Source organism: Leptospiraceae bacterium (assembly GCA_016708435.1).
Lineage (GTDB): Bacteria > Spirochaetota > Leptospiria > Leptospirales > Leptospiraceae > UBA2033.
The window spans coordinates 1-57671 of sequence record JADJFV010000014.1; the positions used below are offsets into that span (position 1 = coordinate 1).

The 57671-nt window shown below is 36.4% G+C and carries 57 protein-coding genes and 3 pseudogenes (1 of these 60 running past the window's edge); 28 read left to right on the top strand and 32 right to left on the bottom strand.

Going from position 1 to position 57671, the window contains the following annotated elements; translation table 11 throughout:
- Window positions 1-435: 435 nt before the first annotated feature.
- On the bottom strand, window positions 436-597 hold the full coding sequence (locus tag IPH52_16170; GenBank protein MBK7056547.1) for a hypothetical protein: 162 nt from the start codon (window positions 595-597) through the stop codon (window positions 436-438).
- 1173 nt (window positions 598-1770) lie between these two features.
- On the opposite strand from IPH52_16170, the gene IPH52_16175 reads away from it, so the two are divergent.
- Window positions 1771-1938, top strand: coding sequence for a hypothetical protein (locus IPH52_16175; protein MBK7056548.1), 168 nt, complete (start codon window positions 1771-1773; stop codon window positions 1936-1938).
- A 274-nt stretch (window positions 1939-2212) separates the two neighbouring features.
- Here IPH52_16175 and IPH52_16180 read toward each other — a convergent pair whose 3' ends face one another.
- The 5 genes from IPH52_16180 to IPH52_16200 form a co-directional block, all read right to left on the bottom strand.
- Window positions 2213-2467, bottom strand: a complete 255-nt coding sequence (locus IPH52_16180; GenBank protein ID MBK7056549.1) for a PIN domain-containing protein — start codon at window positions 2465-2467, stop codon at window positions 2213-2215.
- Between the two features lie 72 nt (window positions 2468-2539).
- Window positions 2540-2713 carry a hypothetical protein gene (locus tag IPH52_16185; GenBank protein ID MBK7056550.1) on the bottom strand — a complete coding sequence of 58 codons (174 nt, stop codon included), beginning with the start codon at window positions 2711-2713 and terminating at the stop codon, window positions 2540-2542.
- 111 nt (window positions 2714-2824) lie between these two features.
- On the bottom strand, window positions 2825-3055 hold the full coding sequence (locus tag IPH52_16190) for a hypothetical protein (GenBank protein MBK7056551.1): 231 nt from the start codon (window positions 3053-3055) through the stop codon (window positions 2825-2827).
- 164 nt (window positions 3056-3219) lie between these two features.
- The gene (locus tag IPH52_16195) at window positions 3220-3537 is read right to left on the bottom strand and encodes a hypothetical protein (GenBank protein ID MBK7056552.1); all 318 of its coding nucleotides are present in this window, start codon (window positions 3535-3537) and stop codon (window positions 3220-3222) included.
- Window positions 3513-3815: a hypothetical protein gene (locus IPH52_16200; GenBank protein ID MBK7056553.1), complete on the bottom strand. Its 303-nt coding sequence runs from the start codon at window positions 3813-3815 to the stop codon at window positions 3513-3515. Before IPH52_16200 ends, IPH52_16195 begins: the two co-directional genes overlap by 25 nt.
- 994 nt (window positions 3816-4809) lie before the next feature.
- Between IPH52_16200 and IPH52_16205 the strand changes: the two genes are divergently transcribed.
- The 6 genes and pseudogenes from IPH52_16205 to IPH52_16230 all read left to right on the top strand — a co-directional run bounded on the left by IPH52_16205 (window position 4810) and on the right by IPH52_16230 (window position 8260).
- Complete coding sequence (locus IPH52_16205) at window positions 4810-5049, top strand: hypothetical protein (protein MBK7056554.1); 240 nt, start codon at window positions 4810-4812, stop codon at window positions 5047-5049.
- Window positions 5050-5246: 197 nt separating this feature from the next.
- Entirely contained in the window at window positions 5247-5429 is a 183-nt protein-coding gene (locus IPH52_16210; protein MBK7056555.1) for a hypothetical protein, read from the top strand.
- Between the two features lie 44 nt (window positions 5430-5473).
- Window positions 5474-5770 (top strand): hypothetical protein, encoded by a 297-nt coding sequence (locus IPH52_16215; protein MBK7056556.1) that lies wholly within the window; start codon window positions 5474-5476, stop codon window positions 5768-5770.
- A gap of 43 nt (window positions 5771-5813) precedes the next feature.
- Window positions 5814-7304, top strand: coding sequence for a hypothetical protein (locus IPH52_16220; protein MBK7056557.1), 1491 nt, complete (start codon window positions 5814-5816; stop codon window positions 7302-7304).
- A 28-nt stretch (window positions 7305-7332) separates the two neighbouring features.
- A pseudogene (locus IPH52_16225) lies at window positions 7333-7476 on the top strand (hypothetical protein).
- A gap of 30 nt (window positions 7477-7506) precedes the next feature.
- Window positions 7507-8260: pseudogene (locus IPH52_16230) on the top strand (adenylate/guanylate cyclase domain-containing protein).
- 77 nt (window positions 8261-8337) lie between these two features.
- Here the strand turns inward: IPH52_16230 and IPH52_16235 are convergent.
- Window positions 8338-8574 carry a hypothetical protein gene (locus IPH52_16235; protein ID MBK7056558.1) on the bottom strand — a complete coding sequence of 79 codons (237 nt, stop codon included), beginning with the start codon at window positions 8572-8574 and terminating at the stop codon, window positions 8338-8340.
- Between the two features lie 761 nt (window positions 8575-9335).
- Here IPH52_16235 and IPH52_16240 point away from each other — a divergent pair.
- The 8 genes from IPH52_16240 (at window position 9336) to IPH52_16275 (ending at window position 16490) form a co-directional block, all read left to right on the top strand.
- A complete protein-coding gene (locus IPH52_16240; protein ID MBK7056559.1) occupies window positions 9336-11900 on the top strand; it encodes a DEAD/DEAH box helicase family protein in 2565 nt (854 codons plus the stop codon).
- Window positions 11852-12154: a hypothetical protein gene (locus IPH52_16245; GenBank protein ID MBK7056560.1), complete on the top strand. Its 303-nt coding sequence runs from the start codon at window positions 11852-11854 to the stop codon at window positions 12152-12154. Before IPH52_16240 ends, IPH52_16245 begins: the two co-directional genes overlap by 49 nt.
- Window positions 12155-12253: 99 nt before the next feature.
- Window positions 12254-12790: a hypothetical protein gene (locus IPH52_16250; GenBank protein MBK7056561.1), complete on the top strand. Its 537-nt coding sequence runs from the start codon at window positions 12254-12256 to the stop codon at window positions 12788-12790.
- A 158-nt stretch (window positions 12791-12948) separates the two neighbouring features.
- Window positions 12949-13341: an endonuclease domain-containing protein gene (locus tag IPH52_16255; protein MBK7056562.1), complete on the top strand. Its 393-nt coding sequence runs from the start codon at window positions 12949-12951 to the stop codon at window positions 13339-13341.
- Entirely contained in the window at window positions 13335-14048 is a 714-nt protein-coding gene (locus IPH52_16260; GenBank protein MBK7056563.1) for a hypothetical protein, read from the top strand. Before IPH52_16255 ends, IPH52_16260 begins: the two co-directional genes overlap by 7 nt.
- Window positions 14003-14335: a hypothetical protein gene (locus IPH52_16265; protein MBK7056564.1), complete on the top strand. Its 333-nt coding sequence runs from the start codon at window positions 14003-14005 to the stop codon at window positions 14333-14335. The genes IPH52_16260 and IPH52_16265 overlap by 46 nt, the downstream gene beginning before the upstream one ends.
- A gap of 23 nt (window positions 14336-14358) precedes the next feature.
- Complete coding sequence (locus tag IPH52_16270) at window positions 14359-15732, top strand: Eco57I restriction-modification methylase domain-containing protein (GenBank protein ID MBK7056565.1); 1374 nt, start codon at window positions 14359-14361, stop codon at window positions 15730-15732.
- Between the two features lie 380 nt (window positions 15733-16112).
- Window positions 16113-16490 (top strand): hypothetical protein, encoded by a 378-nt coding sequence (locus IPH52_16275; protein ID MBK7056566.1) that lies wholly within the window; start codon window positions 16113-16115, stop codon window positions 16488-16490.
- A 940-nt stretch (window positions 16491-17430) separates the two neighbouring features.
- Here the strand turns inward: IPH52_16275 and IPH52_16280 are convergent.
- Entirely contained in the window at window positions 17431-17781 is a 351-nt protein-coding gene (locus IPH52_16280) for a hypothetical protein (GenBank protein ID MBK7056567.1), read from the bottom strand.
- Between the two features lie 192 nt (window positions 17782-17973).
- Here IPH52_16280 and IPH52_16285 point away from each other — a divergent pair, with 192 nt between their 5' ends.
- The 9 genes from IPH52_16285 to IPH52_16325 are packed head-to-tail and all read left to right on the top strand — an operon-like array spanning window position 17974 to window position 26124.
- A complete protein-coding gene (locus IPH52_16285) occupies window positions 17974-18252 on the top strand; it encodes a 30S ribosomal protein S6 (GenBank protein MBK7056568.1) in 279 nt (92 codons plus the stop codon).
- A 4-nt stretch (window positions 18253-18256) separates the two neighbouring features.
- Window positions 18257-18700, top strand: coding sequence for a single-stranded DNA-binding protein (ssb, locus tag IPH52_16290; GenBank protein MBK7056569.1), 444 nt, complete (start codon window positions 18257-18259; stop codon window positions 18698-18700).
- A 33-nt stretch (window positions 18701-18733) separates the two neighbouring features.
- Window positions 18734-19093 (top strand): 30S ribosomal protein S18, encoded by a 360-nt coding sequence (locus IPH52_16295; GenBank protein ID MBK7056570.1) that lies wholly within the window; start codon window positions 18734-18736, stop codon window positions 19091-19093.
- An 11-nt stretch (window positions 19094-19104) separates the two neighbouring features.
- A complete protein-coding gene (locus IPH52_16300) occupies window positions 19105-19551 on the top strand; it encodes a 50S ribosomal protein L9 (GenBank protein MBK7056571.1) in 447 nt (148 codons plus the stop codon).
- A 4-nt stretch (window positions 19552-19555) separates the two neighbouring features.
- Window positions 19556-20887: a replicative DNA helicase gene (gene dnaB / locus IPH52_16305; GenBank protein ID MBK7056572.1), complete on the top strand. Its 1332-nt coding sequence runs from the start codon at window positions 19556-19558 to the stop codon at window positions 20885-20887.
- A 43-nt stretch (window positions 20888-20930) separates the two neighbouring features.
- Window positions 20931-21977: a putative peptidyl-prolyl cis-trans isomerase gene (locus IPH52_16310; protein ID MBK7056573.1), complete on the top strand. Its 1047-nt coding sequence runs from the start codon at window positions 20931-20933 to the stop codon at window positions 21975-21977.
- Window positions 21974-23491, top strand: a complete 1518-nt coding sequence (locus IPH52_16315) for a spiro-SPASM protein (protein ID MBK7056574.1) — start codon at window positions 21974-21976, stop codon at window positions 23489-23491. Before IPH52_16310 ends, IPH52_16315 begins: the two co-directional genes overlap by 4 nt.
- Window positions 23484-25064, top strand: coding sequence for a hypothetical protein (locus tag IPH52_16320; protein MBK7056575.1), 1581 nt, complete (start codon window positions 23484-23486; stop codon window positions 25062-25064). The genes IPH52_16315 and IPH52_16320 overlap by 8 nt, the downstream gene beginning before the upstream one ends.
- Before the next feature lie 10 nt (window positions 25065-25074).
- A complete protein-coding gene (locus IPH52_16325; GenBank protein ID MBK7056576.1) occupies window positions 25075-26124 on the top strand; it encodes a hypothetical protein in 1050 nt (349 codons plus the stop codon).
- A gap of 3 nt (window positions 26125-26127) precedes the next feature.
- Here IPH52_16325 and IPH52_16330 read toward each other — a convergent pair whose 3' ends face one another.
- The 8 genes from IPH52_16330 to IPH52_16365 all read right to left on the bottom strand — a co-directional run bounded on the left by IPH52_16330 (window position 26128) and on the right by IPH52_16365 (window position 34143).
- Entirely contained in the window at window positions 26128-26484 is a 357-nt protein-coding gene (locus IPH52_16330) for an ankyrin repeat domain-containing protein (protein MBK7056577.1), read from the bottom strand.
- Window positions 26485-26576: 92 nt separating this feature from the next.
- A complete protein-coding gene (locus IPH52_16335) occupies window positions 26577-27101 on the bottom strand; it encodes a hypothetical protein (protein ID MBK7056578.1) in 525 nt (174 codons plus the stop codon).
- 155 nt (window positions 27102-27256) lie between these two features.
- Complete coding sequence (locus tag IPH52_16340; GenBank protein ID MBK7056579.1) at window positions 27257-29095, bottom strand: GMC family oxidoreductase; 1839 nt, start codon at window positions 29093-29095, stop codon at window positions 27257-27259.
- A 7-nt stretch (window positions 29096-29102) separates the two neighbouring features.
- Window positions 29103-31454 carry a YihY/virulence factor BrkB family protein gene (locus IPH52_16345; protein MBK7056580.1) on the bottom strand — a complete coding sequence of 784 codons (2352 nt, stop codon included), beginning with the start codon at window positions 31452-31454 and terminating at the stop codon, window positions 29103-29105.
- 11 nt (window positions 31455-31465) lie between these two features.
- A complete protein-coding gene (locus tag IPH52_16350) occupies window positions 31466-32344 on the bottom strand; it encodes a class I SAM-dependent methyltransferase (protein MBK7056581.1) in 879 nt (292 codons plus the stop codon).
- The gene (locus IPH52_16355) at window positions 32320-32946 is read right to left on the bottom strand and encodes a class I SAM-dependent methyltransferase (GenBank protein ID MBK7056582.1); all 627 of its coding nucleotides are present in this window, start codon (window positions 32944-32946) and stop codon (window positions 32320-32322) included. The genes IPH52_16350 and IPH52_16355 overlap by 25 nt, the downstream gene beginning before the upstream one ends.
- Window positions 32930-33082 carry a hypothetical protein gene (locus IPH52_16360; GenBank protein ID MBK7056583.1) on the bottom strand — a complete coding sequence of 51 codons (153 nt, stop codon included), beginning with the start codon at window positions 33080-33082 and terminating at the stop codon, window positions 32930-32932. Before IPH52_16360 ends, IPH52_16355 begins: the two co-directional genes overlap by 17 nt.
- Window positions 33082-34143, bottom strand: coding sequence for an ATP-grasp domain-containing protein (locus IPH52_16365; GenBank protein MBK7056584.1), 1062 nt, complete (start codon window positions 34141-34143; stop codon window positions 33082-33084). Before IPH52_16365 ends, IPH52_16360 begins: the two co-directional genes overlap by 1 nt.
- Before the next feature lie 99 nt (window positions 34144-34242).
- On the opposite strand from IPH52_16365, the gene fliG reads away from it, so the two are divergent.
- The gene (fliG, locus tag IPH52_16370; GenBank protein ID MBK7056585.1) at window positions 34243-35259 is read left to right on the top strand and encodes a flagellar motor switch protein FliG; all 1017 of its coding nucleotides are present in this window, start codon (window positions 34243-34245) and stop codon (window positions 35257-35259) included.
- A gap of 203 nt (window positions 35260-35462) precedes the next feature.
- Here the strand turns inward: fliG and IPH52_16375 are convergent, their stop codons facing one another.
- The 8 genes from IPH52_16375 to IPH52_16410 form a co-directional block, all read right to left on the bottom strand.
- The gene (locus IPH52_16375) at window positions 35463-36656 is read right to left on the bottom strand and encodes a thiolase family protein (protein ID MBK7056586.1); all 1194 of its coding nucleotides are present in this window, start codon (window positions 36654-36656) and stop codon (window positions 35463-35465) included.
- Window positions 36653-38584, bottom strand: a complete 1932-nt coding sequence (locus tag IPH52_16380) for a hypothetical protein (protein MBK7056587.1) — start codon at window positions 38582-38584, stop codon at window positions 36653-36655. Before IPH52_16380 ends, IPH52_16375 begins: the two co-directional genes overlap by 4 nt.
- A 324-nt stretch (window positions 38585-38908) precedes the next feature.
- The gene (locus IPH52_16385) at window positions 38909-39988 is read right to left on the bottom strand and encodes a hypothetical protein (protein MBK7056588.1); all 1080 of its coding nucleotides are present in this window, start codon (window positions 39986-39988) and stop codon (window positions 38909-38911) included.
- Between the two features lie 363 nt (window positions 39989-40351).
- Window positions 40352-40939: a hypothetical protein gene (locus tag IPH52_16390; protein MBK7056589.1), complete on the bottom strand. Its 588-nt coding sequence runs from the start codon at window positions 40937-40939 to the stop codon at window positions 40352-40354.
- A 9-nt stretch (window positions 40940-40948) separates the two neighbouring features.
- Window positions 40949-41650, bottom strand: a complete 702-nt coding sequence (locus tag IPH52_16395; protein ID MBK7056590.1) for a glycosyltransferase family 2 protein — start codon at window positions 41648-41650, stop codon at window positions 40949-40951.
- Window positions 41651-41672: 22 nt separating this feature from the next.
- Entirely contained in the window at window positions 41673-42035 is a 363-nt protein-coding gene (locus tag IPH52_16400; protein MBK7056591.1) for a GtrA family protein, read from the bottom strand.
- Between the two features lie 80 nt (window positions 42036-42115).
- Window positions 42116-44230 carry a SpoIIE family protein phosphatase gene (locus IPH52_16405; protein MBK7056592.1) on the bottom strand — a complete coding sequence of 705 codons (2115 nt, stop codon included), beginning with the start codon at window positions 44228-44230 and terminating at the stop codon, window positions 42116-42118.
- Between the two features lie 3 nt (window positions 44231-44233).
- Entirely contained in the window at window positions 44234-45505 is a 1272-nt protein-coding gene (locus IPH52_16410) for an agmatine deiminase family protein (protein ID MBK7056593.1), read from the bottom strand.
- A gap of 183 nt (window positions 45506-45688) precedes the next feature.
- Between IPH52_16410 and IPH52_16415 the strand changes: the two genes are divergently transcribed.
- Complete coding sequence (locus IPH52_16415) at window positions 45689-47263, top strand: hypothetical protein (protein MBK7056594.1); 1575 nt, start codon at window positions 45689-45691, stop codon at window positions 47261-47263.
- Window positions 47264-47318: 55 nt separating this feature from the next.
- Here the strand turns inward: IPH52_16415 and IPH52_16420 are convergent, their stop codons facing one another.
- The 8 genes from IPH52_16420 to flgG form a co-directional block, all read right to left on the bottom strand.
- A complete protein-coding gene (locus IPH52_16420; GenBank protein MBK7056595.1) occupies window positions 47319-49010 on the bottom strand; it encodes an LruC domain-containing protein in 1692 nt (563 codons plus the stop codon).
- 187 nt (window positions 49011-49197) lie between these two features.
- A complete protein-coding gene (locus IPH52_16425) occupies window positions 49198-49428 on the bottom strand; it encodes a hypothetical protein (protein ID MBK7056596.1) in 231 nt (76 codons plus the stop codon).
- Window positions 49425-51140 (bottom strand): 7TM-DISM domain-containing protein, encoded by a 1716-nt coding sequence (locus tag IPH52_16430; GenBank protein MBK7056597.1) that lies wholly within the window; start codon window positions 51138-51140, stop codon window positions 49425-49427. The genes IPH52_16425 and IPH52_16430 overlap by 4 nt, the downstream gene beginning before the upstream one ends.
- A gap of 193 nt (window positions 51141-51333) precedes the next feature.
- On the bottom strand, window positions 51334-51804 hold the full coding sequence (locus IPH52_16435) for a rod-binding protein (protein MBK7056598.1): 471 nt from the start codon (window positions 51802-51804) through the stop codon (window positions 51334-51336).
- Window positions 51801-52949, bottom strand: a complete 1149-nt coding sequence (locus IPH52_16440) for a flagellar basal body P-ring protein FlgI (GenBank protein ID MBK7056599.1) — start codon at window positions 52947-52949, stop codon at window positions 51801-51803. The genes IPH52_16435 and IPH52_16440 overlap by 4 nt, the downstream gene beginning before the upstream one ends.
- A gap of 179 nt (window positions 52950-53128) precedes the next feature.
- On the bottom strand, window positions 53129-53782 hold the full coding sequence (locus IPH52_16445) for a flagellar basal body L-ring protein FlgH (protein ID MBK7056600.1): 654 nt from the start codon (window positions 53780-53782) through the stop codon (window positions 53129-53131).
- Entirely contained in the window at window positions 53779-54570 is a 792-nt protein-coding gene (gene flgA, locus IPH52_16450; protein MBK7056601.1) for a flagellar basal body P-ring formation protein FlgA, read from the bottom strand. The genes IPH52_16445 and flgA overlap by 4 nt, the downstream gene beginning before the upstream one ends.
- Before the next feature lie 289 nt (window positions 54571-54859).
- Window positions 54860-55654: a flagellar basal-body rod protein FlgG gene (gene flgG, locus IPH52_16455; protein ID MBK7056602.1), complete on the bottom strand. Its 795-nt coding sequence runs from the start codon at window positions 55652-55654 to the stop codon at window positions 54860-54862.
- A gap of 323 nt (window positions 55655-55977) precedes the next feature.
- Here flgG and IPH52_16460 point away from each other — a divergent pair, with 323 nt between their 5' ends.
- Together IPH52_16460 and IPH52_16465 are read left to right on the top strand one after the other, a co-directional pair.
- The gene (locus tag IPH52_16460) at window positions 55978-57510 is read left to right on the top strand and encodes a transposase (protein MBK7056603.1); all 1533 of its coding nucleotides are present in this window, start codon (window positions 55978-55980) and stop codon (window positions 57508-57510) included.
- Window positions 57507-57671, top strand: a pseudogene (locus IPH52_16465) (ATP-binding protein) (it continues 596 nt past the right edge of the window). Before IPH52_16460 ends, IPH52_16465 begins: the two are co-directional and overlap by 4 nt.

The following is a 57671-nucleotide window of genomic DNA, read 5'->3' on the forward strand; positions in this document are numbered from 1 at the left end:
CAAATAAAAATTACAAGAAACAAGTCTTAGACTTGCTCTACCTCCGGCTAAGCTGCGTGTATTCTTTGAAAGAACTCAAGTTAGAATACAAGAAAATATAAGATAAATAGGGACTCGCTATTTTTAGTTGAGATTTAGAATAAAGCTGAAAATTAATTTGCAAAAAGTTATTTCGAATTGTTATACCCTACATGGGCTCAAAATGGGAATTACAGTTCTAATCTTACTTATTTTCTCTTTCTGTTTAAAAGCAAAAAAGTCTCCTTTTGACGTAAGCTCCTGGCAACAGGTACAACAACCGCATTAGTCAGTGGAGTAAGAATTTCAACCGTTGAAGTGGAACTAATTCCACTTCAACCACAACGCCCATAACAAACACCCCACAACGGCCACAATTCCTGCTCCCCGATAATCTTGCCCACAGTAACAGCCCCTTCAATCAAAGCTCATTCCCGGAAACACAACAGTCATTAGCCCCACTATCACAGGCACCGTTTCCTCTTGGACTATTTCTCCTTCTACTCTACCACCGGAGTAACCAGTCGATGCAACAACGGGGGTAATTACCTGTTCACTGCCAGTCGGGCGCCCTTCCACTTACGAACTTTACAGTGACTGCCTAATCCTGGCGGCAACACTACGTTTACCGTTCCTCTGCAGGTTTTGGGGGGACGGGGGAAAATGTTTGGACGGTGATTAGTGGGGTGAAGTGGACAAGATGTGGGCGTAAATGCAGGAAGCTTTAGTAGATAATACTTCCATTAGCTCAAGTCTTTTCCTATCCGGAAATGTAATGGGTAATATGGACGGAGTTACAAGTCCTGCCTCCTGCAAATCAGGCTTTGTTTATTAGTAAGTATAGTTTGGATGGAACTCGATCATGGACTCAAATGTTAGGAGTTGCAGGTGCGGACACGATCCTGCAAGGGAACTAGAATTGGATGCTAGTGGCAATGTTTATTTATCAGGCTATACAATAGGGTAATCTAGATGGAAATACTGTAGGCTCTGCAAATTTATTTGTGAGTAAATACAATACAAATAACAAAGCAATGGACTAAGCTAAGAGGAGGGATGCATCTACGTTTGGCAATGCAATAGCTGTTGATGGATCAATAGCGAAACTCTTGTGTAACGAGTTATAAGAATGGACCTAGTCTAGATTCATTTTAGCCATCCGAACGGCGGCAATTTTTATTCATTGTCAAGCATATACAAATGGGATCTGGCCGGGTTTTTTTTTAACAGATGGATTAGCCAAACCCGGAGGTGATGGTATAGAAGGTTATGGAATAGCTATCTCGCCTAACGGTAATATTATCGTAGCAGGAATGACTAAGATTACAACTAGATGTGGAACAACAAATGCTATAGCAAGTTAGCCATTTTTATTTTTAATTCAAGCATGTCTTATTCAACTTGTGGAAGTGTAAACAGTGGAGCTGGGTTTGGAATAGCATTGATTCATCTAACAATATTTATGTACAGGTTATTTTACTTCATTCTGCATTTGACTTGGAATCTCCAAAAATTCCTCTGGTTCAAACAATGATGCCTACTTAATTAAATTCATTCCCCTTCTGGAATCAGGCAATGGACTAAAGTCTATGGAGTAGCTGGTGCAACGAATACAAAGGTGTGCAATCACACTTTCAGGATCCAATATTTATATTACGGGTGAAACAAGTGGCAATTTAAATGGAGAAGAACCCTGAATGGCACACAAGATATGTTTATTATGAAATACGATTTACTTTCTGATACAGTAAAATGGACAAGCTAATTGGTGCTGCTGGTGCTGCAACGGTTGGTCAAGGAGTCACATTTGATTCTAACAATACAATGTATGGAGCCGGAACAACCACCGGAGACTTAGGTGGAACAACCAATCCAACCAAACCAAAACAATCCTTATTCATCACTCGATTTGTTCAATAAAATCTAAAGTCTACGAATAAATAATATCTAACTAAACTTTCAAGAATCCCCTTTGCATTGCAAAAAACATCATTGATCTTTTTTAAAACATCACTGATCATTTCTGAAATATCACTGATCTTTTCCATAATTTCACTTATCTTTTTTTAAACTAAGAGCCTTTACTTTCTTAAACGCCAGAATTTTCCTATCGGGGTAACAAGCGTTGCCCTTTCGGAAATGCAGTGGCTACAATCCATCTATCAGCAGGGTCTTTGTGATCCCATTTTAGGTTTTATGCGATATTCGAAATCTTAGAAGAGATAGGAATTTCCTTAAATCCTGATTCAGCAATTGCGCTATCACACCATTGAATCGGCGGGAGGCTAAGAGTAATATGCCCGTGTTTAGCAAGCATAAATATTTCCCAAGAGGTGATGGTGGATAACAAAACTTCTTTTGCATTTTCGATAGCGACTTTAATACGCGTAGGCATTTTACTACCGTTCATATAATAAATAAAAATATGAGTATCAAGTATTAGTTTCAAAGGTTTTCCATTGATCAGAAAAAGAGATTTCTTCCAATTTATTACTATGAATCTTGACACTGCCCTTAAGGCTTAATTGTTTTGTCTTTTCCAAAGAGAAACTGGAACTAAATAAGCAATTGGTTTATTTCCGCTTATGAACAAGTATTGGTTTAGAAAATCTCTCTTGTCATCAAGTAAACGTAAACAGTTTTGTTTGAATTCAGTAATCGTATAATCTTCCATATGTCTATTATAAGTGGTCATTTCAAAAAGTAAACATTTTTTTACTTTCAATCTGCAACGTTATCATTCTTCGTAGCGCATGGTTTGAAGCATCAACAAAATACAAACGAGTTCCGTCTGATGTTATTCCACCTAGATTTCCAAGAAGTGCAGATGCTCCTGTTCCGTCCTGGTAGCCATTAGCCCTGCAATGGTAACTACATCGAAACTAGAAATTTTTACTCTGCGAATTTTTTGTCCTGTGTATTCTGTTATGAATAGATTCTCCGTCTGTTTTTCGATTCCGTGCGGTTCATTGAATTCTGCCACAAGTCCAATTCCATCTGTTGAGGCTGCTACTCCACTTCCTGCGATTGTTGTCACTGCAAAGGAGCGCTCATACTAATCTTACGCAATGTATTACTTCCCACATTCTACAACATATAAATAATTTCCAACGGATACAGAAATCACAGGGTCTATTGAGACTTGCCGTTATACCGTTAGTGCTATCTACAGCAGCGGTAGTTCCGTCTCCCTACATTAAGTTACAACTCCAGAAGAAATGAGATACCTTTTAATCTTATTATTATTTCTATCACTAATATATAAAGATAATTTCCATCTGTAGTAATTCCATTTGGGAAATTAATTCTAGCAACACTTCCAACTCCAATTGCATCTCCTGAGGCTCCTCCTAGTCCAATTAATGTAGTTACCGCCGTGGAGCTAATATCGACTTTGCGAATCATATTGTTTGCTCTATCGCATACAAATAAACTGGTTCCATCAGTTGAAATTTGAATCGGAAAATTAAATCTTGCCGCACTTCCTGTTCCGTCTAACGTTCCCGAAGAGTCCCGCACAGTCCTGCTACCGTGGTTACATTTCCTGTCGCAATTTCATACTTTCGAATGCAGTGATTGCTAGAGTCGGCGATAAATAAATCTTTTCCATTCGAAGTCACTCCGAGAGGAAAGTTAAATCTAGCAGTTCCCCCTACAGCGTCTACATAGCCGGAATTCGAAGTTGTCGGAAGCGAACCAGCTACAGTCGTTACGCTTGCTGCGTTAGCCGCAATCGTAAAGGTGGAAAGAGTAGAAAGGACTTTTCCACCTACTAGATACCCGCCAACACAATTCACTGTAAAACTTACATCCGCTGTTAATGTTCCCGAAAGGGTTCCTCCGTAAAGAGCACACGGGCTTTACCTGTTGGTTGAGATTTGAAGCTCAGCGCAAAATTCGTATTACTCGGTAATATTGCCTATCTTTGTATTATTGTCGAATGTCTTAAAGGAATTTCCACTCGTATCATATACATCTCCAGGAGTATCAGAAGCAGTTAGACCGGTTACATTGACAACTCCGCACTTCCTAAAATACTATAACCCAAATTTGTCAAAGTCACAGTGTATTCCCTCTAGACCCATCTTCTGCTACCAGTGAATAGGTAACTGGATTTTGTAAAATCATTAGTCAATTTCCATTGCTTTGTAAAACTCATTCGCATAAATAGAATTAGCCGTCAATGTCTAAAGTTGCTACTAAATTAGTGAGAGATATACTGGAAGGTAAAACAGCCGTTATACTCAGATCCAGAAATCGTAGCAGTAACAGGTGGAGAAATTTTAAGAAACTGAAAACTCTTTAGATCTTTCGAACTAGAAAGCACAGGAGTTGGGATTGGTGTTATGAAACGGTAGAGGCGTTGTTAGGCAAAGAGAAAAGCGATTTTAATTTTGGACTTTTATCCAAACAAGCCAACCCGAATGCTAGTAGTAATAAAGAAAGAAAGACTTTCATAGTATATCAGACTTCCAAATTAAAAGATATCTTTTCTTCCTTATAGGTTAAACGCTTTAAAAATCGATGTCAAGCAAAACTATTAATAAATAGCACTTAAAAAAAATTACAAAAAAGATTTTTTGACAGAAAACTAAGCTAGACAAAGATACAAACAATTTTAATCCTTTCGTTGAGTCTAATTATCATAACTCTTCTTTCCAATTCGGCTCCCTCAATGCAGAATCCTTTGTAAATTTAAAACGAAATCTAGGCAGTGACTTTATCATTAAAGGATTTTTTCTAGGTTCTGAGCCAGTTGGATTTAGCTCTTCGTTTATTTTTAATTCTATTTTGGATGCCAACTATGTAGGCATTCACTATGAGTTAAATCAAGAGTATGCGATCTACCAGAGAATGCGTTACGATTATATCGAACCCGCCATCAAAAGAAACTGCGGCGAATTGCGATTTGGCAGAACTGCCAAAGAAAACCATTTAAGGATAAATACAAGTATCCGTTCCATTTCTACACTCTTCCCAAATCGTTTGACGAATACGAAATCCAAGCCATCCCCACTACTTACATTCTAAATTCCAAGAATGAAATTCTTTATAGTAAGATGGGAGACATAGTCTGGAGTAAAATTAAATATTAAAAATTACTCTAAATGATGCAGGGTTCGTAAATAACATTGAATTTATTGGGCTTTTTCTCAGTGATCTTTGTGAACTCTCTTAAAAGTTCGATTTTTGCTATCCTAAAATTTGGATTCTTGTGAATTGGATTCATGCACTATTTATTTTTATTTTTTCTATTCGCTCTTTCCTTATTCGCAGATCCAATGAAAAAAGGATATATTTCTAAAACCTATTCGTCTACAGACGGACTGGCTAATAATATCGTTAGTTCCATAGATCAAGACAAGAATGGATTCTTATGGATTGAACCTACGGCGGAATCAGTCCTATGATGGTCGTGAATTCAGAACCTATACTATGAAAGATGGATTATCCTTTGACGCTGTCGCACTGTTTTTTTGCAGACAAAGACAACGATGATGTCTGGGTGGGAACAGAACTCGGACTTACCATTATAAGAAATGGAAAAATTTCTTCCGATCAAAATGAATTCCCATTCTTAAAAGATCTTGAAAATAAAGACATAAGAGCTATTGCCAAAATTGATAAGAATAATTTTCTAATCGGAACCACAGATGGACTCTTCCGAATCAAAGAAAAAGAAATAAGAGGAATTGAAATAACAAAAAAAGACAACAAGTCAATACCAATCCATATACAAGGCAAGCAATGAATCTATCTGGGTTGGAACTAAGAAAGAAGGTCTATTTATCGTTTTGCTAAAAGAAGAGAAATATAAATTAATTTCTGAAAAAGAAGATATAATTGGAATCAATGAAGAAATTGAATCCGAATCAAACGAAAATAGAATTATTGTTTCGTATAGAAATCGCGGATTATACCATTATTCCCCTATTGGAGAAAAGGAAGAAGGAGAAATTTATCGTCCTTATGATAAACTCAATCCTGCACATCGATATTTAATTTGCGAGAATAGGAATAGTGGCGCAAAAGAATTATCCTTTCTTTCCCAATTAGAAAATCCATTCTTAAAGAAGACAAGCATTATACTCAGGGAATATCAAAATGTAAATTCCTGTTTTATTGATAAAGAAAATACGATTTGGGTTGAAACCTATGGCTCCGGCTTAAAAAAATACTATCATAATAAAATCACAAAGTTTTCCGAGATAAAGCAGGGCTTAAATGATCCGAATATACGCTTTATTATAAAGGACTCTAAAAATAGAATTTGGCTTGGAACACAAACAAATGTTACAAAGTTTGAGAATGGTAAATTTACATCCATACTAGAGGCTACGAACCATAAGTCGCTAATTAAAATCAGAGCAATAGTAGAAGATGACTACGGAAGGATTTGGTTTGGGTCAGAAAGTGGTTTATTTTATTTACAGGGGAATTCAATCTATCAATACGAAATTTTTACGAAAGAACTCGAAAAGCCAATTAAAGCCGTATATTCAATGGATAAATTTAAAGACGCGCTGTATGTTTCGGAAGGGAAAAAAATTAGAAGAATCAATTTACTCAATATAAATGAGCAAACCAGAATTGATTACAATGACGAAAAAACACGAGAAGTATTTTGGAGAATCGTTCAAAGCTTAGATGAAAAAAATCTTTATCTACAAAGCTCAGAGCGAATCTTAAAACTAAATAAGGATAATAATAAATTTATTACTCTGTTTAAGAAAGATAGATACATAAAAGATAATAATAAATTAAACAAGATTCAGGTATTTCTTCCTATTTCCGAAAAACATTTCCTCATTGGAGATGATAAACTTGTAATCGACAAAGACGATGTTATTACATTTGTGCTCACCAAGGAAAATGAGCTACCGGACGGGCAAATTGTGAGTATCCTTCCTTATAGGAATGCAAAAAATAAGAAAGAACCCGAAGGTTATTGGATTGGAACTAGCAAAGGATTAGTTCACTACATAGAAGGAAAGAAAGCTGTTCTATACAACAAGAATGATGGGCTAGCTGGAGATTTTTGCAATTTTAATTCCAGTGCGGCTGATGAAGATTATGCGTATATAGGAACGAGCGAAGGACTTTCGATTGTCCCGCACAATACTGAAATTAAAAATGATAAAATACCAAATGTTTATTTTACTAAAATAAAAATCAATAAAGAAGCTCCTAGTTATGATTTCCCAAAAAATGAATTAGAGCACCACCAGAACACAATTCAATTAGATGCAGCCTCGTTAAGTCTAGTCACTTTCGGAGAACAATGAATATGAGTTTGTTCACGTTCAAAATGGAATAGAACAAAATCCTTCTTCCATACAAAGTAGTGGAACCAAAACCTATTACAACCTTCCCCACGGGACACATATTTTTAAAGTTAGAGGGGCAAACAACGATAAGCTCAAGAACGAAGCCTTTCACGAAATTAATATTAGAATCGCCCCACCCTTTTATTTTGATTGGCGCTTCATGACTCCCCTGACTCTACTTGCGTTTGGTTTAATGTATGGTGTCTATACCCTTCGAGTCTATCAGATAAAACAAGAAAACCTAAAACTAGAAGCACTCGTTCAAATCAGAACCAAAGAACTCTTTGCAGAGAAAGAAACATCCGAGCGGCTACTTTTAAATATCCTCCCTAAGAATATAGCAGAGCGTTTGAAAAATGGAGAATCAAATATCGCTGACTCATTCGCACAGGTCACTGTATTATTTGCTGACATTGTTGGATTTACAAAGCTTTCTCAGACTGTAAATCCTGGGGCTAGTCTCTAAGTTAAACGATTTATTCAGTCGCTTTGATAAAATCTCAGTTGATTTAAAAGTAGAAAAAATCAAAACAATTGGAGACTGCTATATGGTAGTTGCTGGCTTACCAGAAATCACTACGGATCATGCTTCCATCATGATCGAAGTCGCAAAACAAATGTTATCCGCTATCGACGATTTTAATAAAATGTATCAGACAACTCTTGCGATTCCATTGGAATAAATACAGGCGAAGTAGTTGCAGGCGTTATCGGAACCCATAAATTCATTTATGATCTCTGGGGCGACTCTGTAAACACTGCCAGTCGTATGGAATCACACGGCGTTCCCAGGAAGAATCCATGTAACAGAAAGCACTTACAACTTAGTGAAAGACAAATACCAATTTGAATCAAGAGGAGTCATGGAAATCAAAGGCAAAGGAAACATGGAGACTTATTTACTTTGCGACTAACAGCTGAAAATCCCCCTTGATCCCCCTTTGCGAAAGGGGGTTTCGGAGTAGTGCATATTTTTACAAATAAGCACCACTTAGAACAAAACCCCCTTTTTTAAAGGGGGACAAAGGGGGATTTGAATAACTAAAAGACCTCCTTCCCAAACTATCACACTTCCTGCATATTGAGATGTTCTAGAAGTATCACCATTGCCTGTAAATATATAGACAAACACTTGCTGGATTGCCCGTTTTACGAGAACGGCTAATGCTAATATGTCGCCTACTACTCCGGCAACGTTTCCTAAAAATATTTTTATTAATGTTATCATAAATATAAATTCCTTAAATGCTACTTGCATTTGATTTATTTGCCACCCTGAGGCTCTCGAATGGGTGACTTATTCGTTTAGAGTCATGGATTCGAGAGCCTCACCATGACATTCTTTTTGTTGCGGTATATTCCTATATTCCCCCTTTCCCAATGAGCAAGGGGTTTCTTTCCATTATGCGCGTTAAGCAAGAATAGATGCATTTCAGTTAAAATAATCTTCGTATGCGGCTAATCGAAAATCAACTGAAATTATTCTTTATCAAATATTTTTTTCCAATAATTACACAGTTCGACAGTTTCGTGGCTCTAATGCGTAATTAAGGCATATTTGCCTTGTAGCACAATTTTCCTTCGACAAGCTCAGGATGACAATGAGGCTAACACTGCTTATACGCTTTGTATAAGCTGCGTATAAGATGACGTTTTATCAAACATAGGGTAGCGATAGGTTCAAACATAGACTCACTATAGGTTCCCTATGCCCCTCTAACCCATATTTGAAATATTAGGAACCCATTCCTACCCTATGTTATGTGCATCGTCTTCTTATACAAAGGTAAAAGGAAACACTTACTTGATAGATTAAATTGGTATAGACGGGAACAGTCATTTGAAATTTTAACAATGTTTAGAAGTCATTGAGATTCAAAACAAAATCGTATTTGCTAAGGAGGACAATGGTTTTTTGAAGCAAAACTTGATAATCTTGACAAATAAAACCTAGTAAATAATCTTAATTTGTCTGGCTGTGCCATTAAAATGAATGAATGGTTTCAATTTAGATTTGGTTTGGTGTTAAAAATGGATTTTCCGGAAATTATAGATAATAAAAATCAAGAAAGAAAATTCGATTATGTTCTGAATCATTTTGTTTTTCAATCGGCGGATCTGATTAGTATTGCTGTTGGATATTTTTATTTCAGTGGATTCCAGCAAATCGCAGATGCTCTAAGTAAAAATGAAAAATTAAATGCAGAAAATTCTTCTACGAAAATTAGATTTATCATTAGTCCCAAGACAGATCGGCTAACGGCTAATATTCTACAAAAAGGAATTCAATTCGAAGAAATTGAAAAATCTGCTATTGCTGAATTCGAACAAGATTTATCTTTTGCAAATCCTTCTTGGGCTGAATATTTAATCGAACTGTTGCAGAAAAAAGTTTTAGAGGTTAAAATTTATACCAAAGATTTTTTTCATGCCAAGGCTTATCTTGCTTCTATTCCTTTGAGTGCCTCAATTAATAGCTATGTTTCGATTGTAGGCTTTTCTAATTTTAGTGTATCGGGGCTAACAGATAACAGTGAGTTAAATCTTGGAAATCGAAACGACCATGTATACAAAGAACTTTTAAAATGGTATGATGATCTATGGGAGAATCATACAGAAGATTTTAATCATAAACTATTGGAAGTAATAGACGCTTCAGGAATTAAAGAACGAAAAGAAACGGATACTCCTAAAAAATTTCTTAGTCCTTTTCAAATGCTTTTATTTTTACTCAAACATTATCTTGGTAAACTCACAGAGGATACTACTCATAATTTTGATCAGTTGGCAGAATTCCAAAGAATCGGTGCAGAAAATGTTTTAACAAAATTGGAAAGATTTGGCGGGGCAATTGTTGCTGACTCTGTTGGTCTTGGAAAGACATTTACAGCAGGAGAGGTAATTCGCCGTTATAGACTTGAGAATAAGAAGGTAATCATCATTTGCCCACCAACCTTAATTGATCAATGGAAAGAAACTATGCTTATAAATTTTGGTGTAGATACATCTACTCATTTGGTTATCTACTCGCAAGGAAAATTTCAGCAATTAGATCCGGCTAAGGTAAGAAGAGAATTTAAAGAAATCGATTTTGATTTAATCGTAATTGATGAGGCTCATAGACTTAGAAATAGAGAAACAGTTCTTTATCGAAACGTAAAAGAGCTTCATCCTCATACCAGAGAAAAGAGAGCGGATGTATTGCTGTTAACCGCTACACCATTTAATAATAGCGTAATGGATTTAAAAAACTTAATAGAGCTTGCTATTTTACCTGTTACATTGACTAATGCAGGTTTTACTCCCAATGCATTTGGGGAGTTTATGAAAATTACTTCGGAACTTCGAAAAGGAAAAACTTTATCGGAATTAAAAGAAAGAGCAGACTTTCAAAGTAATTTAAGTAAAATTCAAGAAATATTAAATGCAGTGATGCTTCTTCGAATGCGCTCTACGATTAAAGAAAAATACGGAAACATTACAATCGCCGGAAAGCCTTTGCAATTCGAAGATCCATCTGTTGAGAAAGTTCAATATAAGTATGAGGATAAACACCATTATCTCTTCAATGAGCTTCCAGGTTTTTTACAAAAACTACATCTTCCTCATATTTTGATTTCGAATCCTGATAGTGGAAAGATGCTTTCTTATTTGTATCTTCTTTTACTGTTCAAAAGAATTGAATCAAGTATCTATGCTTTTTATGAATCCTTGCTAAATATAATCGCAAAAGAAGAAGCCTTGGATAAGGCGCTAGATACTGGCGGAAACTTAGACGAGATTATCAAAAACTACAATGCAAATCTAAAAGGGGATTTAACAGAAGAGGATACTTTTGATTTGTTCACAGATGAAAAAGTAGACAAAGAAGAACTGGAAGAATTTTCAAAAGATGATTTAAAAAATTGGATTAGGGAAGATTTGACTCTTATTCAGGAATTCATTGACTCTCATATCAAGCCTTTATTTAAAGATCCAAAAGAGCCTCTGAGCTTAGAAGATCCTAAAATATTTGATTACATTACACAACTAAAAGGAAGATTTAAAAAATGCCTTACCTTTACAGAATACAAAGCAACGGTTCGATACATTGACTTTCATATTAAAAAGTCTGTATCCAATCAGGAAATTTCAATTCGACATGAGATGGTGAGTGGTGGAGATAAATTCTTAAATGATAAACTAAACCGTTTTGCTCCTAAAGGTAGAAAGGTTAGTGAGGATACTTATCATTCGCCTGAATTTCAAGAATTAGATTTGCTTATTTCTACCGATGTCCTTTCAGAAGGTGTTAATTTACAAGATGCTGATTTACTGATTAATTATGATTTGCCTTGGAATCCAATGCGGATTGTTCAAAGAATAGGTAGAGTAAATCGAATTGGTTCTGAAAATAAAATTCGTGTATTAAATTTTATTCCGGATGAAATTCTAAACGACTTCATTCAACTAGTAGAGATTCTTACTTCTAAGATCAGCCAAGTGTCTGTGCTCTTAGGAAAGAAATGGCGATTCTATCAAGCAGCGACGAAGAAATTACGCCACAAACAATAGGAGAAGAAATTCAAAAAGTAAGAGGCGCTAAGTCTGCATCCGAGGTAGAATCTCTTTCTAGGAAAACAGAATTATTCCGTAGAATCGAAGGAGAAACAGAGGAAGATTTCTTTCGTTTGAAATTACATTTATCTGCTAGAGAAAACCAAGTCAGAAAAGAAGATTTTAAATCTGGATTTTTCAATGATGGAGCGAATAGTAGTTATTACACCATTCTAAACAAAGAACCTAAAGCACTTTTACCAGTTATATGAAATTCAGGAGAGCATGGAGATAGAAGAGATTTACTTTCTCGGTTTTGGTTATATACAACAAATGATGGAACCATCAAAGAGAAACATCCTGATGAATTTTTGACGATAGACGCTATACAAAGAGATGGATATTCATTGTATGAAGTTAGTAATAAAGAAGAGTGTAAGACTTTGGATAAGAAAATTTCTGTGGAATATGAGAGATTACTTTCTGAAAAACGAGAAATCAATTCCGTAAGAAATGTAAGTCGTCGCATAACGCATATTAAAGGTCGTCAAATGGATGTGCTGATTCTCTTACAAACTCTACTACATAAAGAACAAACTCTTACCGGAAAATCTTTTACCGAAGTAGTGTTAGCCATTCGCCCCGATGGAAAAGAAATTTTAGAAGATACACTGAGCGTATTACAAATTCATCAATTGAATGCAGAGCAGATTAACAAATTAAATAAAGCAATTGATAAGAAGAATTTAAAATTATCTCATTCGATTAATCCATCTCAGTATAAAGATGTTGCAGAAATGCTTTTCGGTTATTATGAAGATGTTATTTTATCCGATTCCATGATTCGTGGGTATTTGTATAAACCGGTAGAGATTAATGGACGGTTGCTTGCGAGTATTTATGTTTAACAATAAAGTTAATTCTAAATCCCCTGCCCCCCTTTGCGAAAGGGGGTTTTGTTCTAAAATATATTTTTCGTATTTCTTATCCTATTCGTCTAAAAATTCCATCTACCTCGACACCCCTTTTGCAAAGGGGGACTAAGGGGGATTTAAGAATATAAAGTATGCTTCCTTACAACAAGAACTCAAAAGATAAAGCACGTAAGTTAAGACGAAACATGACTCTTGCGGAAAAAAAGATTTGGTATGAACTTTTAGCAAAGGATGGATTAAATGGATTAAGGTTTCTACGGCAAAAGCCCATTAGCCAGTATATAGTCGATTTTTACTGTAATGAGTTAAAGTTAGTGATCGAAATTGACGGTGAATCCCATTTAGCCGAAGGCGCAATGGAATATGATGAAGATCGCACAAAAGTGCTAAATAGCTATGGAATTGAAGTAATTCGATATTCTAATGAAGAAATATTAAACCGCTTCGATAATGTGGAAATGGATTTGAAAAAGAAAGTGAATGAAAGAAAACAAATATTAACCAAAGAAGGAAACCTATGCTAACCAAAGAATCATTTTTAGAAACTAAAAACATTGACAGCGTTTACAACCTGTTTGCCGGACTTGGACTAAAATGTCACAAGACAGAGGATGGACTTGATGTTGAGATTACGGATGATGGAAATGATTTTGTAGAAGTGCATATCGTTTCGGATACCGCAGATATTGAAAAGAAGTCCAGAAAGTTTCGTTATGGTTGTTATTGTCGATTGTTTATTTCAAGTGATTACGAATACTGGACGTTTACCCGTAAGACGATGGAAGATGGAATTCGTCTTCATAAATATAGATTTTCTAAGAATCGAATCAGAGAAAATGCAAAGGCGATTCCTTTACAAAAACTTTCTTCTTTAAAATTCAATGATCTAAAAAGTTTTGATGAACTCTTCGAGCGAAAGGACATTACGAAGAAATTCTATGATGATTTTAAAAAGTTAATTGATGGATTCATAAAAGAAATTAAGAATATAAAAGACCCGGAGCATACAAGATGGTATGCGTCTGTATTAATCAACCGGTTACTCTTCATTTACTTCATCCAACACAAAGAACTTCTAGGAGAAAAAGATACTAGCTATCTTTCCAATAAACTAAAAGAATTTGCGAAGAGTAAAAAGAATAAATTCTACACAGACTTTCTTTCTAAACTTTTCTTTGAAGGATTTTGCAAAGAAACAAACTCTGCCCGAAAGAAATTGAAGAAGTTCTAGGAAAGATTCCATACTTGAATGGTGGGCTTTTTCAAAAGCATAAATTAGAAATTCTCTATCCAAATATTGAAATAGCAGACAAAGCATTTGAAAAAATCTTTACTTACTTTGATGCGTGGTCTTGGGATTTAGATGAAAAGAAGGACACGGCAGAAAATGAAATTAACCCCGATGTATTATGTTATATCTTTGAGAAATTTACAAACCAAAAACAGATGGGCGCGTATTATACAAAGGAAGATATTACTGGCTATATTTGTAATACACAATCATCCCTTGGCTCTTAGAGAGAGCAAATGAATCTAAGTCCATGCAATCTTTCTTTACAAAATTACTCCAAGCAGATCCAGACAGATACATCTACAGTGCAGTATCGCATGGGTGTAAGTATGATTTACCGACAGAAATTTCGAAAGGCATAAAAACTGTCTCGGCTAGAACGAATTGGAACACGCAAGCTCCCGAACAATTTGGATTACCCACAGAGACATGGAGAGAAGTAGTTGCGAGAAGACAGAGATATGAGGAGATAAAAGAAAAAATTTCCTCAACCACAATAAATATCAATGACCTAATCACATTAAATCTAAACATCATTCAATTTGTTTTAGATGCGATAGAACAAGGGGAATTGGAGTTTGTGCAAAGTCTATACAATGCAATTCGGTCTATTACAATTCTTGATCCGACTTGTGGTTCCGGCGCATTCTTGTTAGCCGCTCTGAATATTCTAGAAGATATTTATGAAGCATGTCTCAATCGTTTAGCTGAACTAGATGCAAAAAATCCTGCGATTCAAGAAGCATCTTCTCATGCGAATTGGAAATACTTTATCTACAAATCCATTATCCTAAACAATCTCTATGGTGTAGACATCATGGAAGAAGCAGTCGAAATCTGCAAACTCCGTTTATTTCTAAAACTTATTTCGCAAGTAGAGAGCGATGATAATTCTCCGAACTTAGGTATAGAGCCATTACCCGATATCGACTTCAACATCCATGCGGGTAATACCCTGATAGGATATACAAAATTAGAAGACATAGAAAAATCCCTCCTCGGAACATTAAACTTTTACGGGAGCGAATTAAAAGAAATCCATAAGAAAGCAGGTGATATAGATGTAATCTACGATACCTTCCGTAAAAGACAATCCGCAGAATCAGGCGAGAACTCAAACGATGAACCAATCCAAACAATCAAAGAGCGCATCAACTCTGAAATGAAACTCTTAAACGACAAACTAGACCGCTTCCTCGCTATCTCCTACAATATCTCCGAAACAGAATACAAAGACAAAAAGAAATACGAAAAAGATTTCGTAGCTTGGAAGCTAACGCACTTGCCTTTTCATTGGGTAATCGAATATTACCGCATCATGAAGAATGGTGGCTTTGATGTGATAGTGGGTAATCCGCCTTCTGTGGAGTATAAAGATGTTAAAGAGCAGTATGAAGTTAAAGGCTACGACACATTAGACTGTGGGGACTTGTATGCGTATTCAATAGAAAGGAGTTCCTTTTTAACAAAGCATTCAATCGGTATGATTGTTCCGATTTCCATCTTTGGCACTGATGGATTTAAAACACTCAAAGATCTTATGCTTAAAATGTATGCAGGAACATGGATATCATTTTATTCAAACCGACCGTCACAGATTTTTGATGGCGCGCAAAAAGACTAACTATCTTTATTAATTCAAAGAAAGGAAATAAAGAAATTCATACGAGTAAATATTTTCGTTGGTATAATCAAGAAAGAAATGCTTTACTCTATTCAAAGTTATCTTATGGTTCCAATGAAAAGTATTTTTCTCATTTCGAAAATTCTTTAGAAAAAATAGGAAATGAATATGATAGAAACATTTATAATAAACTTATTTTAATTAAATCAAAGATAAAAAATTTTGTAGTCGAGAATGAAAAAAATGTTGTCTATTATACGAGAAAATTTGGATATTTCTTATCCTTCCTTGATTCGATTCCTACAATCACAAATCTTAAAACAAAGAAAACCGTGCTTCCTTCAGAATTGAAATCTATGAGTTTTGCTTCAGAAAGTGATATGCACATAATAATAGGATTACTTTCCTCGTCCTTATTTTATTGGTATTTTCATATTCTTTCGGATTGTCGAAATCTAAATAAACGAGAAATCGAATCATTTCCTATTAAGCTAAACGATTTTTCGAATTCAGATAAAGTTGCATTAGTTGAGCTTTCAAAAAAATTAATGAAAGGTTTAAAAGCAGATTCAACGTTTATGACAAAAAGTGGATTGTCTATTGAAAGCTTTCATTATCAAAATAAAAAACCCATCATTGACTGCATAGACCGCGTGCTGGCAAAGCATTACGGATTTACGGAAGAAGAGTTGGACTATATAATCAACTATGATATAAAGTATAGAATGGGGAAGGAGTTGGAGGGTAATGATGATTAGCTTTTTAGGGGTAAAAATCCCCCTTAGTCCCCCTTTGCAAAGGGGGTTTAGGAGTAGTAGGATTTTTTAGAGAAATAGATTTACGATATAAAAAGAATATACGTTAGCACAGAACCCCCTTTCGCAAAGGGGGTTTAAGGGGGATTTCAAGATTCCAAACCCATCATTGACTGCATAGACCGCGTGCTGGCAAAGCATTATGGGTTCACAGAGGAAGAGTTGGACTATATCATCAACTATGATATAAAGTATAGAATGGGGAAGGAGTTGGAGGGTAATGATGATTAGCTTTTTAGGGGTAAAAATCCCCCTTAGTCCCCCTTTGCAAAGGGGGTTTAGGAGTAGTAGGATTTTTTTAGAGAAATAGATTTACGATATAAAAAAATATACGTTAGCACAGAACCCCCTTTTGCAAAGGGGGTTTAGGAGTTGTGGGATTTTTTAGAGAAATAGATTTACGATATAAAAAAAATACGTTAGCACAGAACCCCCTTTCGCAAAAGGGGGTTTAGGAGTTGTGGGATTTTTTAGAGAAATAGATTTACGATATAAAAAAAATACGTTAGCACAGAACCCCCTTTCGCAAAGGGGGATTAAGGGGGATTTCAAGATTCCAAACCCATCATTGACTGCATCGACCGCGTGCTGGCAAAGCATTATGGGTTCACAGAGGAAGAGTTGGATTATATCATCAACTATGATATAAAGTATAGAATGGGGAAAGAGTTGGAGGGTAATGATGATTAGCTTATTAGGAGTAAAAATCCCCCTTAATCCCCCTTTGCAAAGGGGGTTTAGGAGTTGTGGGATTTTTTAGAGAAATAGATTTACGATATAAAAAAAATATACGTTAGCACAGAACCCCCTTTTGCAAAGGGGGATTAAGGGGGATTCCAAGAACAACAAGCATTATTAAAAAACAAATTCGTGAAGTATAAGCCTACCTCCTCCCCCCATGATGCCCATGACCAAATCCGCCGTGATGGTGTCCATGACCGAAGCCACCGAATCCTCCATGATGGTGACTAGGACCAAAAGAATGAAATTTTGGAACATTAAAATGAGGATTGGCTACTGCCCCGGACATTGGTTGCCCGTAGCCTCCATATCCATAATTTCGATAACCTGAATCGTAAGGATATTGGCTATAGGGATAAGATTGATTATAGTAATTCCTATTCTGGTAGTAATCTACTCTGTCGTTGTAGTCTCTTTCGAGACTTGCACAATTGAATAGGATTAAAATCCCGATTGCGATTAGAGTTGGTTGCAAACTATTTGGAAGTTTCATATCCGCCTCCCCTAATCTTTAGACTCATGGATTCGAAAAGAAATGCATAAATCATTGAGACTACAAATCTCTTGACTCTAGTCATTGTCGATTTAGTCTGACATAAAATCTAAATACTTCTACTCTTACTGTGTCTATTTCTCGCGAAAGTGGACTTTAACAGAACTAAGGGTTAACCCAAAGGAGACAATTATGCGAGCGTATGAAATTACGTCTATCATTGCTGAGGGCTCTCAGTCACTCATAGACGAAACTAAAAAAGCCATTCAGGATATTTTAACTAAATATTCTGCTGAGATCACTTCCGAAGAAGACTGGGGAATCAAAAAGCTCTGGTATGCAATTGCAGGCCATGAATCTGGATTTTACACACATATTAAGTGTAAAGCAGATGCAAAGTCCATCGAAAAGATTGAGCGTGAATTTTTGCTCAACCAAAACATCCTAAAAGCACTCGTCATCAAGGCATAATCTTATGGCAAATGACCTAAATCGGGTTACTCTCATTGGACGACTCACAAGAGATCCAGAAATTAAAACCGTCGGCGGCACATCGGTTTGTAATTTCAGTCTTGCGACGAACAGAACCTATGTTTCAAACGGAGAAAAAAAAGAGGAAACTCATTTCTTCGATTGCGATGTATGGGGAAAGTTAGCTGACGTGCTAAAGCAATATGCGACTAAGGGCAAACAACTTGCCATAGAAGGCAGACTGCAACAATCTGTTTGGGATGCTCCCGATGGAAAGAAAAATAGCAAAGTCAGAATCAGAGTCGAAAACTTCCAACTCCTCGGTGGCAACACTGGCGGTGGTAGTGCCAACGGGGCTAATAGCTCTTACTCACAACAAGAAGTTCCGATGGAAGCCTATGATCCAGGTTATGCCTCAGATATCAACGAAGACGATTCCGTTTTTTAACAACTTAATACCAAGAATAAAAGGACTAATACTATGTCAGAACTAGACAACAAAGACATTCAACAAGACTACCCAATCAAAGAAAAGATCTATAATAAACGCGACGAAGATGATGAAGATGATGATAAAAACTTCCGCGGAAAAGATGGCGAAGGTAAATACCCAAAGAAAAACGCAAAATACAAACGTAAAGTTTGTAAATTCTGCGCTGATAAAACTCTTGCAGCTACACTTGACTACAAACGAGTTGATATGCTAGAAAGATTTATCACTAACCGTGGTAAAATTCTTCCAAGAAGAATCACAGGCACTTGTGCGAAACACCAAAGACAATTAGTAAGAGAAATCAAAAAAGCAAGATCTATTTCTCTCTTACCATTTAGAGTAATATAAGGAGTAACCACATGAAAGTTATTTTACAAAAAGACGTTTCCAACTTAGGCGATGCTGGCGATCAAAAAGAAGTTGCTGATGGTTATGCAAGAAATTTTCTTCTTCCAAATAGACTTGCTATTCGTGCAAACGAAGGTTCCGCAAAAGTTATTGAGCACCAACGCAAATTAGCCGCTGTCAAAAAAGACAAACGCGTTAAATCTATGCAAGAAATTGCAAAGGCAATCGAAAGCAAAGAGCTAGTAATCCTTGTAAAAGTCGGTGAAAACGACAAACTATTTGGATCTGTTACTTCCCTCGATATTGCAAATGCGCTCAAGAAAGAAGGAATCGAACTCGACAAACGTAAGATTGAAATTCCTGAACACATCAAAGCACTTGGTAGTTACCAGGCTAAAGTTAAACTTGCTGATGGAGTAACATCTAGCATCAAAATCAAAGTAGAAAAATCAGAGTAGTCGTATGAACTCCGATCCTCTTTATGAGTTAGAGTCTGAAAAGTCCTTTTTAGCTTCTATACTTTTAAAGGGGTCGCCGGGCGTAAACGATCTACAGATCGAGCCCGAAGATTTTTATCAAGACCTTCACAAAAGAATGTTCGCATCTATGAGAGAACTCGTAGATGCGTCAGTCACCATAGACCCAATCTCACTCACCAACCACTTGCGAGAAACTTCTCGTTTCCGCGACGAAGCAAAAGACCAGGAATATATTTTTGCACTCTACCGAGATGCTGTTGTCATTCAGCCTCTTAGCTATTATGCAAAGCGAATTAAGAAATATTCAGATCGCAGAAAGTATATCAAAGTTCTTCGCGACTCCATTGAAAACATAAATGCAGAGCAAGAGGATAACGAGGGATTATTCACTCGTATCGAAGGCGAGCTTGCAAAGATTTCCCGTGCAGTCCAGTCCCGTGGGCTTAAGCTTGTCAAAGACGACAAGGCTGATTTAATTGACTATGTTCAATTGATGTATGAAACCAAGGGAGCAACGAGTGGACTTCGCACTCATTTTGACGGCTTAGATGAAGTAACCACTGGACTCAAGCCTCACGAATTAATTATCATTGCAGCGCGTCCCGGTTTGGGTAAAACAACATTTGCCCTAAATATTGCGTCTAACGTCGCAATCAAAGAAAAAAAGATTGTAGCTATTTTCTCCCTTGAGATGAGCCGCATGGAATTACTCATCAAAATGATTTGCGCAGAAGCGCGAATCAATTCCAATAATTTAAAAACAGGTGCCATACATCCGAGTGATCAAAAGAAATTACTCGACTCAATTATAAAAGTTACATCGGCTCCTATTTGGATTGATGATGCAGGCGCACTTTCGATTTGGGAATTTAAAAGTAGAGTTAGACAGTTGTTAATCTCTACCCCACTCTCTCTCATTGTAGTCGATTACTTGCAACTCATGAATGATCCAGGAGTAAAAGAAGGCAGACAACAAGAAGTAGCCTCTATTTCTAGAAATTTAAAACAAATGGCGAAAGAAGCCAACTGTCCAATCATTGCACTCTCTCAGATGTCGCGAGCTGTAGAGCAAAGATCCAAAGAACAAAAACCGCAATTGTCTGATTTACGAGAGTCCGGTGCCATTGAGCAAGATGCGGATATCGTTGCGTTTATTTATCGAGAAGACAAAGTCAAAGATCCAGATGAAATTCCAGAAGACCAAAAGAACAAGGCAGAAATCATTATCGCAAAAAACCGCGCGGGTCAAACGAAAAGCTTTCAACTAGCATTCACCCCAGAATACAGCCGCTTTGATAATCTCAGCAGCGGTTAAAAAACAATTGAAAAAAACAACCCTTGACTAAAATAAAACTGAAATGAACTTTTTAAAAACAAGCTTCTTATGCTCTCTAGTAGTTCTAGCAGTTACATTGAGTGTAAATAAACTCGAACCAGCACCTGAGTCAATCAATCGAATCATGGCTATCGTCGGGAAGATTTCTATTTCTCAGTTGGACTTCGAACGAGGAGAAGAAATCTACAAAGCTCTGCAAAAACAAAAAAAACAAGCAAAGCCTCAAAAAGGTTCATCGAAGACACAAGTCCTTGATTTTCTAATTGCTCGCGCCATCATAGATATTACTGCCGACGAAGAATCTATTCAAGCAGGTGAGAAAAACATTGAAGCAGAAGTAGACCGACTAATGAAGCTTAGCCAGATATCAGAGCGTGCACAGTTTGAGAAGCTGATAGCGGAAAAGACTGGTTTACCGTTCGAAATCTGGATAAACGATTTGCCCTATCAAATTAAACGGGGACAGCTACTTCAAGTTCGAGTGAGTATAAAGCCGCCCACAGAACAAGAAATTCAATCCTGGTATAATCAGAACAAACAAAAAGTTGGATTCGAAGTCAAATACAGAGAGATTTGTTTGGTTCCGAAAAATTCTTCTGATGCAGAAGAGCAAAGAATTTCGGCAGAAATAAATAGTATAAAAAAAGATGCTCGCAAAGACAAAGATGCTTTTTCACTCATTGCGGGGGGTCCAAGAAACCAAGCCTATGCAAAGGGAATTAACGACTGGACTCCTACCTTTGAAATTTTTAACCGTAGTCCTGCATTGGTGAATGTGTTAGGTCGTCTTGACGATGGCAAGGTGTCTGACGCATTTATTGACGACAAAAGAAGATATTGTCTTGTTCGAATGGAGGGTAAGCGTCCTACTCCGCTCGATACAATTCGAAGAAATATCCAGGAAATTATTCAAAGAGAGAGAGTAGATTCTTCTTTTGACGATTGGATTTTATCTAGAAGAAAAGAAGTATTAATTACCGTATACGACAAAGAATACATTGCTGAGAATAAACTAGAAGCACCGGATGAGTCATTTAATTTTAGCAAAATAGAACCGGGTGCCCCATGAAAGGATTTGATTTTTCAGTTTCTTCGATTGCAATATTTCTCACTGACTCACAGAAGGAAGTTTTACGCTCGTTAGCCGACACAAAGTTGATGGATGTATTTCTACGAAAAGTGAATACTCTCTTTCCCGATTTGCCATGTTACTCAAACTATCAATTTCCCGCGGACAATGAATTTCAATTCGTTGAGGCTGACAAAGAATTAGATTTTCTTTTTACGGTTACAGAGAAATTGCCCCCATCGAAATCCGGGGACACAGATTTTGACGAATCTTTCTTTGCTTATTTTACGGGGGTTAGTCCGCTTTTAAGTTTGGAGCTAACAGAGGTTTTACTCAAAAGACATATTCGTTATCTAGCACAGTATTCCTATAGCGAAAATCTGCCGAAAGGGATTGTGCCTAATTTTATTTCGAGAGAATTCATTTCTACTCTTCCCGATACTCTGCCGGCAACAGCACATGATTTTCTAATCAAAAATTTAAACAACTACGATGTAGAAATATTTTTTCAAGAACCAGATTTGAGACAATACAGACTTGATTTTTCTTTGTCCGATCCAAGGTCTCTCAAATCTACAGAATTTTTTATAAATATAAATCCTGAATTAGAATACAAAGATTTATACACAACGATTCTTCAAAATCCAAATGGATTTAGACTATTTCCTTCTTATATCGAAATGGAAATCTTTCGTGGTTGCGAATCTTCCTGTAGTTTTTGTCCTAGACAGTTTATTTCCAATGAAAAAGACAATTCCTTTCTCTCTCATGAATTCATTGTAAAATTTCTAACTGACCTAGCGGATACGTTTCCTTATCCAGTAACAATCTGTCTGGGTGGAATGGGAGAGCCTCTACTTCATCCGGAATTGAATTTGATAGTAGCGGATATTCTTAATTTTCCTCATCTAAAAGAATTAATTATCGAAACAGGTCTTTATACAAATATAGATTCATTTAGCAATCTTTTAAAAAATCTAGGAGAGAATAAGAAAAAGCTCAACCTAATTATAAACCTGACAACTCTAAATGAAGTCAAATACAAAGAAATCTACAAAAACAAAACAGACGTTAATTCTATATTATCCTCATTGAAATCTATAACTGAAATATTGGGCAAATCAAATATTCATGTCCAAATGATAAAAATGAAAGAAGTCGAAGAAGAGATTGAAGGCTATTTTAACTATTTTGAAAAACTAGGAATCAATGTAATTTTACAAAAATATAATACATTTGCAGGACTCATGCCAGAAAAAAGAGTGAGTGACTTAACACCGATTAAACGCGAATTCTGTTGGCATCTCAATCGAGACTTCTACATCAATTCGGATAAGACCGTCAATATCTGTAAACAAGACCTTAATAACCATATCGGAGATTTGAATACTGATTCAATCTTTGCAGTATGGGAAAAAGGAATGCAATTATTTTCAGAATCTCTAAAAGGAAATCACAATCATACAGGAGTTCCCTGTTTAAATTGCGATGAATGGTATACTTTCAATGCATAGATTTTTTGCCTTTATCCAAGCAAGAAGCACCTCCACGAGACTACCCGGAAAAGTTTTAAAACCTATTCCAATGGGTTCGAATAAACCTCTCTTATCCCATATAATCGAGCGACTAACAAAGGTTGTTCTCAAAGAGAAAATTGTTTTATTGATTCCGACTAACGATTCAGAAATTAGACAGTATGCAATTGACAATTCCATTCACTATTTCGAAGGCTCAGAGGAGGATGTTCGAGACCGCTTTATTCAGGCAGGAAAGAAATTCAACGCAGAAAATATAATCCGGCTAACAGCAGATAACCCTTTCATAGACCTTGAATACTTAGACCTCTTAATGGAAGCATTTGAAAATCCTGAAATTGAAATCGCATCCTTTGAAGGACTACCTATTGGAATGGGAGTAGAAATATTTAGAATGAGCGCGATTGAGAAAGCTCCTTCTAATGGAATAGAGCAAAGACATAGAGAGCACGTTAGCTTACATCTAAAGGAAACAAATGAATTTAGATTTGAAAAATTTAGAACAATGCTCACAGAAGAAGAAAAGCAAATTTGCGGCAAAATCAGATTAACCATTGATGAAGAATCTGATTACAAGGTTTGCTGTGACGTTTACGCCAAATTATCCCCCAAGAAGCCATTCTTTGGAATTAAAGACGTGTTAAAACTATACAATACAGAGCCCGAATTATTCCAGACAAACCAAAACATAAACCAAATAACTTTTCCCATTAACCAACATACTCCAAGTGGAAAGAAAATATTCATACTATATGCCGAGCCTGTTGAATATGGAAGCGGACATTATGAAAGATGTAAATCGTTATCCATTACCCTCCAATGCACTGGATACGATGTTAGCATAAATTATAAACTTCCAGAATCAAAAGACTATGATCTTTTTATCATAGACCATAGAGACATGGACATACCAGAAGACATTCGGCATAAAACAATTATCCTGATTGATCATTTCGGACAGGAGAGATATAGCTATTTTCCGCATGATCTACTCCCTCATATGTTTAACGAATTTGAAGACGTTGTGCGCAATTCGTTATTTCCAATAGGTATTGAATGGTATAAATCTGTGCCCGAGAAGAAACAAGTATTGGTCTATGCAGGAAATTTAAACTTTAGATCTTCGTTCCTCTTAGATAGATTTGCCTATAAGCATTTTGCAGATTCCGGTTATGAAATCATTCGAATTGGTGGAGTCCCTAGAAAAAAGGCAAACTTCGGAATCAAGACTTTGCCAAAAACAAATAAGAGAGATTTTTTAAAGCTATTGGCTGAATCAGAATTTTTTATATCCTATTACGGACAAAGTGTAATGGATGCAAGCTTTCTAAATAAAAAGATTTTACTGTATGCGATCTCTGACTACCATGAAAAATTAGCTCTTCATTTTTCTAAGAATTCAGAATCGGTTTACATAGGAAATGTAAATATAAAAAATATGAATATGACTGCTTCCTATCAAAAATTTTTGCGCAAAATTAATCTTAACCTCAAAAATGAAGGATTGGAAATTTTAAAAAAAGCAATAAAGGATTTACTTGAAAAGAATTAATTTTTACCCAATGAAAAAGCTTATCTACCTATTACTCCTGCTCTTTTGTTTAAACAGTTTAGTCGCAGATCCATACGACGATTTTGAAAATTCGGAAGATGACAAAAGCGCAATCACCGACCCGGATCGAGAAAAGTTAATTTCCGATGCAAAAGTCAAGCTAGAAATTTCTAAGCTAACACAGACTGCACTCACTCATATAAAAGCAAAGGAGTGGAAAAGCGCAGAAGCTGTTACAAAGCAAATTTTAGAATTATCAGAAGTGTCCGTTGATTATTTCTATCTAAAAGGAAATCTTCATTATTGTTATGGAGAATACCACACGGCGATAGGACATTTAAACACTGCCTTAAAATTTAATCCAGGGCATGATCCAAGTTATTTTCTAATGGGAATGATTTACGGAAAAAGAAATGAGTGGGAAAGAGCAGTATACTTCTTTGAAAAAGCAAATCAATATGGCTCTTACAACCCTTACTATCGGATGAATCTAGCGATTGCCTACTATCAAGCGGATAATTACGATAAGGCGATAGCAGAAGCAAAGAAAACTCTTGAGTTAAAAGAGAATTATACATTTGCCAAAATTCTACTTATAAAGACTTTAATTAAAACAAATAAAAAAGATGCCTGGTTTTATATTCAGGGGCTAATGGAAAAAAACTCCGACAAGCCTGCCGTGTATTCTCTTTACATTCAACTTTTATATGAGTATAAGAGTAATTACGCAGAAATCATTAAAGAGCTAGGCAAAAAAACAAATCTCGGTATGAATGAAAAAAGATACCTCGCCTACTCCTATTTTCGCGAAAATGATTTACCTAAAGCAGTTTTTTTCTTCAGACAAATTTTAAATTCAGATAGAGACTTAGAAGAAGATCAGATAACCTATATGAAAATTCTGATTCTTCAAAATAAAGATGCAGATGCAGAGCGTTATTTGATTGGTGTTATTAAATCAAATCCAGCTCGCAAAAAACACTTAAACGATATTTTTCAAAACCTATTGGATAAACGAGATATGGCGAAAGGTTTGTACCAGCCAATCATTGTGCGCTAAAAATTACTCAGTGGCACCATGACTCTTTAGCATTTCAATAATCTTTGTGTGATTGTTTTCAATTGCATACATAAGTGCCGTCTTTCCATCATAATCTCGAATTGCAAAATCGGAGCCGGCACCATATAAAATAAGTAACAAGACGATGTCGGGCTTACCTGAATTAACCGCGAACATTAGCGGAGTCTTACCATCCTTATCCCGCACATTTACAAAGGCACCCATCTTGAGTGCTTTCTTCGTATGCTCGAAATGACCCTTCTCTGCACTAAAGAGCAAATAATCATCGGCGCGGCTCATAGAGTAAATTGAAAACGAGAATATAAATAAAAAAAAGATTTTTATAGAAAATAATTTCATGCTCAAAGTTCTATTTCCTTTTTGTCACTTCCACAATACTACAAGGCATGCTTGCGGTCAATGTCATTAAGCTAAGAATTTTTTACACTGCCTTATCTAGAGACTAAAGATCCTTTATTAAATTTCACAGATTCAGAAGAGGAATACGAGTAGTAAACGCCTTTGCCATTTTGTTTATCGCTTTTCCATTTTCCGATGAAGATTTTTTTGTCTGCTTTAAATACCATGGTGCCAGAACCACTACGCTTATCTTTCTTAAATTCGCCAATGTATTTGTCACCATTAGAATATATGAGAGTTCCGATTCCATGATAATTTCCATCTTTAAAATAACCTGTATATTTTTTTTGATCACCAGAAGTTAGGGTATATACTCCTTTGCCGTTCGGAAGATCATTTTTCCAGTCACCTACATAGATATTTCCTTGCGAGTCTGTCTGTCTTCCTTTTCCGGTTTTTACTCCACCCTGAAAAGAACCTTCATAGCGAATTCCAACATTATCCTCAGAAATTCCAGTTCCATTCATGCAGTCACCGTCTATACATTTAATTCCATTCTGTCCGAAGACAGAAAACGAAAACAGGAAAGTTAAAATTATAAAAGTTTTTAATATCATACATTCTCGCTAAATACGCTAAATACGCTAAATACGCTAAATACGCTAACTTTATTATCGGATATTTTTTAGATTTATTCTAGTTTGTTTAGAAATAAATTTCCAGTATTGCAGGCATTTCTTTTCTAGCCTGCAATACTGCGAGTAGGCAACAATTATTTTTTCTTGGACTTAGCTTTTGGCTTAGTCTTCGCAACTGTTTTTTTAGATTCAGGTTTGACTTTCTTAGCAGAAGTTTTTTTCGCGATTGGCTGTTCTATCTTATCCGCAACCGGTATTTCTTTTTTAACAGGTGACTTTTTAAACTTGTTCTCTGCTTTTTCTACCACAACTTTTGCTTCTTCTAGAGCGGATAACGTATTTGTAATCTTCCAATTCTTCTCGTATTCAAAGAATTTTATACACGATGCTTCTGTAGCGAGAGGAACGAATGACATTGCTCTTTCGGTTAATGCCGTGATCGTCAAACTTGGATTAACCCCTAGATTGGCAGGCACCATAGATCCATCACAAATTATAAGATTTTTATATCCGTAAACTTGATTCTTTAGATCGATCACTCCTTTTTCAGGACTATCTCCAATGATACAACCACTGAGTATATGAGCAGTGGTAGGAATATCAAGTATTACTTCATTTAAAGTGCTCCTAGCAACTCCACCAATTCTTTTTGCTAACCTGCGAGCAAATTCGTTTGCGATGGGGATAAACGTTGGTATGTGCTTACCTACTTCTTGGACAGAAGTAAGAGTTTTTTGGAAAGGCCAGATGAGTCTACGTTTGCGAACAATCTTAATGCTATTATCTACTGTTTGCATCACAAGAAGAATAATCGATTTCTTTGCGAATCCGAAAGGAGAAATAAAACGAATCGTGTTGATCGGGTGAAGAATCGAGCCCCAGAGAAAACGTAAAAATCTTGGTATTCCCTTTCCTCCATCCACTAACGTTCCGGCTGCAAGAGTTCCCATTGCATCAGAGCCTGCCGAATAACGCACAGGTTCAATATGAGTGTGCTCATCGGGATAAACGCTCGAAGTTATAGCAATTCCCTTTGAATAGTCTACATCTTTTTTAAGAGAAGTAACACCAACAAGAGATTCACTATTTGTGCGAACTGTATGACCGAGCATTGGAGAAAGCCTAGTCATGATTTTTTCTTGTTGCATTTTTAAAAGTATACCAAGTGTTCCTAGCACGCCAGCGGATAATACAACATTACGCGCTCTAAATGTTTTTTTAGGAGAACCAAAAAAACCAGTAGTAGAGCGAGTGTGAATTTCGTAACCTTCTCCTCCATCGACTGACAGAGGAATTAGCTTTTCCACTTTGGTTTCGGGAATAACTGTTGCTCCTAGTTTTTCTGCGAAGTAAAGATAGTTTTTATCTAAAGTGTTTTTGGCATTGAATCGGCAACCCACCATACACCCGCCACAAAAATTACAGCCATTCCGATCAGGACCTTCCCCATTAAAATAGGGATCCACTTGATCTTTATCATTAAAATTAATTCCAACGGGAGTGCGAGTGAAACTTTCTCCACATCCCATTTCCTCTGCTGTCTCTTTCATAAAAGTATCTACTTCCCAGAGTTTTGGATTTTCGATTACGCCTAACATGCGTTTTGCGATATCGTAAAACGGAAGCAAGTTTTTCTCTGCACCCATCTTTTGGACAATTGGTGTATCAAAGAAAGCCTTTGGCGGAACATAGAGAGTATTCGCATAAACCAAGCTTCCTCCACCAACGCCTGCACCGCTTAGAATCAATACATCGTTTAAGAGGTTAATGCGCTGTATCCCATAACAAAAAATTTTAGGAAACCAGATATACTTTGCTAAAGAAAAACTTGTCTTTGGAAAATCTTCTGACTTCCATCTTTTGCCTGACTCAATGACAGCTACTTTATAGCCTTTTTGAGAGAGTCGCATTGCAGAAACACTCCCTCCAAAACCAGAACCAACTATTATATAATCATAATCGTATTTATTCATTTTTTACCTATACCAATAATTCTGAAAATTTTATTTTAGAAAGAGTTTGCTTGGAAAAATTATTTACTTCTTTTAACTGCTCGCTAATTTTAATTACAAATCCTTTTTTATCCGCAAAGCCCGGAAGGTCATAGGACTCATGCGAAATCTTATCATACAAATCAAAAAGACTGATCGCATCTGGCATGATACAAGGGGCAATGAAGCCACCTTCCACTCGGACAATAAATTTATCTCTTACTAATTTTTCTGTTAGTGCGTCAAATTCTAGAGTTGAAATTTCGAGTGACGACTTTATATCATTTGCGGCTAAGAAGGATTTGGCTTTATTCTGGTGAGCATAGAGTAAGACCAAATATTTGATACTAGTATAAAAGGTATACTTAACATCATCTTCTCCATCATCAAAAGGATGTCGGTTACTATTGTATCTATCTCTGTAATGAAGAGTTGCTGTAATCTCTGCTCCAAATAGCATAATAATAGAAAGACAATAAACTACTAATAGAAAAATTGGCACAGCAGCTAATGCCCTGTAAACCACCATTGTAGAAGTTGCAAAGGATCTGAGGTAAATTCCAAAAGCCCAAATGAAAAGTAGGAGAATAACACCAGTAATCGCAGACCCAATAGCAGCAGCCTTGAATGGAATTTTTGTGTGAGGAATTAGCATATAAAGCATTAAAAAGAAAATCCATATAGCGGATAACGGGATAATAGTCTTTATAAATGAATACAAAGAAAATATATTATCGCCGCCTGTAATCGTATGCCATTCTAAAGTTCCATCTTTCACATCTCCGATTGAAATTTTTCCAAATTCTCCAACAGCTAGAATATCTCCAATGACTTGCTTTTCCTTTTCTTTGGCAATATCTTCTTCTGTAGGAGCATTTTCATCATCTGGATTCATCGCGGTAAATCCAAACTTTGGATTAATCGGAATCATAGCAAAAATTTTTCCATCCGTCGGAGCATAAACCATTTGCCATTTATTTCCTAGATCGTTAGAATACAATATAGAACCTAGATCATTTAATACAATCAGTTCATCCTTTCCCTCATCTTGCATATACCAAATTTTTGTATAAGAAACTTTCTTATGAGAAATGTCTATCCATGTTTTACCGGCATCATGACTTATGAATATTCCTCCTCTCTCTCCGACTACCGCATAATTACTATTATCCAGAATTGCCAGGTCAGTTAAATTTAGAGTTCCCTTCGTAACTTTGGATGGCTGAAATGTTTTTCCGCCATCAACTGTTTTCCAAAAATATCCATTCGTATCTAAAAAATATCCGTTCTTCGGATCAGGAAACCGTATCTTAGTCGCTACAACCCTGTCCTCCGAGTCACGATAATTGACAAAAACCTTATCGTACTGATCCTTATTATGATAATTAATAATATCTCCGTTCACAAAAACAATGAACATATTATTCTCATCGGCGATGGAAAAATCCAGAATCTTTGCATTCAGAATTTCTGTGACCGACCAAGTCAAGCCAAGATCTAAGGATTGAAGTATGACTCCATTTGCAGACATGGCAACCAATTGATTCTTTCGATTCCTGATTTTAACAAAGCTTTCTTTGGAAAGCTTCGGCTGATCGCAATTAGCCTCAGCCTCTTTGTCGAGACTGATGCAATGCATATTTTCAAAATCAATCTTAAAGTCTTTTAATTTGGCAAGACGTTTCCCATTTTCCTGAATCTTGACAATCGTCCCATTCTCACCTGTCATCCATAAAAAATTATCCGAAGATCGGGTAATGGAATACAAGTGAGAAGCTCTTGTGGCATCAGCAAATTTTGCAGCAAAGCTAGTAAAGATTGCGCCGAGTAAAGGACCGATTGCTAGAATAAAAAAGTAAAAAATAATTTTATCTATGAAGGGTCTAGGAGTCGTTATGCGCCATATTTGATTAAAAGCAGCTTCAAAGGTTCTTAGAATTGCGGTTGCAGAAAAAATTAAAACTACAAATCCAATGGCTCCGATTTGCGTGGCAGAACTGACAATGTCTTTTAGAGTTTCTAGATAAGGAGTAATATCAACTCGAATCTCATTCTTTTGTAAAAAAGTATTGATACTATCAAAGAGTTCGTCTTGCTTTTCTGTGAATCCAGAACTAATCGTTAAAAAAGCAAGTGCTACAGTCAATACAGGGACAAGGGAAACGATATTCGTATAAGCAATTGCAGAAGCACGCGTCAAACAATCATCAGCCAAAAACCGATGGAGGGATACAAGAATTATCCGCAAGAATATAACATAAGCCCGCTTGATTCCTTTCTTTTCAGGAATCAGATATAACTTATCCGAAATTTTGATTTTTTCTAAACCAGTTTGTGCCATAAATTAAAACCTCATTTAAAAGCGTATAATACCAAGCTTGAAGTGCTACCTTTGAAGAATTTACTTTTCAAATGATAATAGGAAATTCGAAACCATTTGAAATAGTCAGTGATACTGCGAAAGCTTCCCATAGATTTTAAAAGCTTCGCATAGAGTGGAAAATCAACTCCGTGATACACAGTATAATTCTGAAATCCATTTTTGGTCAAAATTTTTTTCAGATTCGTAAGGGAATAATAATACAAATGACCGGGCAAATAATAATGATACTTAGGTCCTTCTTCTTTTGCTTGCATTCCATCGAAGTTTGCAGTCTGAATCAATAGAAGTCCACCGGGTTTGAGTAACTTCGCAAGCTTAGCAAAAACTAATTCAGGTTTATCCAAATGCTCAATGACTTCGATGAGCGTGATCACATCAAAAAATTCTTCCGGAAAATCAGCGTCAAGTAGAGAGCCATTGAAGGTACGAATTCCTCTTTCGTTTGCATACTGTGCCGAGTATTCAGAAATTTCAATTCCAAATGTTTCAAACCCAGCCTTTTTGGCACGAGTCAAAAATCCTCCAAAGGAAGACCCAATATCTAAAAAGTTTCCAGTCTTCTTAAACTTTTTTATGTTTCGAATTCTTGCATCCCAGACAAAGCTTTCGTATCCTTCATTTTTTCGTTCATCAAGATAAGAGTAATTAGCCGTTCCCAGATAATAGCTGGAATTATACATTGCCTTTAAACCATATTTATCCTTGGGGTGAATAGTCTGTAACCCGCAAGTATTACACTGATGAATTGGCAAATCATAGTAGTTATACGTTGATCGAAATAAAAAGCACCAATCGCAATTTTTGTCCAGAGGACAGTCTTTCTTTAATTCTTCGCCTGAAATATCCAATGACAAATCCTCTCTTCTAATTTTCCAATCGGGCTTCTTTCCATATAGCCAAATTCTACATTTGTAAATTCTTTCAAAAGTTCTTTCAATTCTTCAAGGGTATAGAGCCTAACGTTTCCACCACTTAAATCAGCAAGCCCAATTTGACCGTGTTTTGTTTTTAAATGAGTATCCTCTGTTGATCTTACTGTTCCCACAAAATTCCCATTAGACTTGAGGATACGTTTAATTTCGCGCACTATGTGACTTGCTTCTTCTAATGAATTATAATGTAGCACACCCCAGCTAACGACCAAGTCAAATTTTTCATCTGTATAGGGTAAATCAGATGAGCGGATAATATCAGTTTCCACATTTGGAATTGTTCTCTGAATGGCTTCAATAGATTTGGCAGAATAATCGCAAGCGGTGACTTGAAACCCGCAGGACTTCAATAAAACACAATGTCTGCCGGATCCTGCACCATGATCTAGCGCGAATTCGCCTTGAGGGATACGCGAGAGTATGCGAACAAGATTTTCATCTGGAAAAATCAGTCTTGACTTTTCTCTTTTATAATGAGTATCCCAAATTTCTGGATTCGATTTATTCAAATTTTGCATCGTATTTTTTCCTAATAGTATTATCTAGCTCTTCCGGCTTTATTTTATTGGATGCGCTGACTCCAATAACCTGCACACGACAGGCATTTCCTTCCTTTGTATTTAAGGCACTCCCTACTTCTTTTAAGGACTCCATTAAAAAACTTTCTCTTCAAAATCTAGTTCAGAGCGATTGAGAGAGGTTAATGTAGAATTACCCTCAGGAGGAGCAATAAAACAAATCTGAGAAATGGAAGCTTTTTTTCGATTCAAATTAGTATCAACGGCTTCGACCGGTTCATTTAAAAATAGACGGACGTAGTTTTTAAAATAATCATACGAGTAAAATTCTGGAATGAGAAAATCTGCCAAATACTCTCCCCCAATTTCCGGCATTATTTCCATTAAATAGATTTCTCCCCTGGCGGTTACTTTGAATTCTGCGACAATCGGAGAATTATCTAACTCAGTCAACTGAATGATATTCTGGCAAATGAGTTTTAGTTCTCCTTTCACTTTTTCTTGAATAGTAGGAAGCCGATGAGACAACTCTAAAAAAGGAGAAAAGGTTGTAGTAATTTTATCAGAAATGGAAACTAGCGTAAACTTTCGATTTTGCGCAAATCCTAAAACGGTAAGCTCAGATCCGTCAATAAATTCTTCGAGGAGAAATTTATCATTCTTAGCCTTTAATTGAGTTAAGCGTTCGAGTAAAGAATCAGAGGAATGAAAGACTTCGATTCCAAGTTTTGCGATATTATCCACAGGCTTTAGAATGCAGGGATAAGAAATCGTCTTGACAAGCTTTGGAAAATCGCGCAGGTATTGCCATGTATAAGAAGTTGGAACGGCTACTCCGCATTTACCCAAAAAAGCCTTCATGAGTTTTTTATTGTAAAATTTTTTCATATTGGTGAGATTTGTCCCGACTAATTCTAGCTTCTCAGCCAAATATGCCGCGGTTAAGACCGCTTTTCCGTAAGAGCGAACACCTACACCAACAATCGGCTCGGGTAGAAATAGTTTTAAAATCGCCGCATAGATTTTTCGAAAATCATGCAAAGATTGAATAATTTTGATTTCGGAATGTTGAAAACCAATGGCATCTCGATTTTGATCGACTGCAATAATTTTGAGCCCTAATTCTTTAGATTTTAGGATCAGAGGAAGCTGGTTTTTGCCTGCACCGATGGAAATGAAATAGCCGGATTTAAACATATGTCGCTATATTAAGATTCGTCCAATTGTTCCATTTCAGTCAAACAAAGTTTTTTCTTGACTTAATTTCTAAACCATTTTTATTATGTCCCATACTCTATGGAATCGAATAAAATGCATATCCCTATGAATGGAGCAAAGAAAGCCGCTCTTTTACTACTCTCCCTCGGAAAAGAGGAAGCCGCGAAAGTGCTTTCTCATCTTGATGATAAGATGATCGAGCAAGTTGTCTATGAAATGTCCCAAATTAGAATGGTTTCAAAAATTCAAAGGGAATCCATTTTAAACGAATTCAAAGACACTGTCGCCGAATTGCAGTTAGGTGATAGAGGAGGACTTGAGACTGCTCGTGAACTTTTATCCAAAACAGTAGGATACAACAAAGCGGATGAAATTTTAAAGAAGATAGACAAAAAAGAAATCGGGCAGGATTTCGAATTTCTAAATGATATTGAGCCAGTCATAATCAGTTCTCTTTTAAACGGGGAAAATCCACAAACAATAGCGGTTACTCTCTCTTATCTTCAACCCAAGAAAGCGGCTGACGTCCTAAAACATTTCCCTGCCGAAATGCAATCTACTGTCGCTCTAAAACTGGCAGCTACTTCTAAGACTCACCCCGAAGCCATTCTACAAATCGCAAAGATTCTAAAGAAAAAATACGATGCAAGAGACAAATCCGAATTAGCCCAAGCAGGTGGAGCAGAGTCCCTCGCGAATATTCTAAACTACATGGACAAGAACATGGAAGAAAATATTCTGCGTGAGTTAAACGATAAGTCTCCTGATTTGGCTTACCAAGTGCGTGACAAACTATATGTATTTGAAGACATTCTAAATCTAGATGCAAGAGAAATGCGAACCTTAGTTAATAAACTAGGCGGTAATGAACTATTAGTAATCGCTCTTCGAGGAGCAGGAGATGAAATCAAACGACATTTCTTTACAGCCATGTCCCAAAACCGTGCATCCGATATTGTAGAAGAAATGGACTCTAGAGGCAAAACAACATTACGCGAAATCACCCTTGCCCGAAACGATATACTCAAAATCGCTCGCGAACTAGAAGAAGATGGAATTATTATTTTAAAGAAAAGAAAAGACGAGTTTATTTAACCTAGATAGTTTTGTAGAATGGAACACCTACTCTACCTACTCTGTAGTTAAACGTAGAAATGCACTCTCATAGTTTGCAAACCTTTGCTTCCAGCGTATATCTTCTTGACTCATTGTGGTGTTAGTCCCATTAAATCAGATTGCTTCCAGAATAGGAAGAATTTCTAAATTGTCAAACTAGATCCCGAACGACGTTAAGAATCTCAGCAACACTTTAGAATTGTTGCAATGCCTTGACCTACTCCAATGCACATGGTGACAAGTCCGTAGTTGAGGTTACGCCTTCTTAGCTCATGAATCAATGTAAGCGTCATTCTTGCACCACTAGCGCCTAACGGATGACCAATAGAAATTCCACCGCCATTTACATTCACCTTTTCTAGATCAAGATTTAATTCTTTGACAGTGGTAAGAACCATTGAAGCAAATGCTTCCGAGATTTCCCAGAGATCAATGTCTTCTTTTTTCAGCCCTGCTCTTTCCAATGCTTTTAGAGAAGAAGGAATCGGTCCTGTTCCCAAAAGAGAAGGATGTACTCCTACAACGGCTGATGTGACAACTTCGGCTAATGGAGTGTAGCCATTGGTGATAGCAAATTCCTCTTCCATGACAAGTAGAACTGCGGCTCCATCGTTAATACCGGATGAATTTCCTGCCGTAACCGTTCCATGCTTTTTGAATGCTGTGGGTAACTCGGAAAGTTTTTCAAAGCTAGTTTCGATTCTTACATGCTCATCTCTATCTAGTAGAATTTTTTCGGAATTCATTTCGTATACGGGAATGATTTCTTCCTTAAAATATCCTTTTGCTTCTGCCTCTGAAGCTTTTTTGTGACTCTCATACGAAAACATGTCCTGGTCTCTTCTAGATATATGAAACTTATCCGCCATAATTTCTGCTGACTCGCCAAGTGTCACTACCGGATAAAGCTGATTTAACCGTGGATTGATAAACCTCCACCCGATTGTAGAATCGGCTAATGTATGGTTGCCCCGACTAAATCCAAGTTCAGGCTTAAGCATCACTAAGGGAGATCTCGTCATGCTCTCTACTCCGCCTGCGATGACTAACTTTGCTCTACCTGTTTCAATTTGCATCGCAGCCTGATTGATAGCCTCTAGTCCTGATCCACAAAGGCGATTGACTGTTACACCCGGAATCTCTTCCGAAAGACCTGCGAGTAAAAGGGACATTCGCGCCACATTGCGATTATCCTCTCCTGCTTGATTTACACAACCTAGAACAACATCATCAATTTGTAAATGATTGATTTTATTTTTATCTACTAGGTTTTGAATTACGATAGACGCTAGATCGTCGGGTCTAATACTCTTTAGCCCGCCTTTGTATCTTCCAAAAGGAGTTCTGAGTCCATCTACAATTACTGCTTTTTTCATATATGGTTTCTTATTATTTTATAATCGCTCTGCGTTAAATAAATCAATTGGTCTTGCGGATAAATTATATTAGCTTTATCGGGATTTAATCTAATTCCTTCTGTTTTGGAATCAATATAGCCAATTAAAATCCATTTCTTTTGATGGTATAGGTTTGTAAGAAGGGTATGGAAATCAACTTCTACATCTAAATACAAAGAAAGCGGCTGAATATCTAAGTCAACTCCTCCCTTCTGCAAAAGCTGTTCGTAAATCAATAAAATGCCGGGATTAATTAGTTCCATACTTAATATCTTTGACACAATTAAATTACCGAGCACATAATTAAAATTAGACTCAGGAATTTTTCTTACGACTTCTTCATTCTCTGGATTTTGAATTTCACATAAAATCTGGTAATGATAAGTTTCTGGTTGTTTCTTTTTGAGATGAATTAGTTTTAAAACTTTAAAGAGAGTATCGGTATCTTCACTAGAAGAATTTCTTCCATTCTCAGGAATTTCCTCCGAAGATAATACTAATATCTTGTCAAATTTCTCAAGTGGGATTCTTTCCATTATTTCAGATTCTGAAATAAACTCACACGGGAAAATAAAAATTTCCTTTGCTTCGTTCGTATTGAGATTAGAAACTTTTGATTTCCATTTTAGTTCGGATTCGTTTGCGTAGATAAAAATCTTTTTCCCTATTTTTTCAAACTCTTCTATTACATAAAGAACTCTTGAATTCATTCCAATAATGGCTATGACTTCTCCTTCTTCTTCCTTTCTTATAGGATTTTGTAAAAAAGAAATCTGTGTTGATTGGGATTGGTTTTCTTTGAATTGAATGGATTTCTCTGAATCAGCAATCAATATCAACTCATCACTTGCATTCAACAAATAATCCTGTGGAGGCGAGAGGATAACTTCATTATTTCTCCTTACTCCAACAGGTATCGCAAGTGGGAAAGATAAAAGAATAGACTCGAAAGTTTTTCCTTGTATACCCGCTTTAAGGAAGTAGATTTCATTTCCTGCATAACTGAGAAGTTCATGAAAAATAAAATAATAATTTGGATTTTGCAAAAGAAGCGAAATGAATTTGGCATTATAATAATTTTTATTAAAGAATACAGTGTTCCGTTCCTGAATGTAATCTAAGTAAACGCTGTTTTCTATTTCATTAAAGTTTAAAAGAATAGGAATTTCAGATGCTTTATTTTCCAGAAGAAGAGAGTGCACGGAAATAAAAGTCTTAATCACAAATGAATCCTGTGTTAAAAAATCTGAAGATTCTTTTTTCCCTGAATCATAGAATACGAGTATAGCTCTAGAATGAATCAAGTTCAATCGTTTTAAATCAGAGGTTTTGTAAGTAGCGCCTGTTCTAAATAAAATTTCAAGATAACGGTTTATTTTGAGTAGCTGCACAAACTCAGGTCTTGGCTCTTCCGTTAGAATAACAACGACTAGCCGTTTCTTTTCTGTTTTGCAATATAAATTTAACTCGGAAAGAATGGATGGAACTAGTTCACTCCAACCAAGAATTGCAATTGTATTTTCTTCGTGGACTTTTCCAGTTCCTCTTCTGATTTCATCAAAATAAGAATGAATGGTAGATACAACAATCGCAATGATAATACCATTGAAGGTAATAATGCCGATAAAAGTTAATAAAAGAGAAATTCCCTTGATAAGACTGTCCTCAGTCTCTATCGTATAAAGACTATCCGGACCGAGCAAAGTCAAAATAGAAAACCAAAAAACATTTCCCTGTTTAAATTTTACTCCGAGAGCGTCAAAGAGTAAACCAAACAATAAAACAAGACTTCCAACAATTAAAAACAAAAAGAGTAACTGTCGCCCAACAGATTTACTCAATTGTTTTTGGGAAATATAGGCAAGCTTATCCGAAAAAAGTCTCTCAATAAATAATAGAATTTTCATAGGCAAGACTAGATTCTAGGGATGCAATCAACTGGAAATAAAGTTTTTATACTAAAAGGGATTTGTATTGCTTATAATGTCTTTCGGCAATCGAGATTAATCCTTTGGGATTGTGGAAAGATATAAATTTCTCACAGAGCGCACTGAGCACACAGAGAAAAGAATTAACTCTCTGTAACCTCTCTCTGCTCTGTGAGAGATATTTTCTTTGCTTTTACAAAGACCCAAAGGAAAAGTGAGAGATTGGACAAAAGAAAATAATGTCTTAGTGGATAATTTCTTTTCCACTAAGACATTATTTCAATTGTCATTAAGCAAAACTTTTTATTGAAAGATTGAACTTGACAAGCCATTACAAGCTGTCCCTGCTGTTCCGGCGGAAAATGCAGAACCTCCATTGCCATAATAGTTCACTGTTCCAATATTTGTCCCGCTTGGAATTGTGCATTTTCCAACTATCGTTCCTAAACCCAAACCAACGCACGTACCACCTGCCGTATATGTCCCGCCACTCGTTGTACAATCAGTTTGACTTGCTGTGTTATTAAACAAATAATCGATGCATTTACTAGTAGTCCCATGCGAACTACAACTACCCGCACTAGTAACAGCTTGACTTGCCATCCCAATGTTGTAAGTTGTTGCAGTACCAGAATACAATACGACTTCGATGTAATAGGTAGTAGCTGCTGATAGACTAGTAAACTTCCCAGATTCAGCATTTGTTATAGTGCTAATGGCAGATGTGCTATAAGTAGATGTAGGGACGCTAAAAATATAGAAATCAATATCTCTTCCTGTATAACCCGATACGTTAATAATAGTATTAGTCGATAGAGTGGTAAATTTATACCAATGACTTCCACTCCTTCCGGTCGGATTAAGAGTCCGGCTGATTGAATTCGTAGCATTTACTGTAATCGTTGGAGTAGGAAAATAGGTAAGAGTACCAGTCGCAGTAGATGAACCTTTCGTCACAACCACATTTACAGTTTGATTTTCGGTAATGCTTGCAATCTCAGGCATTGTAAATGTAATCGAAGTGCTAGTTGCAGTAAGCACAGTGGCAGCAGTTCCACTGACTGTTACAACATTTTCAGTCAAAGTAGTAGAAAAACCACTTCCACTAATTCTTATTTCCGCCCCTGGAATATTCTGGCTATTTGAACTCGTTAATTTATTTAAAACACTTGTTACCGTCAATGAAGTCCCGGTTCCTGTCCCCGTTCCAGTGCCAGTCCCCGTACCAGTTCCTGTTCCAGTTGAGGAAGTAGACCTAGAGCTTGAACCACTGAGTAGAAGTGCTGCGATAGTAGGCGTGTTATCCGCTTTTTTTTCGGTTGGACAATTAGTTAGGGATAATACGAATAATCCCAAGATCGAAAGGTGTATTAATTTTTTCATAAAGATTCCTTTATTGTTTTTTATCTTAGAGGAATAATTTGAAATTGAATCAGCAAACAAATGCAAATGCAAATGCAAATGCAAATGCAAATGCAAATGCAAATGATCCTCGCGCGATATTTATAATTTTATAAATAAAATATCCTATTTCTGTCAATTTTTTTTAAGAGGTTTTACCAGAAAAATCTTTAGGATGTATCTTAATACTGTCAACTTAAGATTTTTTTACCACGAAGGGCAGGAAGATCACGAAGAGATTTTGTAATGAAATCCTGTCTTTTCTTCGCGTTCTTCCTGCTCGGAGTTTATACTGAGCATTGCCGAAGTATGGTTAAAAATCATAGCCTTAATAACTTAGCACAATTATCCCCACTTGGAAATATTATACACCTTAGTGCAGATTGCGTCGAATAGAACGCCTTCGCGGTGTAGGTAATCCTTGTAATCCGCTAAGTCAGATTCTCGTTTTTGTAGCTCGGGTGAAACGAGGCACAATTGAAATCCTGCTTCTTTTAATATCTGAAAGTTTTTATTATCAATGGGAAGCTTTGTAAAACAATCTACCCATACCCATTTTACTTTTCCTTTCATGCTGAGAATTGTATCGAGTCCTTCTAATTCGGAGAATCGAAGGGCAATGTTTTTCTCGCCTTCGTTTGAGAGAAGAAAGATCATAGGAAACGAAGAGTCTAACAAGAAGTATTCTTTCACATTGTATTTATGCACTAATTCCAAAACGCGATGCTCAATACGCTCTGATTTTATATTTAAGATCATGAGTCCATGGTGATAGTGCTTTAGATATTCTTCAAAGTCTTCGCCGTCTTTGAATGGATCGTGCTGCAGAATTAATCGCTCTCCTCTGTCTCGTAAGTCTAATTCCACGCCGTATTCTGTTGGAATTTTTTTTAGTTCTTCTACTGTGTTGATTCTATGAGCGATAAATTTCATACTAAATCCTTAACGTAATTCTTTCTTTAATTTAAAACTAAAATCTAAAGTTCTTTTAATGAACTTCCATTTTGAAGCGAGTCCTGTATTCCAACTAGATGCTCCATGAAGTCTTTCGGGGAAAACAACGGGAAACCGCAAAACCTGAAATCCACTTTTCTTAGCAGAATACAAAGCAAATAAATCTAAAGAAAAATCAAAAGGAGGATTCTTCCAGCTAGCAAATAGAGATTTGTGAAATATATTTGGTTGTGCATTGATATCCCAAAGGACTACTCCCATGTAAACGCTCTCAAAAAAAGACATTCCAACTGTAAAGAAATTATCAAAGATAGGTCTACCCTTTCGATTTCCTTTGATAAATAGATTCGTAGGATTTCCCGCTGACTCAATTAGGTCTAGCGCCTTGATTGGATCATACGGGTCTGTCTGCATGTCGGCGTGTGTCCAGCCTATGTAGTCTCCCTTCGCTTCTTTTAGTCCGGAGAGAATTCCAAATCCGTATCCTTGATTGACTTCCACAAGAACTGTGCGAGCAAAGGGATACTTTGGAATCAGCTCGTTTAACACCAACTGACTGTTATCCTTTGAGCCATTGTTTACAAGAATTACTTCTACATCATTTCTCTTGATGACCGATTGAAATTTTTCTAACACGAGTGGAATATTTTTTTCTTCATTATAACAGGGAACAACAATAGATAGCTTCATCTTACTTTACCTAGTTTTTTAATTATTTGAATACCCAAAACTTTTGACCTATGAAGTTGAGGATGGTAGAAGTTCCTGTGGCACATAAGAATGCAAATATTTTGTATTCGGGAGTAATGAGTATTACCCCGTGATTAACTGCTACATTCGCGCCGAGTGTAAGTGCATACAGAATAGAAAATTTTATTATCTCGGCAATGGAGGATTCTTTTTTTTGAAAGGTCAGATATTTATTTAAAATAAATGCAACAAAAGAGCCGAGCACAAACGATAAAGCCTTTGCATAATCATGCCCTAAGGAATTTACCAATAGAAAGTAAGAAATTAAATCCGTAAGAACTGCACTACAACCTGAAATTAAAAAAAATACTAACTCTCTTTTCATTGCCTCGGATATTTCTCTCTCATCTCATGCTAAATCCCGGGCTAGTAAACTGTCAAACTTTTTAACCAAATAGACATTGACTAATTTAAAACAGCGAATCTTCGCTCGTAGTTTGCTGCTTCTTCTAGCATACCTAAGTCGCGGTAGACTTTAGCTAGTAGTTTTAAGACTTGTTTTTGTTCTTTGAATTCATGGTCTAATGCATTTAGCTCATCTAAAGATTCGCGGTGTTTGCCGAGGCGACTGAGGCATAAAGCGCGATAGTATTTTACTAAGGCGTCACTTTGATTTGACTTTTCGATGATTTTCATGGCTTGCAAATAATTCTTCTTACGAATATTTTCTACAATGATTTCGCATTGGTTTGTTAGGTCTGGATATTTTTCTTCTGTTCTAGTTTCTGCTTCTTTTCCGATAAATTCAATTTTTACAATGGAAAAATCATCCGATAGTTCCCCATAATTTTGAAGAATAGCGGATATTCGTTGTAAATCTCCTTCTACTTCTTCTAACACTCTTAGGAAAAGTGTTTCGTCTTCATTGATAACTCTTACACCGTCTTCCTTACTTAAAACGAGATCATCTTTTCCATCAGATCCACAAAATAGCATATCACCTTTTAAAAGAACAAATTCTCTGATTTCCATATCATTTTCCGGCATACCAATCTTATGCGCTGAAATAGAATCTTCAATGAATTGCCCAATATTGTCTCGGTAGAGGATAACAAAAGGATGCTCCGCATTAATATAATTCATCACTCCCGTATCATTGTTTATGACTCCAATAACACAAGAAACTAGCATAGTTCCATCAAAGGCTTCCATCACTCTTTGAATCTCTGTAAATGTTTCTGCAAGCCAATCTTTAACAGAAATCGAAATGACTTTTCCGCGTGAAGCTGATCTTGCTAAAATGGAATTAATCATAGAGCCCATGACTAGCGCCCCGCCTGCTCCTTGCATAGATTTACCCATTGCATCCCCGTTAAAAAAGAAGGTATGAGATGTGCGATTAAAAAGTAAATCTCCAGAAATACAAAGATCTCCACCAATATGATGCTCTTTGTTTTTAAATTGAAATTTCTTTTTTTGATCTAACAAAAATTCGATAAAAACACTTTTACTCTTACTTCGATTCTGCATCAAAGGATTGGTAAGTAGAGAAGTTAAAAAATAATCTCCATCTTGTTGCATTTTAAGTTTTTGCACACTCGTGAGAGTCTCCTGCAATTCATTGGTTCTAATTGCAACTTTTTCTTCGAGCTGCTCATTGTATTCTTTGATCTGATCAAAGCTTTTCTTTAAATTGGAACTCATTTGGTTAAAGCTAATTGCTAGTTGCCCCAATTCATTTTGTTTATCTAGTTTAATATTTACATTCAAATTACCCTCAGCAATTTGTCTTGCCCCATCATTAAGAGTAATAATCGGAATCACAACTAATCTACGAATCAAATACCGAACTAAAAAACTAAACAATAAACCTGCTAAAAGAATAAACAAAAGCGTTTTTACAGCACCGCGTCGCAAAAGAACAATTTCGGAAATATCGCAATCAACTCCGATGACTCCAACAATTTTACCATCTTGTTTTAGAGGATAAAAGCCAGAACGGAAATTTCCATACTTATCTTGAAACTCGTCGGCAAATACTAACTTTTCTGTTTCGAATGCCTTGAGTGCTTCTTTCGGAGCGTCATCATAGATAAGAAAATATGTATCGGCTACTTTCTGTAATCCACTCGGTTCTCCCTTTCTTTGATTCTCTTCTACATGAGGAGAATAGGTAAAATTAAAACTATCTTCTTTTATAGGAGTAGCCACGACTCTTGGATCATCTCCCGACTCATAGGTAAAGCGAAACTTTTGATTTTTTTCATATAGCAAAACATATACATAGGCTAGATTGAATTTTTCTTGAATATTTTTAATCTTTTGCCATTTAGCAAAATACTCTTCAGTCAAATTAGATTTTTCATCCAAGGTTAATATATCGTTAGCCTCAATGATATTTTCTACTGCATAAATTCCATCCGCAATTTTATGCTCAACGGACTTCATCATATAGCTAGAATACTGAATATAAAAACTAATTCCTACAAATAGGGCAATCGACTGAGTCCCAAGAAAGAAAACTAAATTAATCTGTTTATTTACACTTTTACAATAACCTGCTATTATTCGCTTTAGCATAGATTATTCCACCGCCGGCATTTGTTGTGTAATGCAGTGGATACCACCGCCGCCTATGTTTACATTTTCGGGGTTAATCTGTATTATCTTTCGATCTGGAAATAGCTGGCTCAATATTCTAACTGCCGCTTGATCCTTTTTTTGGATTTGCTCGCTTCTACCTTCTTTCCAATACTTGGGAATTAAGACTGCCCCATTGGTTATGAGATAATTCATATAACTTGCTGCTAAAACGATTTTTATTTTTTCACCTGCAATTATTTTAGTTCCATCTTTAAATTCTAAGTCTTTTAAAAAATCATAGGTTCCATCGCCTGGACCAATCGTTTCAAATAATAATTCTGGCATTGGAAGTCGAATTATTTTGAAAGGTTTACCCTCTAAGTCAGTTTCTTTCGCCAATGTTTTATAGGCATTTTCTAAAACAGTTCTTCCAAGTTTAAGAATAGGATTTGTGTTTGCTTCTTCTTCAGAAATTTCTCCAAGAAGAATTGTATCTGTAGAGACGAATCTAACAAACTCATCAACATGTCCTCCAGTAGTAATGGGAGTGAAGTATCTGCCGGGTAACGTTCCAAGAGTTGAATGCTGATCTTCCGGGAGACCTTCCTTTATCCAAATAATTTTTTTTATATTTAAAACTCTTTTGTATTCAGCTTCTATTTGTTCTTTTGTTAAATTTGGATTTCTCTGGAAGGATACTGCTTCTGTAAGTAGCGCAATGCCGTTCCCATTTAATTCAACCCCTCCTCCTTCTGAGAAAAGATTTGCTTTGATTGTAGGTAAACCGAGATTATTCGCAATCACGCGATCTACCGTTTCATCGAAAGAATTTTCTTTCTGATAGCCCCAGAGATTAAAATTAAAATCGACAATGCGTCTTTCTTTTTTCCCATTTACTTGAAATATAGGTCCCATATCCCGCATCCAAATATCTTCATGAGGAGCTATATGAAAACGAACGTGAGAGAAAGGAATTTTCTTTGTATTGAAATTGGATATAATTTTGCTTTTTTCGTTTCCGTCTTGGACAATTAGATCAACTTTTATAAAACTAGCAAGTTCTCTCACGATACTTTCCGTTACATCACTTGCGTGTCGTCCTTTAATACTGTCAAATACAGGCCAGGCAAGCCAAACAGATTCTTGCTTCTCCCATTCAGCAGGTGTTCTAAATTCTTTTATATCCGGTATGCAATGAAATAAATTCAGAAGAACAAAGACTAGAAAAAAAAGAGAAACAAGTTTTGATATTTGCACAACCAAGGTTTCCATAGATGAGTTTACATTTACTATACTATATTTTTAATTTAGCATTCTTATTTGTCATTTTATTTTTTCTTTTATGTCAAAAAACTTAGGAGCACCCTAGATAAAACCTATGCTTATTGTTCAAAATAAATTCTACTCATATTATTTCACTGGTCAGTAAAAAGAGGAATTAAGAAGGTATTTATTATGTATAAATTAATATTAATTCTATTATTGGCTTTTCTAAATTCTTGTTCAAGCCCTTTGAATCCTTTTGCAAAGGAGAAGGAAGACAACTCGATGTTAATCGCAGCAGGAGCAATTGCGACTCAAAGCTCTCGCGGAGGCTCTGTAGCAACGCAAACCACTGTTGGTCTAACAACGGGAACGGTTGCTAGTATTGGCACTCCTTATGATTGGAATACGCAAGATTTAATCGGACCTACTGATCATTATACAAACTATGGCACGGCTCCTCAATTTGCATTGCATTCTAACACAGATGGAACGTTAGACATTGCGTGGCAGAATCAAGACGACAAAACAAAAGTTGTGATTACAAAATTAAATTCAGCATTTGCATCCGTCGGACATTTGCAAGTTACCTCTCTCGGTGCGTTAGGCGGCTACACAAAGGATGATACCGGAAATTCTTATATCATGACTGCAAAGACTACTGATATTGGTGATGCTCCTTCTCCTGATAATACAGCTAGAGCAGGAATTGTGGCACTTGCAAAAATTTCGTCTTCGAATTCCGTTTCATTTACAACGGATTTAAAAGCAAACCCAGCAAATAATACTTCTGGAATCGACTTGATTCATATTTTTAATCCGATGACAGCAGGCTCTTCTCGCATCCAATTTGGAAATGGAATCGTGCTTTCTTTCTTTGCAAAGAATACTGGATATGATTCCTCTATTAGCCGCAGACATCAAAACGCTGTGGTTACTACAGTGCAAACCGCAGATGGAGTCGAGATCAATGGAAAAAATGCCTATAGTCATTCCTTTGATCAAAGGATTATTTATGATGCGAGTAATAAACGTTTCGTTACCTTAGAATTGGGTGATGCATACGATAGAGCCATTGGTCTTAGCACCTACTCCGTCTCCGGAACAACAGGAACAAGAAAACCTTTTAAAGTTTTCTTAATCAAAGGCACTCTAGGACAAAACTACACATACACTCGATTAGGCGGAGTTGTGAATACTGCTAGCGGTTATTTAGTATTATTCTCTACAGAGAAAGAAACAACGGTTCCATCAGGACTAGGAATTTACCCAATGAACCTAGCGTTAGTAAGAATGACGAAGACACTTGCTGTAGCAGAAAGCTCGACTGGAAATGCAAATTATGATTCTACATTCAGTGGAGTGGATACGCAAGCAGTAACCTCTAATTCTAAATCTGTAACGAATAGAGGAATCAAATGGTTAACAAGTTACACTTCAATAGCCACTGGTTCTGCCGAAAGACCTAGAATAGTTCAATTGTCCGATGCTTCGATTATCGTGCTCTGGGAAGAATGGAAAGTAGCCTCTTCTTCTAGCTCTTATCTAACAACAAAGGCAATGCTCATTGATGCAGATGGCAATACTGTAAAAAGTGAAACTGATTTAGGGAAAGTCCATATTGGTAGAGGAGATGATATTATTCCTATTTGCTCAAGTGCTGGTTGTTTGGAAGCAGGTTGGGTAACAGGGGATAAGACCAATAAAACTCTAAAGCTTTATAAAGTGGATAAAAATTTAATTCTCACTACAACTGTTATCAAATAATAAAAAAAGGCACAGAATTTACTCTGTGCCTTTCCATTTTGACTATTGAATTTATTTACGCTTGTCTGGATTGGCTTTTCCACTTGTATGCTAAGAATAGACCAATGGTAAGTAGCAAGGTAACAAGTGCCATTTGGTATTGTCCAAGACCAACATGTCCAATGAATGCTAGGAGTTGACTATTCGGAGCATCAAGAGCTGTTTTATTTCCTGTAACAAATTTATAATAAACATTGGCGCTTGTAGCTGCATTTGGTTCATTGTACCAATCCGCATCGGAAGCACCGTTAGTCGCCATCCAATTGGCAAATCTCGGATAACCTGTATTCGCTGGATTACGAATGTCTTTTCCTTCTAAAGGCCATTTCCATAGACCGGGAACAATAACTACATATGGAAAGTTAGCTGCGTCTTTGTAAACTTCTGAGCCGTCTGCTTTTTTACAGAATCCGACTGGGTGAATTTCCCAGGTATTAAAACCACCGGCTGTAGTTGTTGCTTTACAACCTGGTCTTCCACCACCAGCATTTGCATAAGAGGTATCTGTATCCAATCTTGATCCATTTTCAACACGAATGTAAAGATCATAAGGAGCAAGTCCAATCACAGAACGAGCAACAGGAGTGGTGAAAACGATTTTAGTTTTTGCGAAAAATCCATTTACATATGTTAAATCGGTTGCTCTTGCATTCCATGATCCAGCCATAGTAGTTGTTGTATTTCCCAAGATTCTAAGTCCGTCTTCCAAATCTGTAACAGTTGGTGTATAAACATCAATACTGGTAGCCTGTGTTTTATCTTTTAATACTGCGGCTGATGCCTGTAATACGCCAGAGCCATTGTATACTTTTGATTCGTATGTAATATTAACAGTATTGGGCAATCTTTGGTAAACAGAAAGTTTGTTTCCTGCACCCGATGCCATCATCTGATAATTTCCTCTTACCTCTACAACTTTTCCCTCTGCGTTTTGATCTTCTTCAATGAAGTAAACGATTGTCACATCATTCAAGTCAGCATCCCCTAAGCTAGGAAATGTATCCTCGTAAGATATTGTATTGACTCCTTCAGTAGGAAATCTAACTTTCGCACTCTTAGTTGCATCGTTAGGATACGCATCTAAAGAATCAGGAACACCATCTCCATCTGCATCTACTACCGGTGTAGCTGCTGCAACAGTTGTGATTACAGAAGAAGTAACTCCAATTTTAATCTTAGTGAGCTTAATTAAAACTTCATTGGTTCCTTTCTTAATTACTACAATAGCAGGAGTTGCTGCTTGTCCATTGAAAGTAACATTTACAGATATGGAAGTTTCGACTGCGTTTACACTGAGACTTCCACGAACGAAACCGCTTACATCAGAGACCTGCAAGAATAGTCTATCGCTTTTTGAATCCTTAATCTCTACGACTGCACCTTTTACCGGCAAATCCGAATCATCTACTACTGTTGCATCTACGGAAACGCTGATGATAGTAGTTGCGGTTGTTTGTGTAATATAATCACCGCTTACTGTTACAGGCGCAGAATTGATAGATGCACTTGGAGTTGTTGTAGTCGGAGTGGATGTATTACCGGTGCTAGTAGCTGGACTGTTGGTCGCACTTGCATTACCATTACTGCTGACCGCATCACTTACAATTTGCTGTTGCAATTGCAGTGGAACTAATTGCTTCTTTTTATCCGAGCACTGTGTGCTGAATAAACTTAGAATGATTATAACTAAACCAATATTAAATTTCATAGATTCCTCCGTCTTTCTGTTAATTATGACGGGGATTTTAATTATAAAATTCCAACAATAGTTCTGATAAAAAAATTTGACTCAAAAAAAAATACAATAATTTGCAATGTCTTTGTTATATATAATTTTTAAAAGGTTAACTGATATCCTTGCGTAATTACATACAGGGAAATGCGAGTAAATCTAGTTAAAAAATTTCCTTTCGAAAAGGAAGACTAAGCTGAATCGTATAAACCGTATCTAGAATTTCTTCCTTTACAGTCCCACTTAGTAATTTTACTTTCTGACTGATACCAATATGTCCCATACCTGCATCGAGAGTAGAACTGTATTTAGAAAGTGATTTCATTTCTAATTGAATTTCTTTTAACTCTGTCAAATAAATCTTCCACTGACTATCTCCAAATCCATATTTCATGTCATTGTTCGATATCTCTTTACAACTGAAAAAAATAGATTTCTAAAAGCAATGCTACTTTCTTTAATAATATCAGAATCTGAATCCGAAATTTCAAAGATAAATCTACGGCTAATAGCTGTATACCGTCTAAGCAAAGTCATTTGTAGACCATTAATAAAATCAGCTTCCAATAATTGTTTATCTTCTAGCATTAGCATTCTATTTTTTATGCTAGAAAAAACTCTCTTTAGAACACTGGAAGCTTGATTCAATATATCAATCGGGATTTGATAAGTTTTCATTTGCTCAATTAGGATTCCAAGCTCAGTAACGTCGCCCTTAATATGGTCATGTATATCATAGAATAGATTTTCTCTTTCTTGAATTGTAAAAATTTGAGCTTCTAACTCCGCTATTTTTTTATCTTCTAAATAACTCTTTTTATACGCCTCATCTAATTTCTTAGTGCGCTCTTCTACTATATTTTCCAAACCTTCTTTAAGACTATTCAATTCAATATTACTGGCAAGCAGTGAATCAGACTTATCCGTTAACTCAAGAGCTAATTTTTCAGAAGTAACAAAGGCATTCGAGAAACGCATAGATAGGACAATTGCCTGTGAAAAAATGAAAGTTAAAAATCCATAACTTGCCATATGGTTTGTATGAATAAATCCCATGCTGTAAAGAATATCGCTCGCAATTGCACTAAAAAAAATCAGAGTGCCGATGATAAAAGTTAATGCACCCATGCGTTTATTTCTTACGGCTAATACCAATATAGCTTCAGTGTAAAGAATAGTTGTAAGCATACACAATTGAATTATTCTAAGTGTCCAGGAAGCGTAGACATAGGGACTAAAGAAAAAAGCGAGAAATGTCGCTGGAAGACATACAAATAAAATAGTATACGCAAATCTTTTAGAAAATTCTTTCGGGAAAAGATAATACACAAAAAGAACGAAGCTGGCTAATCCCAAGTATGCGGGAATATATTCAAATCTATAAACAAATAAAAAAGGAAGAAAAGGTAAAAAATCTAGTATAATTCTTTCCTCCATTGCCATGGTTCTGATTACGAGGAGAATACTGAGTATCCCGAAGAAGAATGGGGTCTTGTCTTTTGGTCTTAAAAAGAATAAAAATAAATGATACACTCCCATGATAAAGAGACTACCAACGGTTAGAAAAGTAATCTCAATTTTATTTTTTACTTTCTTCTCAATATCAGAGCTATATCCTAAAGACAATTTGTTCCATAGCCCCGCTGAAGGATGATAAAAATTAGAAATAAGAAATACAATTTCTAGTTCATTCGAATTTTCTTTTAATGGAAATGTCCCGTATCGCAAAAATGGAATCATGTCTTCTTTCGATTTTCCAATTTTACCAACAGAATAATGCAATACTCCGTTAACATATAAACTGTAAGCACTCGAAATATCTGTCATTGAAAAACTAAGTGGAGTTTTATCAGGAGGCATTAACACTTTCATACGATACATCGCATAACCTTCAGGCGGTAATGTTACACCATTTAGTTTATAATTTTGCCATTCAGATGGAACAGAGATATAGTTTAATTTTGTGGAATCATAGTTTTTGAAAAATTCTCTTTGCTGTTTGGAATCCTCAATGAGTTCATTCCAATAAAATTCCCAATCACCAACAAATTCAATGACTCCTGATCTTTCAGAAGAATTAAAATTCCAATCGCGTAAATCGATCACTCCATTTACAACTGTGGGGATAACTTTATTATTCCGGTTGAATTCGCAATTAGATAGAGAAATAAAAATTACAAGGAAGACAATCCACTTCTTGTAAAGTCGCCCTTCGAGAACCTCAGGGTGACAATCGTGAAAAAAGGCAATTCTATAAAACCTCTCGCAAAGGATTTTGGAGAGGAAAGTAAAAATGTATTTAGCCTTTTAAATCCACTTTAGGGAGTGACTTGGAGAGAGATTTGTAAATTTCTTCAGCTATGCCAAGAGATTCAGTTTTGGAAATATTTTTTGCGTATTCATCATAGAGCATATCATCAAAGATTTCTTCTGCGTGACCACCATCAATGAGACCTGACTTCTCAACGGACTTTTTCATTTGGGATAACATCATTTTGACGAAGATGGATTCAAATTCTACACTTGCATCGAATAATTTTTTGCGGTAAGGATCTGCGGCTACTTCTGCTTTGATGTTTTGAGGCAAACGAATAGAAGACGTTGATACTCTTCCCTGAATGGATTCATTTACTTCTTTTTGGAGTGCTTCTTCAAAAGTGGAATTTGACTTGCTACTCTTTAAAGAATCATTCATCCTTTGGATATTCTGAATAGAATTTTCCCCTAAGTTTAAACGATTTAAGTTGATAGCATTTTGAATTTCACTCATTGCACAATTACCTCAGCATGAAGGGCACCTGCTTTTTTCATCCCTTCTAAAATGGCTATAATGTCTTTCGTAGAAGCCCCGATTTTATTCAGCGCGTCCACTATATCAGAAACTTTGGTTCCTTCCTGAATGACAGAAATCAGCTCAACTTTAGTATCGTCAGAATCCTTTTTTTTGTTAGAAATAATTACATTTATTCCCTGTTTTGAGATAGCAACCTCGTCCACTGTGACGTTTGCTCCCATCACAATCGTTCCCGTTCGCTCATTTATGACAACTTTTGCCTTTCCATCTGGAGTTACCTGTAGGTTTTCGATGGAAGCAAGAACTGTCAAAGTTTCATCCGATTTTGGAAAGGAAACTTCTATCTCAGTCGGCGATACAGCAATTGCATCGATTTTTAACTTTTCTTTGATTTGTTTTCTGACTGCATCTAAGGTTGCAAAATCTTGGTTTTCAAGAATAATTCTGTATTTTAAATCCTTAATCTCGTTGCTATCTTCTTTGTTATCCTTTATACCATTCTGGAAAAAGTCAGACTTCATTTCTTTTTCTACAATCGCTCCGGCAACTATCGTTCCAACTGTCTTCGGAGAATTCTTAGTGTGACTTGAGCCTGTGAAAACATTGGCAGTATTTCCATATAAGTAAGACGTAGCATTGTAAGGCTGCGATGAACGGTTGTTATCCTTTCCACCAAAGGAAAGAACCCCACTGGCAACGGCTACTACCTCGTTATTCGCTCCCTTGAGTGGAGATTGAATCAAGACTCCGCCTTCTAAAGACCTCGCATCTCCAATCGAAGCCACGGTAACATCAATCTTATCCCCTACTCTTGCATGAGAAGGAATGGTAGCCGTGATTAGAACGGAGGCAATGTTACGGGTAATGTTTGCACCCTTCGCATTTCCAAGTCCCTGGTTCTTTAGATAATTTTTCATCGCCTCATTGGTAACAGCACTCTTAGTGTCCCCTGTTCCCGAAAGACCGGTTACTATCCCGTAACCTGTAATCTGATTATCCCTTAGCCCCTGAATACGGGAGATGTCTTTAAGTTTGACTTCGACTGAAAAAAGAGAGGAAAAGATTACCACCGATGAACACAGATAAACACCGATGAATGCCGATGGTTTGATTACAGTCATTTCGAACTGTTTTGCAATTTGGTTTCTTGTATTAAGGAAAGACAGTGAGAAATCTATCTTGCTTAGAACGATTCGGACAATTCGAACGAATCGCTTTAAGGCAGATAGACCTCTCACACTGGAAGTATATAAGGCTTTGCCGCTTCTACTTAGTGTGGTTCGAGGTGACAGGGGTAGTTTCATTGGCTTTCTCCGAGTAGGCGCTTCATGTTTTTTAGGATGATAGCTTGTTTTTCGTCGTTGGATAGCTCTGCTTTTTGAATGGTCTCTGTTCCGTTGGCGTTTTTCTTGGTCTTTAATTTGATATCAGGATCAGAAAGATTTTCCTTGGTTGGAGCAGTGGAGTATTCAATCTTGAGATTGGCAACCATATCACTCATTACTGTCTTGTCGTCTCTTACGTCTAACGGTGAAATTTGACCGGAGAGTTTTAAGCTATTTTTTGCATTATCAAATCCAACATCACGTGTGCCGGCTAATGTGAGTAAACCGGTAGTAGGATCTACGGCAGTTACTAAGACTGACATAGAGCCTATGATCTTTGCAGTAGATTTGGATTTTCCATTTTGTCTATGAGCTACACTTCTGTCGGCAGTAAATCCTCTCATCTCATCTACAATTTTTTTGTCAGGGTGAGAGCGGATAACAAAAGAATCATCCTTGGCACCTTCATAGACGTAATCGCCTTTCATTCCATCTTTAATCATAACGCGGATAATAGAGCCTAACCGTATGTCCTGCCCATTTGCATAGGGATTGCGATCCACCCATAGCGATTGTGCCTCTAAAGAAATAAAAGAAATATATACTATTAAACTTATTAAATTTTTCATTCGATTACTACTACTCCTTTGTCCATCGCTCTGCCGGTTAATAGGTGGTTAGACGAAAGACTGACTACTTTGACTGCCTCGCCTTCGTTGGCGGAATTTTTAGCGATACCTTTGCCTCTTACAAATAATGCGCCTTTCATATAGACTACATCTACTTCAGTGCCCTTCTCTACTAAATGAATTTCTCGAATTTGCTTTTTTCGAATAACAGATCCTTCCGTAATTGCGACTATTGCTGTGTATCCGCTGATGTCAGAGTGAAATCCATCTGCAATTGCATCCGCCGAAAAAAAAGTCTTTAGAGTAAAATCATTCTTAGTCAATTTAGCATTGCGTGAAATATTCTTAGTAGCAACAACGGTAGTCAATTGTGTCTCCACTAGAAATTTTAATTTCTTAGAATACACTTTATCTTTCTCTACATAAAAATCCAGTGAAAATATTTTTTGTCCGGGAGTAACTTTCTTTGGGATATTATTCCATTTTAAGGTTACACCCGCTGCGGGAAGATTTTCTTCCTCTCCAAGATAACGAATCTTAGCCTCTGCATCCGTGACACCTAACTTAGAATAGAATTCTTTTTCTAAAGAGTCAAGGATTTCTTCTCTTGAATATTTTTTATTGAGTGGAATTAGAATGCATTCCTTTCCGTAAAAAGTCAATTCACGGGCATCAGGCAATAGAGATTGTAAATCTTCTAACGAAAGAATCTTTAGCTCTTCTAAGTTTTCAAAGACTACTCTGTCTTTTACATCTTTATGAAGTCTCGCTATATCGCTTAACTTCACAGTTGACTTTTCTAAAATAACTCGGGGCTTTAAATATACAGAATTAGCAGAAAGGACTTGGAAGGTGAAGAGGAAACTGAAAAAGAACGATTTGTATCGCCTGTCATTTCGAACATCACTTAGCGACTGATTTGTAGCTAAGCGAACGGACGGATGGAGAAATCTATCTAGCAATAAAACAATAGCATTAAGCAAGATAGACCTCTCACGATAAAGCAGTTCGAGGTGACAGTAAAAATAAAATTATACATAGAACTCACCTAAACTGGACATATGCGGCTAATATCTATTATCTCTTAAGCGATATAGCAGTTGATAGCATACTATCAGAAGTCTGGATTGCTTTGGAGTTAGATTCGTATGCTCTTTGTGCAACGATCATAGCAACCATTTCTTCTACAATCTTAACGTTACTCATTTCTAAAAAGCCCTGTAGAATATCACCCATTCCTTCTGTTCCGGGAGCACCAGCAATTTCAGGACCGGAGGCAACTGTTTCTTTGAAAAGGTTTTTACCAATTGCCTGTAAGCCCGCAGGATTTACAAAGCGGTAAAGCTCTATTTGCCCCACAACGGTCGGACGAATATCATTTCCGATTTTGACTGTGACTTCTCCGCCTTCTGCGACTTGGAGAGTATTTAGAATTGCGTTTTCAGGTAATACAATTGGAGGCTCGAATAAATAGCCATTAGAGGTAACTACTTGTTGGTTGGAGTCAATTTTAAAAGATCCGTCTCTAGTATAAGAAAAGGTTCCATCTGGCATTTGGATTTTGAAAAATCCCATTTCACCGGTGATTGCCATATCTAGTTTATTTCCAGTTGATTGGAAAGACCCGATTTCGAATAATTTCTGAGAAGCTGCTGCGCGAACTCCATGCCCGACGTTAACGCCAGTAGGAATTTCACTCACTGCTGTTGCGGGAGTTCCCGCCAATACCTGGTGTTGATACACTAAGTCTTCAAAGTCTGCACGATTTTTCTTGAAGCCAGTTGTGTTTACGTTAGCTAAATTGTTAGAAATTGTGTCTATATGAAATTGTTGGGCATTCATCCCTGTTGCGGCTGTCCACAAAGAACGCATCATAAAAAATTACCTCTTTTTCTTTACTGTCGGCGATTTAGAAAAAAACCGTAGAACTATTTTTATGGTGGGAGAAAGATTTGCCACAGAGTCGCAGAGACACGGAGGGAGGGATTTGTCAATGCTCAATGATGTCAACTTCAGAAAATTAAATGGTAAGATAGGCATCCCTGCCTGTCCATGAAACAGGCAGGGATGCCTGTTCTCCTAGTTATGTGAATGGAAAGTAGAAACGGACATAGGTCGGAAAACAGAAACGGACATGTTTTTGGAGGCAGAATGGTAGATAGACTAAATTATTTCTAGAAGTAATTTAGAATGAAATGGTTAAAAGACAGATGTTTAGTAAGATTCAGAAATTACGAATGCAGGGATTTTCAATGGAGGCAATTGCCCTAGAATTGGGAATAAATCGAAAGACGGTCTCGAATTACGTTCAGATGAGCCCAGAGGAATATATTGCCTATGAAATGGAATCTAGAAGTCGGAAGCGAATTCCGAGTGAATATAAAGAGAAGATAATAGAGATATACCGCAATAACGGATTTAAGCGCCTCAACATGACTGGGGTATACGATTACCTCGAAGAGATTGTTGGTAAATTGGCATTTACCGATCGAACGTTACGAAATTACATCAATTCATTAATTCAGAATGGCGAATTAAAAATTTCCGAGACAATAAGGATGTATGAAAAAGTTGCACCTTTACCGTTTGGAAAACAGATACAGATGGATTTTGGTCAATACAAATTTAAATCAGGTTTAAAAGTATATATATTTGCCACACTATTATCTGCAAGTAGGTATAAATATGTTTCATTTCAAGACAGACCATTTCGTGGAAAAGATATAATCGATCATCTAATTAATTGTTTTGAATACTTTGGAGGTCAACCAGAAGAGTTAGTAATCGATCAAGATGCTGCGTTAGTTGCATCTGAAAATCATGGAGACATTCTATATACAAAAGAATTTTCTCATTTCATAGAAGAAATGAATTTGAAGATGTATGTATGTCGGAAAGCAGATCCAGAATCAAAAGGGAAGGTCGAGAATTTAGTTGGCTATGTGAAGCACAATTTTCTGGATATTCGAGATTATTCGGAGATAGAAGAATTATGTAAGAGCGGATTATTATGGTTAGACCGAAGAGCAAATGGAAGTATCTCCGCAGCAACGGGCTTAATTCCAGCCGATGTCATTACTGAAGAAAGAAAGTTTTTACATCCAATTCGAAATTCTATTTTTAAGATTAATTCGATTGTTAAGGATGAAAGAATTGTAAGTCAGCAGAGTTTTATTTCTTATCAAAATTCTTTGTATTCAGTTCCTACTGGGTACCGGAATCAGAAAGTAGAAGTAGCGGTAATTCTAGATATTCTCTACATCTACTCACTTGACAACGTATTATTAGCCGAACACGAAATAACCAGTATTTACAGGGAAAAAGTCATTAAAAGAGAACATTTTAGAGAGAAAGAGAAAAAGCTTTCTGATTTAAAAGAGGATATTCCCAGACTGTTTGCATTACCTTTATGGAAAGAATTTGTGCTTATGAATTTCAGAACGTTTCCACGTTATACGCGAGATCAATGCATATTGGCAAAGAAATATTTCAATAAGGATACGAATGAAAATTTATTATTGCAAGCCTTGCTCTTTTGCAATGAAAACAAAACTTTTTCTTTTAAGAATCTATTTGACTCCTACAATTATTTTTTCAATGAAGATAAAGCAGATCAGGTAGGAACAAAAAAAGAAGTTAAGTCATTTGAAAATAAAACGCTAAAGATAGATGTAAGTTTGAGAGAATTACAAGAATATACCTCTCACATTCTAGGAGAGGCGGTATGAAAATAAATAAAGAAGTTAATGAAATCACAACCGCTTTAGGATTAAATGGAATGAGAGAAAACTTGGATAAAATTATTCAAGAAGCAGAATCTAAAAAAAGTTCCTATCTTACATTTCTACTATCGCTTTTGGAGTCGGAAGTAAAAGACAGAACAAAAAAA

Bases quoted from the DNA above. Each gene is read 5' to 3' on its own strand.
- IPH52_16185 (MBK7056550.1), bottom strand. From the start codon at position 2,713: ATGACCACTTATAATAGACATATGGAAGATTATACGATTACTGAATTC.
- IPH52_16355 (MBK7056582.1), bottom strand. From the start codon at position 32,946: ATGCAAAATTTGAATAAATCGAATCCAGAAATTTGGGATACTCATTAT.
- IPH52_16420 (MBK7056595.1), bottom strand. From the start codon at position 49,010: ATGAAATTTAATATTGGTTTAGTTATAATCATTCTAAGTTTATTCAGC.
- IPH52_16340 (MBK7056579.1), bottom strand. From the start codon at position 29,095: ATGAATAAATACGATTATGATTATATAATAGTTGGTTCTGGTTTTGGA.
- IPH52_16330 (MBK7056577.1), bottom strand. From the start codon at position 26,484: ATGAAATTATTTTCTATAAAAATCTTTTTTTTATTTATATTCTCGTTT.
- IPH52_16360 (MBK7056583.1), bottom strand. From the start codon at position 33,082: ATGGAGTCCTTAAAAGAAGTAGGGAGTGCCTTAAATACAAAGGAAGGA.
- IPH52_16405 (MBK7056592.1), bottom strand. From the start codon at position 44,230: ATGCTAAAGCGAATAATAGCAGGTTATTGTAAAAGTGTAAATAAACAG.
- IPH52_16235 (MBK7056558.1), bottom strand. From the start codon at position 8,574: ATGATAACATTAATAAAAATATTTTTAGGAAACGTTGCCGGAGTAGTA.
- IPH52_16275 (MBK7056566.1), top strand. From the start codon at position 16,113: ATGCACATAATAATAGGATTACTTTCCTCGTCCTTATTTTATTGGTAT.
- IPH52_16315 (MBK7056574.1), top strand. From the start codon at position 21,974: ATGAAAGGATTTGATTTTTCAGTTTCTTCGATTGCAATATTTCTCACT.
- IPH52_16460 (MBK7056603.1), top strand. From the start codon at position 55,978: ATGGTTAAAAGACAGATGTTTAGTAAGATTCAGAAATTACGAATGCAG.
- IPH52_16345 (MBK7056580.1), bottom strand. From the start codon at position 31,454: ATGGCACAAACTGGTTTAGAAAAAATCAAAATTTCGGATAAGTTATAT.
- IPH52_16435 (MBK7056598.1), bottom strand. From the start codon at position 51,804: ATGAGTGAAATTCAAAATGCTATCAACTTAAATCGTTTAAACTTAGGG.
- IPH52_16270 (MBK7056565.1), top strand. From the start codon at position 14,359: ATGCAATCTTTCTTTACAAAATTACTCCAAGCAGATCCAGACAGATAC.
- flgG (MBK7056602.1), bottom strand. From the start codon at position 55,654: ATGCGTTCTTTGTGGACAGCCGCAACAGGGATGAATGCCCAACAATTT.
- IPH52_16255 (MBK7056562.1), top strand. From the start codon at position 12,949: ATGCTTCCTTACAACAAGAACTCAAAAGATAAAGCACGTAAGTTAAGA.
- IPH52_16400 (MBK7056591.1), bottom strand. From the start codon at position 42,035: ATGAAAAGAGAGTTAGTATTTTTTTTAATTTCAGGTTGTAGTGCAGTT.
- IPH52_16320 (MBK7056575.1), top strand. From the start codon at position 23,484: ATGCATAGATTTTTTGCCTTTATCCAAGCAAGAAGCACCTCCACGAGA.
- IPH52_16325 (MBK7056576.1), top strand. From the start codon at position 25,075: ATGAAAAAGCTTATCTACCTATTACTCCTGCTCTTTTGTTTAAACAGT.
- IPH52_16335 (MBK7056578.1), bottom strand. From the start codon at position 27,101: ATGATATTAAAAACTTTTATAATTTTAACTTTCCTGTTTTCGTTTTCT.
- IPH52_16445 (MBK7056600.1), bottom strand. From the start codon at position 53,782: ATGAAAAATTTAATAAGTTTAATAGTATATATTTCTTTTATTTCTTTA.
- IPH52_16260 (MBK7056563.1), top strand. From the start codon at position 13,335: ATGCTAACCAAAGAATCATTTTTAGAAACTAAAAACATTGACAGCGTT.
- IPH52_16300 (MBK7056571.1), top strand. From the start codon at position 19,105: ATGAAAGTTATTTTACAAAAAGACGTTTCCAACTTAGGCGATGCTGGC.
- IPH52_16375 (MBK7056586.1), bottom strand. From the start codon at position 36,656: ATGAAAAAAGCAGTAATTGTAGATGGACTCAGAACTCCTTTTGGAAGA.
- ssb (MBK7056569.1), top strand. From the start codon at position 18,257: ATGGCAAATGACCTAAATCGGGTTACTCTCATTGGACGACTCACAAGA.
- IPH52_16395 (MBK7056590.1), bottom strand. From the start codon at position 41,650: ATGAAGCTATCTATTGTTGTTCCCTGTTATAATGAAGAAAAAAATATT.
- IPH52_16415 (MBK7056594.1), top strand. From the start codon at position 45,689: ATGTATAAATTAATATTAATTCTATTATTGGCTTTTCTAAATTCTTGT.
- IPH52_16385 (MBK7056588.1), bottom strand. From the start codon at position 39,988: ATGAAAAAATTAATACACCTTTCGATCTTGGGATTATTCGTATTATCC.
- IPH52_16410 (MBK7056593.1), bottom strand. From the start codon at position 45,505: ATGGAAACCTTGGTTGTGCAAATATCAAAACTTGTTTCTCTTTTTTTT.
- IPH52_16365 (MBK7056584.1), bottom strand. From the start codon at position 34,143: ATGTTTAAATCCGGCTATTTCATTTCCATCGGTGCAGGCAAAAACCAG.
- fliG (MBK7056585.1), top strand. From the start codon at position 34,243: ATGGAATCGAATAAAATGCATATCCCTATGAATGGAGCAAAGAAAGCC.
- IPH52_16245 (MBK7056560.1), top strand. From the start codon at position 11,852: ATGGCGATTCTATCAAGCAGCGACGAAGAAATTACGCCACAAACAATA.
- IPH52_16425 (MBK7056596.1), bottom strand. From the start codon at position 49,428: ATGAAATATGGATTTGGAGATAGTCAGTGGAAGATTTATTTGACAGAG.
- IPH52_16380 (MBK7056587.1), bottom strand. From the start codon at position 38,584: ATGAAAATTCTATTATTTATTGAGAGACTTTTTTCGGATAAGCTTGCC.
- IPH52_16210 (MBK7056555.1), top strand. From the start codon at position 5,247: ATGCACTATTTATTTTTATTTTTTCTATTCGCTCTTTCCTTATTCGCA.
- IPH52_16390 (MBK7056589.1), bottom strand. From the start codon at position 40,939: ATGAAATTTATCGCTCATAGAATCAACACAGTAGAAGAACTAAAAAAA.
- IPH52_16310 (MBK7056573.1), top strand. From the start codon at position 20,931: ATGAACTTTTTAAAAACAAGCTTCTTATGCTCTCTAGTAGTTCTAGCA.
- IPH52_16440 (MBK7056599.1), bottom strand. From the start codon at position 52,949: ATGACTGTAATCAAACCATCGGCATTCATCGGTGTTTATCTGTGTTCA.
- IPH52_16280 (MBK7056567.1), bottom strand. From the start codon at position 17,781: ATGAAACTTCCAAATAGTTTGCAACCAACTCTAATCGCAATCGGGATT.
- IPH52_16175 (MBK7056548.1), top strand. From the start codon at position 1,771: ATGGACAAGCTAATTGGTGCTGCTGGTGCTGCAACGGTTGGTCAAGGA.
- IPH52_16295 (MBK7056570.1), top strand. From the start codon at position 18,734: ATGTCAGAACTAGACAACAAAGACATTCAACAAGACTACCCAATCAAA.
- IPH52_16285 (MBK7056568.1), top strand. From the start codon at position 17,974: ATGCGAGCGTATGAAATTACGTCTATCATTGCTGAGGGCTCTCAGTCA.
- IPH52_16240 (MBK7056559.1), top strand. From the start codon at position 9,336: ATGAATGAATGGTTTCAATTTAGATTTGGTTTGGTGTTAAAAATGGAT.
- dnaB (MBK7056572.1), top strand. From the start codon at position 19,556: ATGAACTCCGATCCTCTTTATGAGTTAGAGTCTGAAAAGTCCTTTTTA.